The sequence below is a fragment of the Streptomyces sp. NPDC001728 genome, from assembly GCF_040297565.1.
Lineage (GTDB): Bacteria > Actinomycetota > Actinomycetes > Streptomycetales > Streptomycetaceae > Streptomyces.
The window spans coordinates 229,580-285,738 of the sequence record NZ_JBEOZK010000007.1; the positions used below are offsets into that span (position 1 = coordinate 229,580).

General features: G+C 71.3%; 54 protein-coding genes and 1 pseudogene (2 of these 55 running past the window's edge). 38 read left to right on the plus strand and 17 right to left on the minus strand.

Translation table 11 applies throughout. The features are described 5' to 3' along the window. The 14 genes from rimM to ABT154_RS13890 all read left to right on the plus strand — a co-directional run. Positions 1-109, plus strand: the 3' end of a protein-coding gene (rimM, locus tag ABT154_RS13825; protein ID WP_351856745.1) for a ribosome maturation factor RimM. 446 nt of this gene lie to the left of the window's left edge; 109 of the gene's 555 nt are visible here — the last part of the coding sequence; its start codon lies off the left edge, out of view; it ends in the stop codon at positions 107-109. Then, positions 106-927 carry a tRNA (guanosine(37)-N1)-methyltransferase TrmD gene (gene trmD, locus ABT154_RS13830; protein ID WP_351856747.1) on the plus strand — a complete coding sequence of 274 codons (822 nt, stop codon included), beginning with the start codon at positions 106-108 and terminating at the stop codon, positions 925-927. Before rimM ends, trmD begins: the two co-directional genes overlap by 4 nt. Before the next feature lie 128 nt (positions 928-1,055). Then, complete coding sequence (gene rplS, locus ABT154_RS13835; RefSeq protein WP_317874030.1) at positions 1,056-1,406, plus strand: 50S ribosomal protein L19; 351 nt, start codon at positions 1,056-1,058, stop codon at positions 1,404-1,406. Positions 1,407-1,475: 69 nt separating this feature from the next. Then, positions 1,476-2,252 carry a signal peptidase I gene (lepB, locus tag ABT154_RS13840; protein ID WP_351856749.1) on the plus strand — a complete coding sequence of 259 codons (777 nt, stop codon included), beginning with the start codon at positions 1,476-1,478 and terminating at the stop codon, positions 2,250-2,252. Then, positions 2,245-3,279, plus strand: a complete 1,035-nt coding sequence (gene lepB, locus ABT154_RS13845; RefSeq protein ID WP_351856751.1) for a signal peptidase I — start codon at positions 2,245-2,247, stop codon at positions 3,277-3,279. The genes lepB (ABT154_RS13840) and lepB (ABT154_RS13845) overlap by 8 nt, the downstream gene beginning before the upstream one ends. Continuing rightward, a complete protein-coding gene (gene lepB / locus ABT154_RS13850; protein ID WP_351856878.1) occupies positions 3,203-4,126 on the plus strand; it encodes a signal peptidase I in 924 nt (307 codons plus the stop codon). The genes lepB (ABT154_RS13845) and lepB (ABT154_RS13850) overlap by 77 nt, the downstream gene beginning before the upstream one ends. A 72-nt stretch (positions 4,127-4,198) precedes the next feature. Continuing rightward, the gene (lepB, locus tag ABT154_RS13855) at positions 4,199-4,966 is read left to right on the plus strand and encodes a signal peptidase I (RefSeq protein WP_351856753.1); all 768 of its coding nucleotides are present in this window, start codon (positions 4,199-4,201) and stop codon (positions 4,964-4,966) included. After that, entirely contained in the window at positions 4,963-5,535 is a 573-nt protein-coding gene (locus ABT154_RS13860; protein ID WP_351856755.1) for an NUDIX hydrolase, read from the plus strand. The genes lepB (ABT154_RS13855) and ABT154_RS13860 overlap by 4 nt, the downstream gene beginning before the upstream one ends. A 55-nt stretch (positions 5,536-5,590) precedes the next feature. Next, positions 5,591-5,899 carry a DUF2469 domain-containing protein gene (locus ABT154_RS13865; RefSeq protein ID WP_005311352.1) on the plus strand — a complete coding sequence of 103 codons (309 nt, stop codon included), beginning with the start codon at positions 5,591-5,593 and terminating at the stop codon, positions 5,897-5,899. 110 nt (positions 5,900-6,009) lie between these two features. Continuing rightward, positions 6,010-6,375 (plus strand): YraN family protein, encoded by a 366-nt coding sequence (locus tag ABT154_RS13870; RefSeq protein WP_317874025.1) that lies wholly within the window; start codon positions 6,010-6,012, stop codon positions 6,373-6,375. 1 nt (position 6,376) lies between these two features. Continuing rightward, a complete protein-coding gene (locus ABT154_RS13875) occupies positions 6,377-7,999 on the plus strand; it encodes a YifB family Mg chelatase-like AAA ATPase (protein WP_351856757.1) in 1,623 nt (540 codons plus the stop codon). Then, positions 7,996-9,282, plus strand: coding sequence for a DNA-processing protein DprA (gene dprA / locus ABT154_RS13880; RefSeq protein ID WP_351856759.1), 1,287 nt, complete (start codon positions 7,996-7,998; stop codon positions 9,280-9,282). The genes ABT154_RS13875 and dprA overlap by 4 nt, the downstream gene beginning before the upstream one ends. A gap of 245 nt (positions 9,283-9,527) precedes the next feature. Next, the gene (gene whiG, locus ABT154_RS13885; RefSeq protein WP_351856761.1) at positions 9,528-10,364 is read left to right on the plus strand and encodes an RNA polymerase sigma factor WhiG; all 837 of its coding nucleotides are present in this window, start codon (positions 9,528-9,530) and stop codon (positions 10,362-10,364) included. A 53-nt stretch (positions 10,365-10,417) separates the two neighbouring features. After that, entirely contained in the window at positions 10,418-10,984 is a 567-nt protein-coding gene (locus ABT154_RS13890) for a TetR/AcrR family transcriptional regulator (RefSeq protein WP_351856880.1), read from the plus strand. 73 nt (positions 10,985-11,057) lie between these two features. On the opposite strand, the gene ABT154_RS13895 is transcribed toward ABT154_RS13890, so the two are convergent. Beyond that, positions 11,058-11,507 carry a M23 family metallopeptidase gene (locus ABT154_RS13895; RefSeq protein WP_351856763.1) on the minus strand — a complete coding sequence of 150 codons (450 nt, stop codon included), beginning with the start codon at positions 11,505-11,507 and terminating at the stop codon, positions 11,058-11,060. Positions 11,508-11,759: 252 nt separating this feature from the next. On the opposite strand from ABT154_RS13895, the gene rpsB reads away from it, so the two are divergent. The 10 genes from rpsB (at position 11,760) to ABT154_RS13945 (ending at position 22,231) form a co-directional block, all read left to right on the plus strand. Beyond that, positions 11,760-12,674 carry a 30S ribosomal protein S2 gene (gene rpsB, locus ABT154_RS13900; RefSeq protein ID WP_351856765.1) on the plus strand — a complete coding sequence of 305 codons (915 nt, stop codon included), beginning with the start codon at positions 11,760-11,762 and terminating at the stop codon, positions 12,672-12,674. Positions 12,675-12,779: 105 nt separating this feature from the next. Then, the gene (gene tsf / locus ABT154_RS13905; protein ID WP_351856767.1) at positions 12,780-13,616 is read left to right on the plus strand and encodes a translation elongation factor Ts; all 837 of its coding nucleotides are present in this window, start codon (positions 12,780-12,782) and stop codon (positions 13,614-13,616) included. Between the two features lie 165 nt (positions 13,617-13,781). Further along, a complete protein-coding gene (pyrH, locus tag ABT154_RS13910; RefSeq protein WP_351856769.1) occupies positions 13,782-14,546 on the plus strand; it encodes a UMP kinase in 765 nt (254 codons plus the stop codon). A gap of 94 nt (positions 14,547-14,640) precedes the next feature. Next, on the plus strand, positions 14,641-15,198 hold the full coding sequence (gene frr, locus ABT154_RS13915; protein ID WP_026057589.1) for a ribosome recycling factor: 558 nt from the start codon (positions 14,641-14,643) through the stop codon (positions 15,196-15,198). Continuing rightward, complete coding sequence (locus ABT154_RS13920; RefSeq protein ID WP_351856771.1) at positions 15,198-16,301, plus strand: phosphatidate cytidylyltransferase; 1,104 nt, start codon at positions 15,198-15,200, stop codon at positions 16,299-16,301. Before frr ends, ABT154_RS13920 begins: the two co-directional genes overlap by 1 nt. Positions 16,302-16,381: 80 nt before the next feature. Further along, positions 16,382-17,488, plus strand: a complete 1,107-nt coding sequence (rlmN, locus tag ABT154_RS13925; RefSeq protein ID WP_317874015.1) for a dual-specificity RNA methyltransferase RlmN — start codon at positions 16,382-16,384, stop codon at positions 17,486-17,488. Positions 17,489-17,738: 250 nt separating this feature from the next. After that, positions 17,739-18,818, plus strand: coding sequence for a thiamine ABC transporter substrate-binding protein (locus ABT154_RS13930; RefSeq protein WP_351856882.1), 1,080 nt, complete (start codon positions 17,739-17,741; stop codon positions 18,816-18,818). Between the two features lie 38 nt (positions 18,819-18,856). After that, on the plus strand, positions 18,857-20,470 hold the full coding sequence (locus ABT154_RS13935; protein ID WP_351856884.1) for an ABC transporter permease: 1,614 nt from the start codon (positions 18,857-18,859) through the stop codon (positions 20,468-20,470). Then, entirely contained in the window at positions 20,470-21,492 is a 1,023-nt protein-coding gene (locus ABT154_RS13940; RefSeq protein ID WP_351856773.1) for an ABC transporter ATP-binding protein, read from the plus strand. The genes ABT154_RS13935 and ABT154_RS13940 overlap by 1 nt, the downstream gene beginning before the upstream one ends. A gap of 91 nt (positions 21,493-21,583) precedes the next feature. Continuing rightward, positions 21,584-22,231, plus strand: a complete 648-nt coding sequence (locus ABT154_RS13945) for a dihydrofolate reductase family protein (protein ID WP_351856775.1) — start codon at positions 21,584-21,586, stop codon at positions 22,229-22,231. Between the two features lie 141 nt (positions 22,232-22,372). Here the strand turns inward: ABT154_RS13945 and ABT154_RS13950 are convergent, their stop codons facing one another. The 5 genes from ABT154_RS13950 to ABT154_RS13970 all read right to left on the minus strand — a co-directional run bounded on the left by ABT154_RS13950 (position 22,373) and on the right by ABT154_RS13970 (position 26,745). Beyond that, on the minus strand, positions 22,373-22,669 hold the full coding sequence (locus tag ABT154_RS13950; RefSeq protein WP_351856777.1) for a hypothetical protein: 297 nt from the start codon (positions 22,667-22,669) through the stop codon (positions 22,373-22,375). 126 nt (positions 22,670-22,795) lie between these two features. Next, positions 22,796-23,938 carry a hypothetical protein gene (locus tag ABT154_RS13955; protein WP_351856779.1) on the minus strand — a complete coding sequence of 381 codons (1,143 nt, stop codon included), beginning with the start codon at positions 23,936-23,938 and terminating at the stop codon, positions 22,796-22,798. After that, positions 23,920-24,648, minus strand: a complete 729-nt coding sequence (locus ABT154_RS13960; protein WP_351856781.1) for an ABC transporter ATP-binding protein — start codon at positions 24,646-24,648, stop codon at positions 23,920-23,922. Before ABT154_RS13960 ends, ABT154_RS13955 begins: the two co-directional genes overlap by 19 nt. 241 nt (positions 24,649-24,889) lie before the next feature. Then, on the minus strand, positions 24,890-26,269 hold the full coding sequence (locus tag ABT154_RS13965; protein ID WP_317874008.1) for an aspartate aminotransferase family protein: 1,380 nt from the start codon (positions 26,267-26,269) through the stop codon (positions 24,890-24,892). After that, on the minus strand, positions 26,254-26,745 hold the full coding sequence (locus ABT154_RS13970; RefSeq protein ID WP_317874007.1) for an Lrp/AsnC family transcriptional regulator: 492 nt from the start codon (positions 26,743-26,745) through the stop codon (positions 26,254-26,256). Before ABT154_RS13970 ends, ABT154_RS13965 begins: the two co-directional genes overlap by 16 nt. A 205-nt stretch (positions 26,746-26,950) precedes the next feature. Between ABT154_RS13970 and ABT154_RS13975 the strand changes: the two genes are divergently transcribed. The 3 genes and pseudogenes from ABT154_RS13975 to ABT154_RS13985 all read left to right on the plus strand — a co-directional run. Continuing rightward, the gene (locus tag ABT154_RS13975; RefSeq protein WP_351856784.1) at positions 26,951-28,387 is read left to right on the plus strand and encodes a gamma-aminobutyraldehyde dehydrogenase; all 1,437 of its coding nucleotides are present in this window, start codon (positions 26,951-26,953) and stop codon (positions 28,385-28,387) included. Positions 28,388-28,532: 145 nt separating this feature from the next. Then, positions 28,533-29,699 carry an ABC transporter substrate-binding protein gene (locus tag ABT154_RS13980; RefSeq protein ID WP_351856886.1) on the plus strand — a complete coding sequence of 389 codons (1,167 nt, stop codon included), beginning with the start codon at positions 28,533-28,535 and terminating at the stop codon, positions 29,697-29,699. 94 nt (positions 29,700-29,793) lie between these two features. Next, positions 29,794-30,015: pseudogene (locus ABT154_RS13985) on the plus strand (hypothetical protein); the annotation flags it as partial. Here ABT154_RS13985 and ABT154_RS13990 read toward each other — a convergent pair. The 6 genes from ABT154_RS13990 to ABT154_RS14015 form a co-directional block, all read right to left on the minus strand. Beyond that, entirely contained in the window at positions 29,997-31,166 is a 1,170-nt protein-coding gene (locus tag ABT154_RS13990) for a serine hydrolase domain-containing protein (protein WP_351856786.1), read from the minus strand. The pseudogene ABT154_RS13985 and the gene ABT154_RS13990 overlap by 19 nt on opposite strands. Positions 31,167-31,262: 96 nt before the next feature. After that, positions 31,263-31,976 (minus strand): response regulator, encoded by a 714-nt coding sequence (locus ABT154_RS13995; RefSeq protein ID WP_351856788.1) that lies wholly within the window; start codon positions 31,974-31,976, stop codon positions 31,263-31,265. Further along, on the minus strand, positions 31,973-33,130 hold the full coding sequence (locus ABT154_RS14000; protein ID WP_351856790.1) for a sensor histidine kinase: 1,158 nt from the start codon (positions 33,128-33,130) through the stop codon (positions 31,973-31,975). The genes ABT154_RS13995 and ABT154_RS14000 overlap by 4 nt, the downstream gene beginning before the upstream one ends. After that, positions 33,130-33,915: an SAM-dependent methyltransferase gene (locus tag ABT154_RS14005; RefSeq protein ID WP_351856792.1), complete on the minus strand. Its 786-nt coding sequence runs from the start codon at positions 33,913-33,915 to the stop codon at positions 33,130-33,132. The genes ABT154_RS14000 and ABT154_RS14005 overlap by 1 nt, the downstream gene beginning before the upstream one ends. After that, positions 33,912-34,601: a glycerophosphodiester phosphodiesterase gene (locus tag ABT154_RS14010; RefSeq protein ID WP_351856793.1), complete on the minus strand. Its 690-nt coding sequence runs from the start codon at positions 34,599-34,601 to the stop codon at positions 33,912-33,914. Before ABT154_RS14010 ends, ABT154_RS14005 begins: the two co-directional genes overlap by 4 nt. Before the next feature lie 19 nt (positions 34,602-34,620). After that, positions 34,621-35,652, minus strand: a complete 1,032-nt coding sequence (locus ABT154_RS14015; RefSeq protein WP_351856795.1) for an adenosine deaminase — start codon at positions 35,650-35,652, stop codon at positions 34,621-34,623. A 75-nt stretch (positions 35,653-35,727) separates the two neighbouring features. Between ABT154_RS14015 and ABT154_RS14020 the strand changes: the two genes are divergently transcribed. Beyond that, entirely contained in the window at positions 35,728-36,405 is a 678-nt protein-coding gene (locus ABT154_RS14020; protein ID WP_351856797.1) for a DUF4190 domain-containing protein, read from the plus strand. 92 nt (positions 36,406-36,497) lie between these two features. Here ABT154_RS14020 and ybiA read toward each other — a convergent pair whose 3' ends face one another. Continuing rightward, on the minus strand, positions 36,498-37,046 hold the full coding sequence (gene ybiA / locus ABT154_RS14025) for a riboflavin biosynthesis intermediates N-glycosidase (protein ID WP_351856799.1): 549 nt from the start codon (positions 37,044-37,046) through the stop codon (positions 36,498-36,500). Between the two features lie 175 nt (positions 37,047-37,221). Here ybiA and ABT154_RS14030 point away from each other — a divergent pair, with 175 nt between their 5' ends. From ABT154_RS14030 to ABT154_RS14065, 8 genes are all read left to right on the plus strand, one after another. After that, a complete protein-coding gene (locus ABT154_RS14030; protein WP_351856801.1) occupies positions 37,222-38,736 on the plus strand; it encodes a gamma-aminobutyraldehyde dehydrogenase in 1,515 nt (504 codons plus the stop codon). Positions 38,737-38,785: 49 nt separating this feature from the next. Then, positions 38,786-40,033, plus strand: a complete 1,248-nt coding sequence (locus ABT154_RS14035; protein ID WP_351856803.1) for an ABC transporter substrate-binding protein — start codon at positions 38,786-38,788, stop codon at positions 40,031-40,033. 43 nt (positions 40,034-40,076) lie between these two features. Next, positions 40,077-41,246: an ABC transporter ATP-binding protein gene (locus ABT154_RS14040; RefSeq protein WP_351856805.1), complete on the plus strand. Its 1,170-nt coding sequence runs from the start codon at positions 40,077-40,079 to the stop codon at positions 41,244-41,246. Next, the gene (locus tag ABT154_RS14045; RefSeq protein ID WP_351856807.1) at positions 41,243-42,178 is read left to right on the plus strand and encodes an ABC transporter permease; all 936 of its coding nucleotides are present in this window, start codon (positions 41,243-41,245) and stop codon (positions 42,176-42,178) included. Before ABT154_RS14040 ends, ABT154_RS14045 begins: the two co-directional genes overlap by 4 nt. Then, a complete protein-coding gene (locus ABT154_RS14050; RefSeq protein ID WP_351856809.1) occupies positions 42,178-42,972 on the plus strand; it encodes an ABC transporter permease in 795 nt (264 codons plus the stop codon). Before ABT154_RS14045 ends, ABT154_RS14050 begins: the two co-directional genes overlap by 1 nt. Before the next feature lie 37 nt (positions 42,973-43,009). Further along, complete coding sequence (locus ABT154_RS14055) at positions 43,010-44,428, plus strand: NAD(P)/FAD-dependent oxidoreductase (RefSeq protein ID WP_351856811.1); 1,419 nt, start codon at positions 43,010-43,012, stop codon at positions 44,426-44,428. A gap of 116 nt (positions 44,429-44,544) precedes the next feature. After that, positions 44,545-45,015, plus strand: a complete 471-nt coding sequence (locus tag ABT154_RS14060; RefSeq protein ID WP_351856813.1) for a hypothetical protein — start codon at positions 44,545-44,547, stop codon at positions 45,013-45,015. Positions 45,016-45,152: 137 nt separating this feature from the next. Then, positions 45,153-46,970 carry a chitinase gene (locus tag ABT154_RS14065; protein ID WP_351856815.1) on the plus strand — a complete coding sequence of 606 codons (1,818 nt, stop codon included), beginning with the start codon at positions 45,153-45,155 and terminating at the stop codon, positions 46,968-46,970. A 6-nt stretch (positions 46,971-46,976) separates the two neighbouring features. On the opposite strand, the gene ABT154_RS14070 is transcribed toward ABT154_RS14065, so the two are convergent. The 4 genes from ABT154_RS14070 to gabT all read right to left on the minus strand — a co-directional run bounded on the left by ABT154_RS14070 (position 46,977) and on the right by gabT (position 52,944). Beyond that, the gene (locus ABT154_RS14070; protein ID WP_351856817.1) at positions 46,977-48,296 is read right to left on the minus strand and encodes an McrC family protein; all 1,320 of its coding nucleotides are present in this window, start codon (positions 48,294-48,296) and stop codon (positions 46,977-46,979) included. Next, positions 48,286-50,748: an McrB family protein gene (locus ABT154_RS14075; protein WP_351856819.1), complete on the minus strand. Its 2,463-nt coding sequence runs from the start codon at positions 50,746-50,748 to the stop codon at positions 48,286-48,288. Before ABT154_RS14075 ends, ABT154_RS14070 begins: the two co-directional genes overlap by 11 nt. Continuing rightward, positions 50,691-51,509: a phosphatase PAP2 family protein gene (locus tag ABT154_RS14080; RefSeq protein WP_351856821.1), complete on the minus strand. Its 819-nt coding sequence runs from the start codon at positions 51,507-51,509 to the stop codon at positions 50,691-50,693. Before ABT154_RS14080 ends, ABT154_RS14075 begins: the two co-directional genes overlap by 58 nt. A 100-nt stretch (positions 51,510-51,609) precedes the next feature. Continuing rightward, positions 51,610-52,944, minus strand: a complete 1,335-nt coding sequence (gabT, locus tag ABT154_RS14085; protein ID WP_351856823.1) for a 4-aminobutyrate--2-oxoglutarate transaminase — start codon at positions 52,942-52,944, stop codon at positions 51,610-51,612. A 244-nt stretch (positions 52,945-53,188) separates the two neighbouring features. Between gabT and ABT154_RS14090 the strand changes: the two genes are divergently transcribed. Next, positions 53,189-55,729: an ATP/GTP-binding protein gene (locus ABT154_RS14090; protein WP_351856825.1), complete on the plus strand. Its 2,541-nt coding sequence runs from the start codon at positions 53,189-53,191 to the stop codon at positions 55,727-55,729. Between the two features lie 208 nt (positions 55,730-55,937). Next, positions 55,938-56,159: the beginning of a PucR family transcriptional regulator gene (locus ABT154_RS14095; RefSeq protein WP_351856826.1), read on the plus strand. It continues 1,332 nt past the right edge of the window; only the first 222 of its 1,554 coding nucleotides appear in the window; it begins with the start codon at positions 55,938-55,940; the stop codon falls past the right edge of the window.

Genomic DNA, 56,159 nt, shown 5'->3' on the forward strand with positions numbered 1-56,159 from the left:
CGAGATCGACCTGGAGGAGCAGCGGGCCGTCATCGACCCGCCGCCCGGCCTGATCGACGACCGCGCCGAGATCGTCTCCACCCGCGACGCCGAGGGTGACGAGGCATGAGGCTCGACGTCGTCACGATCTTCCCCGAGTACCTCGAACCGCTGAACGTCTCCCTCGTCGGCAAGGCACGCGCGCGCGGACAGCTCGACGTCCACGTCCACGACCTGCGCGACTGGACGTACGACCGGCACAACACCGTCGACGACACCCCGTACGGCGGCGGCCCCGGCATGGTCATGAAGACCGACCCCTGGGGCGACGCGCTCGACCAGACCCTCGCCGACGGCTACGAGAGCGGCGCCCACGGCCCGGTCGTCGTCGTCCCCACCCCCAGCGGTCGCCCCTTCACCCAGGAGTTGGCCGTCGAACTGTCCGAGCGGCCCTGGCTGATCTTCACCCCGGCCCGCTACGAGGGCATCGACCGCCGCGTCATGGACGAGTACGCGACCCGCATGCCGGTCTACGAGGTCTCCATCGGCGACTACGTGCTGGCCGGCGGCGAGGCCGCCGTCCTCGTCGTCACCGAGGCCGTCGCCCGGCTCCTGCCCGGTGTCCTCGGCAACGCCGAGTCCCACCGTGACGACTCCTTCGCCCCCGGGGCCATGGCCAACCTCCTGGAGGGCCCCGTCTACACCAAGCCCCCCGAGTGGCGCGGCCGGGGCATCCCCGACGTCCTCCTCAGCGGGCACCACGGCAGGATCGCCCGCTGGCGGCGTGACGAGGCCTTCCGCCGCACCGCCGTCAACCGGCCCGACCTCATCGAGCGCTGCGACCCGGCGGCCTTCGACAAGAAGGACCGCGAGATCCTCTCGATGATGGGGTGGGCGCCCGAGCCCGGCGGCCGATTTTGGCGCAGGCTCGAAGACGTGGAAGAATAGGCCGCTGTCGTCCGTCCGGCGCGCGCCCCTGCCACAGGGGGAACGACGCCGCCAGGAACGGACGATCTTCCGAATACCTTCGAACGTACCGCTGATGACCTGTGGCATCAGCGAGGAAAGAGACCTCCATGGCCTCCCTGCTCGACCAGGTCAACGCGGCGGCGCTCCGCTCCGACCTCCCCGCCTTCCGCCCCGGCGACACCGTGAACGTCCACGTGCGCGTCATCGAAGGCAACCGCTCCCGCATCCAGCAGTTCAAGGGTGTCGTCATCCGCCGCCAGGGCTCGGGCGTCAGCGAGACCTTCACGGTCCGCAAGGTCTCGTTCTCCGTCGGCGTCGAGCGCACCTTCCCGGTGAACAGCCCGATCTTCGAGAAGATCGAGCTCGTCACCCGTGGTGACGTCCGTCGCGCGAAGCTCTACTACCTGCGCGAGCTGCGCGGCAAGGCTGCCAAGATCAAGGAGAAGCGCGACCGCTGAGCCTCGGCTCCCGGCACGCTCGACGCTTCCGAGCCCTCGGACAGGCAGGCCGGATAGGCTCTGCCACCGATGGACACCGAAGCACAGCACACGGAGCGCGACCCCTCTTCCGGCACGGAGGAAGGGTCGCGCTCCGCGCGCGTCCCCGAGGATTCCAGGACCCCGGTGTCCTGGCGGCGCACGGCCTTCGTCGGCGGCGCCTGCGTGGCCTTCCTGCTCCTCCTGAGCCACTTCGTACTGCAGCCCTTCCTGATCCCCAGCGGATCCATGGAACCGACCCTCCAGGTCGGCGACCGCATCCTGGTCAACAAGCTGGCGTACCGTTTCGGCAGTGAGCCCCGGCGAGGCGACGTCGTCGTCTTCGACGGCACCGGCTCCTTCGTACGGGAAGAGCCCCCGGGCAACCCCGTCACCGGCCTCCTCCACGACGGCGCCGCCGCCCTCGGCCTCGCCGAACCCGACGAGACCGACTTCGTGAAGCGGGTCGTCGGCATCGGCGGCGACCGGGTGGTCTGCTGCGACAAGGACAGCCGGCTCACCGTCAACGGCGCCCCCGTCCAGGAGCGTTACGTGATGCCCGGCGACCAGCCGTCCAGCGTGCCCTTCGACATCGTCGTCCCGCAGGACAGGCTCTGGGTCATGGGCGACCACCGCAGCCAGTCCAGCGACTCCCGCGACCACCTCGGCAACCCCGGCGGCGGCATGGTCCCCGTCGACAAGGTCATCGGACGCGCCGACTGGATCGCCTGGCCCTTCGTCCGCTGGTCCACCGTGGCTGGGACCGGCGCCTTCGACGCCGTACCGGCCGCTCCGGCCGGCGGACACGGGGCGGGGGCCCATGGGTAGCCGGGGACGCCCGCCCGGCGGAACCGCCCGGGGCCCCGGACAGGGCACCGCCCAGTCCCTGCCGGGACGGGCCGAACGGCGCAGGCTCGCCCGCAAGGTCAAGCGGCGACGGCAGCGCTCCGCGCTCCGCGAGATCCCCGTCCTCGTGACGGTCGCCGTGCTCATCGCGCTCGTCCTCAAGACGTTCCTGGTCCAGGCCTTCGTCATCCCCTCCGGTTCCATGGAAAAGACGATCCGCATCTCCGACCGGGTCCTCGTCGACAAGCTCACCCCCTGGTTCGGCTCCCGGCCCCAGCGCGGCGACGTCGTCGTCTTCAAGGACCCCGGCAACTGGCTCCAGCAGGAGGCCACCCCGCCCGCCGACGACCCGGTGGGCATCAAACAGGCCAAACAGGCGCTCACCTTCATCGGGCTGCTGCCCTCGGCCGACGACCGGGACCTGATCAAGCGGGTCGTCGCCGTCGGGGGAGACACCGTCCGCTGCTGCGGCGAGGACGGGCGGCTCACCGTCAACGGCGTACCGCTGGACGAGCCGTACCTGTATCCGGGGAACCCGCCGTCCAAGATCCCGTTCGAGGTGAAGGTCCCCGAGGGGCGGATCTTCGTGCTCGGCGACCACCGCTCCGCCTCGGGCGACTCCCGTTTCCATCTCGACGAGAAGGAGCACGGCACGGTGTCCGAGGAGCAGGTCGTGGGGCGCGCTGTGGTGATCGCCTGGCCCTTCGGGCACTGGCGGCGCCTGGAGGAGCGATCGACCTTCGACGCCGTTCCGGACGCCAGTACGAGTTCCGAGTCCGCGCTCGGTCTGTCGCATAGTGTGTCCCAGCGGAATCTCAACGGATTCACCGGGCTCCCGACCCCTGCGGAACTTCTGCTCGTTATGGGAGTGGTGGGCCTGTCCCTGACCCGGGACGGGCGTTCGCACGGACTGAGGAGTGGATGTGGGGGATTTGGCCGTCGGCGCACGATCCGGACACGATGGGCCCGACAAGGGGGCCGACGGGGCCTTCGACGACACGACGGGTGACGACGTGACGGGTGACGAGCAGACGCAGCCGCCGGGCGGCGACGCACCGGGCGACGACACGGCGGGCGGGTCCGGCCGGGCCCCGAAGAAGCAGCGTTCCTTCTGGAAGGAACTGCCCCTCCTCGTCGGCATCGCGCTCGTACTCGCCCTGCTGATCAAGACCTTCCTGGTACAGGCGTTCTCGATCCCGTCGGAATCGATGATGAACACGCTCGTCAAGGGCGACCGGGTCCTCGTCGACAAGCTGACGCCCTGGTTCGGCTCCGAGCCCGAGCGCGGCGAAGTCGTCGTCTTCCACGACCCGGGCGGCTGGCTCGAAGGCCAGCAGACGCCCACGCCGAACGTCGTCCAGAAGTTCCTCAGCTTCATCGGCCTCATGCCGTCCGCCGAGGAGAAGGACCTCATCAAGCGCGTCATCGCCGTCGGCGGCGACACCGTCTCCTGCAAGGAGGGCGGCAAGGTCGTCCTCAACGGCGTGGCACTGGACGAGACCTCGTACCTCTACCCCGGCTCCGTCCCCTGCCAGGACTCCTTCGGGCCCATCAAGGTCCCCGAGGGCCGCATCTGGGTCATGGGCGACAACCGCCAGAACTCCCTGGACTCCCGCTTCCACCAGCAGCTCCCCGGTGGCGGCACGGTCTCCAACGACGAGGTCGTCGGCCGCGCCGTGGTGATCGCCTGGCCCGTCACCCGCTGGGCCACCCTGCCGGTGCCCGACATCTTCGACCAGCCCGGCCTCAACAAGGCCATGAGCGCCGCCCCCCTCGGCGCGGCCGGCCTCGCCGGAGCGCTCCCGCTGGTGCTGTGGCGCCGCAAGAAGCTCGCCGCCCGGCATACCGCCGAGTAGCGACCCGCGGGTAGGGTGCCGTCCCGGACGGTCGACGGACCACCGTCCGTCACCGACCCACGGGGTGCGCACATGAGCGGAACCATACGGACGAAGGGCGGCCACGGCCGCCTCGGCAGCGTGCTGTCGGGGCTGGCCGTGGCCGTCGGCTGTGTGCTCTTCCTCGGCGGATTCGGCTGGGGAGCCGCGCTCTACCAGCCGTACACCATCCCCTCGCAGTCCATGACCCCCACACTCGACGTGGGCTCCCGGGTCCTCGCCCAGCGCGTCGACGGCGCCGAGGTACGGCGCGGAGACGTCGTGGTCTTCCGCGACCCCCTCTGGGGCGACGCGCCCATGGTCAAACGGGTCGCGGGCATCGGCGGCGACACCGTCGCCTGCTGCGACCGGGACGGACGCCTCACCGTCAACGGCACCCCCGTCGACGAGCCCTACGTCGAGCCCGGCCCCGAAGGCCGCGTCACCGCCTCCGACAAGACGTTCTCCGTCACCGTCCCCGCGGACAGCCTCTTCCTCCTCGGCGACGACCGGCACCTCTCCCTCGACTCCCGCTCCCACCTGGAAGACGCCGGACAGGGCTCCGTGCCCCGCTCCACGGTCACCGGCAGGGTCGACGCCGTCGTCTGGCCCGCCAAGGGCCTCCTGGACCGCCCCACGGGCTTCGCGGCACTCCCGGGCGGCACCTCCGAACCCGGGCCCGTACGCCTCCTCCTCACCGCGATCGGCGCCGGCGCCCTGCTGATCGTGCTCGGCGCCGCGTACGGCCCGGTGGCACGGTTCTTCACGAAGCACCGCCCGACGGGACCGCGCACCGGGCAACGCGAGAGGGTGGGGGCATGACGGAACCGGAGCCGGGGACGGAGCCGAGACCGGCCGGGGCCGACACCCAGCCGTCCACCCGGTCCGGTGCCGAACCGGGGGCCGTAGTACGGCGGGTCGCGCGGGTCGTACTCCTCGACCCCGACGACCGCGTCCTGCTGATGCACGGTTACGAGCCCGACGCCCCGGACAACACCTGGTGGTTCACCCCCGGCGGCGGCCTGGAGGGCGACGAGACCCACGCACAGGCCGCGCTGCGGGAGCTCGCCGAGGAGACCGGCATCACCGAGGTCGACCTCGGACCCGTCCTCTGGAAGCGGTACTGCTCCTTCCCCTTCGACGGGCGGCGCTGGGACCAGGACGAGTGGTACTACCTGGCCCGCACCCGCGGAACGGAGACCGCGCCCGGGCCGCAGGCCCTCACCGAACTGGAGACCCGCAGTCTCGCGGGCCTCAGATGGTGGACCTCCGCCGAACTGTCGGCGGCCCATGAGACGGTGTACCCGACCAGACTCGCCGAGTTGCTGCGCACGCTGCTCGACGAGGGACCTCCGAGTGCCCCGGTGGTTCTCGCCCCGGAAATCGTTTAGGGGCGCGTCCGCCTGGCGCACAATAGGGGGACGCACGGCTGAAGGGGAACATGCCATGAGCGCCGAGGACCTCGAGAAGTACGAGACCGAGATGGAGCTGAAGCTCTACCGGGAGTACCGCGATGTCGTCGGGCTGTTCAAATACGTGATCGAGACCGAGCGGCGCTTCTACCTCACCAACGACTACGAGATGCAGGTGCACTCGGTCCAGGGCGAGGTCTTCTTCGAGGTCAGCATGGCCGACGCCTGGGTCTGGGACATGTACCGGCCGGCCAGGTTCGTCAAGCAGGTCCGCGTCCTCACCTTCAAGGACGTGAACATCGAGGAGCTCAACAAGAGCGACCTCGAACTGCCCGGCAGCTGACCCCGACTCACCCCCACGAGTGAGCGGGTTGTCCACAGCCCGCGGACCGTCCACAGCACCGCACGCGATCCACCACCCTCCGTCACAGTCGGTGACGGAGGTGGTGCCGTATGAACAAGACCCAGGCACTCGGACGGTACGGAGAAGAGCTGGCGACCCGTCGGCTCACCGCGACCGGCATGCACATCCTCGCCCGCAACTGGCGCTGCGGCCGGACCGGCGAGATCGACATCGTCGCCCGCGACGGCGACACCCTCGTCATCTGCGAGGTCAAGACCCGCCGCCACGGCGGATACGAAGACCCGATGGCCGCCGTCACACCCCGCAAGGCCGACCGGCTCCGCCGCCTCGCCGCCTGCTGGCTCGACCGCCACGACACCCCCGCCCCCCACGGCGGCATCCGCATCGACCTCATCGGCATCGTCCTGCCCCACCGCGGCGCCCCCGTCCTCACCCACGCCCAGGGGGTGGCCTGAGATGGGATTCGCCCGCACCTGCTCCGTCGCCCTCCTCGGCGTCGAAGGCGTCGTCGTCGAAGTACAGGCCGACCTCGAACCGGGAGTCGCCGCCTTCACCCTCGTCGGACTCCCCGACAAAAGCCTCAGCGAAAGCCGCGACCGCGTCCGCGCCGCCGTCGTCAACTCCGGTGCCGAATGGCCCCAGAAGAAACTCACCGTAGGACTCAGCCCCGCATCCGTCCCCAAGAGCGGATCCGGATTCGACCTCGCCATCGCGGCAAGCGTCCTCGGCGCCGCCGAACGCATCGACCCACGCGCCATCGCCGACCTCGTCCTCATCGGCGAACTCGGACTCGACGGCCGCGTCCGCCCCGTCCGCGGCATCCTGCCCGCCGTCCTCGCCGCCGCCGACGCCGGCTACCGCCAGGTCGTCGTACCCGAACAGACCGCCGGCGAGGCCTCCCTCGTCCCCGGAGTCTCCGTCCTCGGCGTCCGCAGCCTCCGCCAGCTCATCGCCGTCCTCACCGACGAACCCGCCCCCGAGGAGGAACCCACCGAAGAGGGCCGCCCCGACGCCATGCTCGCCGGACTCCTCCTCCCCGGCGCCGGCCTCGGCACCGGACTCAGCACCGGCCCCGGCGACCCCACCGAAGGCCCCGACCTCGCCGACGTCGCCGGCCAGCACCGCGCCCGCCGCGCCCTCGAAGTCGCCGCCGCCGGCAGCCACCACCTGCTGCTCTCCGGACCACCCGGAGCCGGAAAGACCATGCTGGCCGAACGACTCCCCGGCATCCTCCCGCCCCTCAGCCGACAGGAATCCCTCGAAGTCACCGCCGTCCACTCCGTCGCCGGCATCCTCCCGCCCGGCGAACCCCTCGTCCGCCGCGCCCCCTACTGCGCACCCCACCACTCCGCGACCATGCAGTCCCTCGTCGGCGGCGGGAACGGCCTCCCCAGGCCCGGCGCCGTCTCCCTCGCCCACCGCGGCATCCTCTTCCTCGACGAAGCCCCCGAGTTCTCCGGGAAAGCACTCGACGCCCTCCGCCAGCCCCTCGAATCCGGGCACGTCGTCATCGCCCGCGCCGCCGGAGTCGTACGCCTCCCCGCCCGCTTCCTCCTCGCCCTCGCCGCCAACCCCTGCCCCTGCGGACGCCACACCCTGCACGGCGCCGGCTGCGAATGCCCCGCCGCCCTCGTCCGCCGCTACCAGGCCCGCCTCTCCGGACCCCTCCTCGACCGCGTCGACCTGCGCGTCGAAGCCGAACCCGTCACCCGCGCCGACCTCCTCGGCCAGGGCAGCCGGGGCGAGAGCACCGCCGCCGTCGCCGAACGCGTCCGCGAAGCCCGTGCCCGCGCCGCCACCCGCCTCGCAGACACCCCCTGGACCGTCAACAGCGAGATCCCCGGACACGAACTCCGCACCCGCCACCTCACGGCCCCCGGAGCCCTCGCCGAGGCCGAACGCGACATCGAACGCGGACTCCTCACCGCCCGCGGCCTCGACCGCGTGCTCCGCGTCGCCTGGACCGTCGCCGACCTCGCCGGACACGACCGCCCCGACCACCAGGACATCGCCCTCGCCCTCGAACTGCGCACCGGCATCGCCCGCGGAGTGCCCGTCGGAGCGGGGGAGCGCGCATGACCACCGGCGCCGCCACGGACGAGCGACGGGCCCGCGCCGTCCTCAGCCGAGCCATCGAACCCGGCGACGAACACGCGGGCCGCTGGCTCCACCACTACGGGCCCACCGACTTCGTCGCCCACCTGCTCCGGACGCCGGACGGCATGGACGCCCCCGGCCGCACGGAGGGGTCGCGGGTCTGCGAGGGTTCCGGGGCTTCACGGGCCCTCGACGGTTCCGGGGGCCCCGGCGGGGAGCCCCTTCCCGGGACCGGGGGCCTGGGCGGAGACCCCTTTCCCGGGACCGGCGGCAAACGCGTCGCGTCCTGGCGGCTCCGCGCCACCGCCGCCGACCCCGACCGGGACCTCGACACCGTCCACCGGCTCGGCGGACGCTTCGTCGTCCCCGGCGACACCGAATGGCCCCGTCAACTCGACGACCTGGGAGACACCCGCCCCGTCGGCCTCTGGGTCAGAGGCCCCGCCGACCTGCGCACCTGGGCCCTCCGCTCCGTCGCCCTGGTCGGCGCCCGCGCCTGCACCCCGTACGGCGCGCACACCGCAGCCGACCTCGCCACCGGCCTCGCCCGCCACGGCTGGGTCGTCGTCTCCGGCGCCGCCTACGGCATCGACGGCGCCGCGCACCGGGGCGCGCTCGCCGCGGGCGGCGCCACCGTCGCCGTACTCGCCTGCGGGGTCGACACCCCCTACCCCCGCGGCCACGACCAGCTCATCCGCCGCATCGCCGAACAAGGCCTCGTCGTAGGAGAGTTGCCGCCCGACAGTCACCCCACACCGAGCCGCTTCATCCTCCGCAACAGGGTCATCGCCGCCCTCACCCGCGGCACCGTCGTCATCGAGGCGCAGCACCGCAGCGGCTCCCTCGTCACCGCCCGCGCCGCCATCCGCCTCGGCCGCCACACCATGGGCGTCCCCGGCCCGGTGACCAGCGCGCTCTCCGCCGGAGTCCACGAACTCCTGCGCGGTGAGGCCACCCTCGTCACCGACGCCGACGAGATCGTCGAACTCATCGGAGACATGGGGCAGCTCGCGCCGACGCGCCGAGGGCCCGTCCTGCCTCGCGACCTCCTCGCCCCCGCCGCGAAACGCGTCCTCGAAGCGGTCCCCGCGCCCGGCCCCACCCCCACGACCGTCATCGCCCGCCTCGCGGGGGCCACCCCGGACGACACCCTCGCCAGGCTGTACGAACTCCACTCCCTCGGCTTCGTCGAACGCCGCGGTGAGGGCTGGCAGTTGACGAAAACCGCGACACCCGGGTCGAACGCGCGGCGAGGCGGTACTTGACCTGGAGCATTCGGGTGAAAGGGTGATGCGGATGAACAACCGAGTTCTCTCGGCCGCACCCGAGGGGCCGACGCGCGCCACGACCCGGGTTCGAAGATGTGGCCGACGGCGTCCACCCGGAGCGGCGGGATCCGCCGATGTTCGCTCACCGCTACGGCGCACTCACGCTACGCTCACCAGAATTCCCACCAGGACACCCGCATCCCCCTCTCCGCACCCGACAGCAGAACGGCTCAAGGCAACGCATGCCCCAGCACACCTCCGGGTCTGACCGCGCTGCGGTGCCCCCAGCAGCCCGGGGCGCCGTGCGACCACCCGCACCGACCTCCCTCGACGAACTGTGGCGGTCGTACAAGGACACGGGAGACGAGCGACTGCGGGAGCAGCTGATCCTGCACTACTCACCGCTCGTCAAATACGTCGCAGGACGCGTCAGTGTCGGCCTCCCCTCCAATGTGGAACAGGCCGACTTCGTCTCCTCCGGGGTCTTCGGCCTCATCGACGCCATCGAGAAGTTCGACGTCGAGCGCGCGATCAAGTTCGAGACATACGCCATCACCCGTATCCGCGGCGCCATGATCGACGAACTCCGCGCCCTGGACTGGATCCCGCGCTCCGTCCGCCAGAAGGCCCGCAACGTCGAGCGCGCCTACGCCACCCTCGAAGCCCAGCTCCGGCGCACCCCCTCCGAGAGCGAGGTCGCCGCCGAGATGGACATCACGCTGGAGGAACTGCACGCGGTTTTCAGCCAGTTGTCCCTGGCGAACGTGGTGGCCCTGGAAGAGCTCCTGCACGTCGGCGGCGAGGGCGGCGACCGGCTCTCCCTGATGGACACCCTGGAGGACACGGCCGCCGACAACCCCGTCGAGGTCGCCGAGGGCCGCGAGCTGCGCCGGCTGCTCGCTCGCGCCATCAACACCCTCCCCGAACGGGAGAAGACCGTCGTCACCCTCTACTACTACGAGGGCCTCACGCTGGCGGAGATCGGCCACGTCCTCGGTGTCACCGAGAGTCGTGTCAGCCAGATCCACACCAAGTCCGTCCTTCAGCTCCGCGCCAAGCTGGCCGACGTCGGACGCTGACCGGCGCCGACCGGTCGTACAGTGGAGCCGTGCCCAGGATTCGAGCGGCCTCCGTGGCCGAGCACCGGACGATGCAGCGTGGCGCCCTCCTGGACGCCGCGCGTTCCCTGCTGTCCGAGGGCGGTACGGAGGCGCTGACCTTCCCCGCACTCGCCGAGCGCACGGGCCTCGCCCGTTCCTCGGTGTACGAATACTTCCGATCGCGCGCGGCCGTCGTCGAAGAGCTGTGCGCCGTCGACTTCCCCGTCTGGGCCGCCGAGGTCGAGACCGCGATGGACACCGCCGCCACCCCGAAGGGCAAGGTCGAGGCGTACGTCCGCACCCAGCTGGAGCTGGTCGGGGACCGGCGCCACCGCGCGGTCGTCGCCATCTCGGCGAGCGAGCTCGACGACGGCGCCCGCGAGAAGATCCGCGCGGCCCACGGCGGTCTCGTCGCGATGATCGTCGAGGCACTCGCCGCCCTGGGTCAGCCCCAGCCCAGGCTGGGCGCGATGCTCCTCCAGGGTGTCGTCGACGCCGCCGTCCGTCGCATCGAACTCGGTGCGGCCGAGAACCCCACGGAGATCGCCGAGGCGGCGGTCGCGATGGCCCTCCACGGCGTCGGCGGCCCCCAAGCCTGATCAACCTGCTGGGGGCCTCCCCCTCCCCCTCCCCCTCCCCTCCCCCCTCCCCTTCCCCTCTCCCTCCTCGTGTTCAGTTTCTGAGCGGGAGCAGGCGTGAGGGGGCTCGTTTCGTCAGGAGGAGGGGGTTCAGGTACTGGGTGCCTCGGAGGAGGCCCCAGTGGAGGCAGGACTTCGGGCAGTGGGGGCCCTCGGTGACGTGGGCGATCGGGGTGCCGGGTGTGACGGTGGTGCCGGCGGGGACCAGGGGGGTCACCGGGGTGAAGGTCGTGCGGAGTGGGGGAGTGCCCGTGCCCGGCAGGGTGAGGGTGACGGCGCCCCGGCCGCCGACCGGGCCGGCGAAGGTGACCGTGCCGGCGGCCGGGGCGAGGACCGGGGTGCCGGGGGGTGCGGCGAGGTCGACGCCGCGGTGGCCTGCGGCGTACGGGCCGGGTGGGGGCTGCCAGCCGCGGAGGATCTCGGGCGGTGGCGGGCCCACGGGCCACAGGAGCCCGACGGTGAGGATCAGGGGCATCAGGTGCATGGGGAAAGACTCCCCGGGTGGTTCGGTTCGTGGGGGTCGCGGGCGGTTTCTGTGGACTACCGGCCGGTTGTGGACAGTGCCGTCACCCGCTGCTCCCGGGGTCCCGTACACTTCTCTTGGCGACCCGGGTCACCGGGTCGACTTCGCACGCCCCGCCACTGCCCTCACCGGACGTGGCAGCGCCTTTCGGTCCCTCGTGGGCATGGCGCGCCGGGGCGTCAGGAAAACAACCGAGAAACCAAGGAGATGGCCATGGCCGTCGTCACGATGCGGGAGCTGCTGGAGAGCGGCGTCCACTTCGGTCACCAGACCCGTCGCTGGAACCCGAAGATGAAGCGCTTCATCTTCACCGAGCGCAACGGCATCTACATCATCGACCTGCTCCAGTCGCTGTCGTACATCGACCGCGCCTTCGAGTTCGTGAAGGAGACCGTCGCCCACGGCGGTTCCATCATGTTCGTCGGTACGAAGAAGCAGGCCCAGGAGGCCATCGCCGAGCAGGCGACGCGTGTCGGCATGCCGTACGTCAACCAGCGTTGGCTCGGTGGCATGCTCACCAACTTCTCCACCGTCTACAAGCGTCTGCAGCGCCTCAAGGAGCTCGAGCAGATCGACTTCGAGGACGTCGCCGCTTCGGGTCTCACCAAGAAGGAGCTTCTCGTGCTCTCGCGCGAGAAGGCCAAGCTGGAGAAGACCCTCGGTGGTATCCGCGAGATGTCCAAGGTTCCCAGCGCCGTCTGGATCGTGGACACCAAGAAGGAGCACATCGCCGTCGGCGAGGCTCGCAAGCTGAAGATCCCGGTCGTCGCGATCCTCGACACCAACTGTGACCCCGACGAGGTCGACTACAAGATCCCGGGCAACGACGACGCGATCCGCTCCGTCACCCTGCTCACCCGCGTGATCGCCGACGCCGTCGCCGAGGGCCTCATCGCCCGCTCCGGCGCCGCGACCGGCGACTCGAAGCCGGGCGAGAAGGCCGCCGGCGAGCCCCTCGCCGAGTGGGAGCGCGACCTGCTCGAGGGCGAGAAGAAGGCCGACGACGCCGAGGTCCAGACCTCCGCCGAGACCGAGAAGGTCGCGGACGCCGAGGCCACCGAGGCTGTCGCCGAGGTCGCCGAGGTCGCCGAGGCCGAGGCTCCGGCCGCGGACGCCGAGCAGGCCTGACCCTTCAGGACCTTCGGGTAGTGACGGCGGGGGAGCGTGTTGACCCCCGCCGTCACTACCCGTGGACCCGCCCGATCTTTCAGACTTCGAGAGAGAAACAGACTCATGGCGAACTACACCGCCGCTGACGTCAAGAAGCTCCGCGAGCTCACCGGCGCCGGCATGATGGACTGCAAGAAGGCCCTCGACGAGGCCGACGGCAACGTCGACAAGGCCGTCGAGGCCCTGCGCATCAAGGGCCAGAAGGGCGTCGCCAAGCGCGAGGGCCGCTCCGCCGAGAACGGCGCCGTGGTCTCCCTCATCGCCGACGACAACACCTCCGGTGTCCTCGTCGAGCTGAAGTGCGAGACGGACTTCGTCGCCAAGGGTGACAAGTTCCAGGCCGTCGCCGCCCAGCTGGCCGAGCACGTCGCCGCGTCCGCCCCGGCCGACCTCGAGGCGCTGCTCGCCTCCGAGATCGAGGCCGGCAAGACCGTGCAGGCGTTCGTCGACGAGGCCAACGCCAACCTCGGCGAGAAGATCGTCCTGGACCGCTTCGCGCAGTACGCCGACGGCTTCGTCTACGCGTACATGCACCGCACGATGCCGGACCTCCCGCCGCAGATCGGTGTCCTCGTCGAGTTCGACAAGGCCGACGCCGCCGTCGCCAAGGGTGTCGCCCAGCACATCGCCGCCTTCGCGCCGAAGTACCTCACCCGTGAGGACGTTCCGGCCGAGGTCGTCGAGACCGAGCGTCGCGTCGCCGAGGAGACCACCCGCGCCGAGGGCAAGCCCGAGGCCGCGCTCCCGAAGATCGTCGAGGGTCGCGTGAACGGCTTCTTCAAGGACGCGACGCTGCTCGGTCAGCCGTACGCCCTTGACAACAAGAAGTCCGTCCAGCAGATCCTGGACGCGGCCGGTGTCACCCTGAAGCGCTTCACCCGCATCAAGGTCGGCATCTGAGTCCGTACGCGAACGCGACGGACGCCGGACCCCGGTAGGGTCTGAGGCAGTCGTCACGCGCACGCGCAGGACGACCGCAGATCTGACGAGGAGGCCATTGCCGCACGGGATACCGCGAGGACCCAAAGGCAATGGCCTCCTTCGTATGTGCACGAGGAGATCTCCATGAACCAGGGCGCCGTACAGGGCGACGACAACAACGGCAAGCAGGCCGGCCGCTACATGCTGAAGCTGTCCGGAGAAGCCTTCTCCGGCGGTACCGGCCTGGGCGTCGACCCCAACGTCGTGCACGCCATCGCGCGGGAGATCGCGGCCGTCGTCCGCGATGGCGCGGAGATCGCGATCGTGATCGGCGGCGGCAACTTCTTCCGGGGCGCCGAGCTCCAGCAGCGCGGCATGGACCGGGCACGCTCCGACTACATGGGCATGCTCGGCACCGTGATGAACTGCCTCGCCCTCCAGGACTTCCTGGAGAAGGAAGGCATCGACTCCCGGGTCCAGACCGCCATCACCATGGGCCAGGTCGCCGAGCCGTACATCCCGCTGCGCGCCGTGCGCCACCTGGAGAAGGGCCGCGTGGTCATCTTCGGTGCGGGCATGGGCATGCCGTACTTCTCCACGGACACCACCGCGGCCCAGCGCGCCCTGGAGATCGACGCGGAGGCCCTGCTGATGGGCAAGAACGGCGTGGACGGCGTCTACGACTCCGACCCGAAGGCCAACCCCGACGCGGTCAAGTTCGACGCGCTCGAGTACGGCGAGGTGCTCTCCCGCGACCTCAAGGTCGCCGACGCGACCGCCATCACCCTGTGCCGGGACAACAACCTCCCGATCCTCGTCTTCGAACTGCTCACCGAGGGCAATATCGCTCGCGCGGTGAAGGGTGAGAAGATCGGCACGCTCGTGAGCGACCAGGGCACCCGGGCCTGACCCGAACCGGGGAACCGCCCCGCAAGGGGATGGACAGAGCCCTGCCGGTCGTACACCGTGCAGGACACAACGCGACGACACGCAGGAGCAAGTGGTGATCGAAGAGACCCTCCTCGAGGCCGAGGAGAAGATGGAGAAGGCCGTCGTGGTCGCCAAGGAGGACTTCGCCGCGATCCGCACCGGCCGTGCGCACCCGGCGATGTTCAACAAGATCGTGGCGGACTACTACGGTGCCATCACCCCCATCAACCAGCTGGCGTCGTTCTCCGTTCCGGAGCCGCGCATGGCCGTGGTGACCCCGTTCGACAAGAGCGCGCTGCGCAACATCGAGCAGGCCATCCGCGACTCGGACCTCGGCGTCAACCCGAGCAACGACGGCAACATCATCCGGGTGGTGTTCCCCGAGCTGACGGAGGAACGCCGCCGCGAGTACATCAAGGTCGCCAAGGGCAAGGCCGAGGACTCGAAGATCTCGATCCGCTCGGTCCGCCGCAAGGCCAAGGAGACCATCGACAAGCTCGTCAAGGACGGCGAGGTCGGCGAGGACGAGGGCCGCCGCGCCGAGAAGGAGCTCGACGACACCACCGCGAAGTACGTCGCGCAGGTGGACGAGCTGCTCAAGCACAAGGAAGCCGAGCTGCTCGAGGTCTGATGAACGACTCTTCCTGGGGGGCCCCGGCCGCTTCCGGCCGTGGGGGACCCGACCAGGGGCCCGTCCCGGCGGGTCCCGCACATGATCGGCAGCACGCGGCGCAGACTCGGCCCATGCCCATCGTGCCCGACGTTCCCTCCGGCGGATTCCAGGACGGTCACGGCCGGGGGGCCGCTCACCCGAGCGGTCCCCTGTTCCGTGACGAGACGCCGCACGAGCACCCGCAGGAGCCCATGCCCAGCCCCACTCCGCCTCCGCCGCCCGCGCAGCCCGCGCCACGGCGGAAGAAGAGCGCGGGGCGTGACCTGGGCGCGGCCATAGGGGTCGGAGTCGGGCTCGGCGCGGTCATCGTCGCGTCGCTGTTCATCTGGAAGCCGGCGTTCATCGGGGTGATAGCGGTCGCCGTGGTCGTCGGACTCTGGGAGCTCACCTCGCGCCTCCAGGAGCGCAAGGCCGTCAAGGCCCCGCTGGTGCCGCTCGCGGTCGGCGGTGCGGCGATGGTCGTCGCCGGCTACGTCCGGGGCGCCGAGGGTGCCTGGGTGGCGATGGCGCTCACGGCGCTCGCGGTGCTCGTCTGGCGGATGACGGAGCCCCCCGAGGGCTACCTGAAGGACGTCACGGCGGGTGTGTTCGCCGCGTTCTACGTGCCGTTCCTCGCGACCTTCGTGGCGCTGCTGCTGACCGCCGACGACGGTCCGCAGCGGGTGCTGACGTTCCTGATCCTGACCGTGGTCAGCGACACCGGGGCGTACGCGGTCGGCTGGCGCTTCGGCAAGCACAAGCTGGCCCCGCGGATCAGCCCCGGCAAGACCCGAGAGGGGCTGGTCGGCGCGGTGACGTTCGCGATGGCGGCGGGCGCGCTGTGCATGGAGTTCATGATCGACGAGGGTGCCTGGTGGCAGGGCCTGATCCTCGGTCTGGCGGTGGCGGCGAGCGCGACGCTCGGCGACCTCGGCGAGTCGATGATCAAGCGCGACCTGGGCATCAAGGACATGGGCACGCTGCTGCCGGGCCACGGCGGCATCATGGACCGCCTTGACTCGCTGCTGCCGACGGCGCCGGTGGTGTGGTTGCTGATGGCGTTGTTCGTCGGCACGGTCTGACCTGCGGTTCTTTCGGTGAAGGGCTCGTCGCCTCAGGGGCGGCGGGCCCTTCGTCGTATCTCTGCGACACTGGTATCACCATGCCCAAGCCCGGAGAACTCACTTTCGTCGCCCCCCGCGGAGCCAAGAAGCCGCCGCGGCACCTGGCCGACCTCACGCCCGCCGAGCGGAAGGAAGCCGTCGCCGCGATCGGCGAGAAGCCCTTCCGCGCCAAGCAGCTGTCCACGCACTACTTCGCGCGGTACGCGCACGATCCCGCCGAGTGGACGGACATTCCGGCCGCCTCGCGGGAGAAGCTGGCCGGGGAGCTGCTGCCCGATCTGATGTCCGTGGTGCGGCACATCTCGTGCGACGACGACACCACCCGCAAGACGCTGTGGCGGCTGCACGACGGCACGCTCGTCGAGTCGGTGCTCATGCGCTACCCGGACCGGGTGACCATGTGCATCTCCTCGCAGGCGGGCTGCGGGATGAACTGCCCCTTCTGCGCGACCGGGCAGGCGGGGCTCGACCGGAACCTGTCGACCGCCGAGATCGTGCACCAGATCGTGGACGGCATGCGGTCGCTGCGGGACGGGGAGGTGCCCGGGGGACCGGCGCGGCTCTCCAACATCGTGTTCATGGGCATGGGGGAGCCGCTCGCGAACTACAAGCGGGTCGTCGGCTCGATCCGCCGGCTCACCGACCCCGAGCCGGACGGTCTGGGTCTGTCGCAGCGCGGCATCACCGTGTCCACGGTGGGTCTCGTGCCCGCGATGCTGCGGTTCGCCGACGAGGGCTTCAAATGCCGTCTCGCGGTCTCGCTGCACGCCCCGGACGACGAGCTGCGCGACACCCTGGTGCCGGTCAACACGCGCTGGAAGGTGCGTGAGGTCCTCGACGCCGCCTGGGAGTACGCGGAGAAGTCCGGGCGCCGGATCTCCATCGAGTACGCCCTCATCCGGGACATCAACGACCAGGCGTGGCGCGGTGACCTGCTCGGCAGGCTCCTCAAGGGCAAGCGGGTGCACGTCAACCTGATCCCGCTGAACCCGACGCCCGGTTCGAAGTGGACGGCGTCCCGTCCCGAGGACGAGAAGGCCTTCGTCGAGGCCATCGCGCGTCACGGTGTGCCGGTGACCGTGCGGGACACCCGAGGTCAGGAGATCGACGGTGCCTGTGGACAGCTGGCCGCCGCCGAACGCTGAGCTTGTACTCTGAGCTCGAACACATCTCCATATTCCGACAGGGGAGCGCCACAGCGCTGAGAGTGCGGCACCGTCAGGCCGCAGACCCTCTGAACCTCGCCCAGGTCATTCTGGGTAGGAAGTTCGGTCGTAACTCATGCTGTTGCGCCCTGCCCGCGTCCGGTCCGCCGGACGCGGGCAGGGCCGCGTCTCTTCCTGGACACACCCAGGAGGAATCTCAGTGAGCACCACCTCAGTGAGTACCAAGAAGATGGCCGCCGTCGCGCTCGTCGCGGCGCTGGGCGTCACGACCCTCGCCGCCTGCGGCACGGACGACGTCCGCGGCGCCGCGGGGAAGACCGGTGCGCCGGCGCCGAAGACGGTGACGCTGGTGAGCCACGACTCGTTCAACGCCTCCAAGGAGGTGCTGGCGGCGTTCACGAAGCAGACCGGTTTCACCGTGAAGGTCCTCAAGAGCGGGGACGCGGGGGAGGCCGTCAACAAGGAGATCCTGACCAAGGGCTCCCCGCAGGGTGACGTCTTCTTCGGTGTCGACAACACGCTGCTGTCCCGCGCCCTCGACAACGGGATCTTCGTCCCGTACGAGGCGAAGGGCCTGGACCGGGTCCCGGCGGCGTACCAGCTGGACGAGGAGCACAGGGTCACTCCGGTCGACTCCGGTGACATCTGCGTCAACTACGACAAGAAGTACTTCGCGGACAAGAAGCTGGCGCCGCCGGTGACCTTCGACGATCTGGCGAAGCCGGCGTACAAGGACCTGCTCGTGGTCGAGAACCCCGAGCGGTCCTCCCCGGGGCTCGGGTTCCTGCTCGGTACGGCCGCGAAGTACGGCGACGAGGGCTGGCGGGACTACTGGAAGAAGCTCCGGGACAACGGTGTGAAGACCGTCGACAGCTGGGAGCTGGCGTACAACCAGGAGTTCTCCGGTTCGGCCGGCGGCAAGCAGGCCAAGGGCGACCGGCCGCTCGTCGTGTCCTACGCCTCCAGCCCGCCGGTCGAGGTGCTGTACGGCGAGCCGCAGCCGAAGGTGGCGCCCACCGGGGTGTCCACGGGGACCTGCTTCCGGCAGACCGAGTTCGCGGGGCTGCTGAACGGGGCGAAGAACCCCGAGGGCGGCAAGGCGCTGATCGACTTCCTGATCTCGAAGAAGTTCCAGGAGGACATGCCGCTCCAGATGTTCGTCAACCCGGTGGCGAAGGACGCGGCCCTGCCGGAGCTGTTCACGAAGCACGGCGTGGTCGTCGACAAGCCGGAGACCATGGCGCCGGAGAAGATCGCCGAGAAGCGTGACGCGTGGATCCAGCAGTGGTCGTCGCTCGTTCTGAAGTAGGGCGCGACCGGCGGGGGGACGTGACGCGGCTGGGGCTGATGGCCCTGCCCGTCGCGTTCTTCGCCGTGTTCTTCGCCTGGCCCGTCGTGTCGATCGTCGACCGGGGGCTGCGGCCCGACGGGGCCTGGCGGTTCGGCCGGATCGGCGAGACGTTGAGCCGGCCGGACATCCTGGACGTGCTCGGCTTCACGGTCTGGCAGGCGCTCGCGTCGACGGCGCTGACGCTGCTGGTCGCGCTGCCGGGGGCGTATGTCTTCGCGCGCTTCGACTTCCCGGGCAAGGGCGTCCTGCGGGCCGTGGTCACGGTGCCGTTCGTGCTGCCGACGGTGCTGGTCGGTACGGCGTTCCTCGCGCTGGTCGGCCGGAACGGTCTCACGGACGAGCTGTGGGGGCTGCGGCTCGACACCAGTGTGTGGGCGATCCTGCTGGCGCATGTGTTCTTCAACTACGCGGTCGTCGTCCGGACCGTCGGCGGGCTGTGGTCCCAGCTCGACCCCCGGCAGGAGGAGGCCGCCCGGGTCCTCGGCGCCTCGCGCTGGACGGCCTGGCGGACGGTGACGCTGCCCGCGCTGGTGCCGGCGGTGTCGGCGGCCGCCCTGATGGTCTTCCTCTTCACCTTCACCTCCTTCGGTGTCGTACAGATCCTCGGCGGGGACGCGTACTCGACCCTGGAGGCGGAGATCTACCGGCAGACCGCGCGGCTGCTCGACCTGCCGACGGCCGCCGTCCTCACCCTGGTCCAGTTCGCGGCGGTCGGCGCGATCCTGGCCGTGCACGCGTGGACGGTACGGCGACGGGAGAGCGCCCTGCGGCTGGTGTCCCCGGAGCGGACCGCGCGCCGGCCGCGCGGCTTCGGGCAGTGGGCGCTGCTCGGCGGGGTCCTGGTGTCGGTGGCGCTGCTGATCCTGCTGCCGCTGGGGGTGCTCGTGGAGCGTTCCTTCGCGGGGCCCGACGGGTACGGGCTGCGGTACTACCGGGCGCTCGGTTCGCTGGACGAGTCCGGGACCTTCCTCGTACCGCCGCTGGAGGCGATCGGGAACTCGCTGCGGTACGCGGTGGTCGCCACGGCCATCGCGGTGCTGATCGGCGGACTCGCGGCGGCGGCACTGACCAGGCGGGCGGGGCGGCTGGTGCGGGGCTTCGACGCGCTGCTGATGCTGCCGCTCGGGGTCTCGGCGGTCACCGTCGGCTTCGGGTTCCTCATCACGCTGGACGAGCCGCCGTTCGATCTGCGGTCCAGCTGGATCCTCGTACCGCTGGCGCAGGCGCTGGTCGGTGTTCCCTTCGTGGTGCGGACGATGCTGCCGGTGCTGCGGGCGGTGGACGAGCGGCTGCGGGAGGCGGCGGCGGTGCTCGGTGCCTCGCCGTGGCGGGCCTGGCGGGAGGTGGACCTGCCGCTGGTGCGGCGGGCGCTGCTGATCGCCGCCGGGTTCGCCTTCGCCGTCTCGCTGGGCGAGTTCGGTGCGACGGTCTTCATCGCCCGCCCGGACAGCCCGACGCTGCCGGTGGCGGTGGCCCGGCTCCTCGGCCGGCCAGGCGAACTCAACTACGGGCAGGCGATGGCCCTCTCGACGATCCTGATGGTGGTGTGCGCGGTGTCCCTGCTGCTGCTGGAACGGCTCCGGACCGACCGGACCTCCGGGGAGTTCTGATGCTTTCGATCGAGGACGCGACCGTGCGGTTCGGGGAGCGGGCCGTGCTGGACGCCGTGGACCTGGAGGTGGCCGAGCACGAGATCGTGTGTGTGCTCGGTCCCAGCGGCAGCGGGAAGTCGACGCTGCTGCGGGCGGTGGCCGGGCTCCAGGCGCTGGACGGCGGCCGGGTGCTGCTCGGCGGAGCCGACCAGCGCGGGGTGCCGACGCACCGGCGCGGTGTCGGCCTGATGTTCCAGGACCACCAGCTGTTCCCGCAGCGGGACGTCGGCGGGAACGTCGCCTTCGGTCTGCGGATGCGGGGGGCGGTGAAGGCCGAGCAGAGGGAGCGGGTGCGGGAGCTGCTCGACCTCGTCGGGCTGCCGGGCGCCGAGCGGCGGTCGGTCGGCGCGCTCTCCGGCGGTGAGCAGCAGCGGGTGGCGCTGGCCCGCGCGCTGGCGCCCCGGCCCCGGCTGCTGATGCTGGACGAGCCTCTCGGGCAGCTGGACCGGGGGCTGCGGGAGCGGCTCGTGGTGGAGTTGCGGCAGCTCTTCGGGACTCTGGGGACGACGGTGCTCGCGGTGACCCACGATCAGGGTGAGGCGTTCGTGCTGGCCGACCGGGTGGTGGTCATGCGGGACGGGCGGATCGCTCAGACGGGTGCGCCGGCCGAGGTGTGGCGGCGGCCCGCTTCGGAGTTCGTGGCGCGGTTCCTGGGCTTCGACAACGTGGTGGCGGCGCGGGTCACGGGCGGGGTCGCGCGGACCGTGTGGGGGAAGGTGCCGGTGCCGGACGGCTCGCCGGAGGGGGACCGGCGGCTGCTGGTCAGGCCGGGCGGTGTGCGGCTGGTGGCGGAGGGTCCGCTCTGGACGGTGGAGTCCCGGACGTTCCGGGGCAGTCAGGTCGTCGTAAGGCTCCGGCCGGCCGAGGGGCCCGCCCTTGAGGCGGAGATCCCGCTGCGGGAGGCGCCGGAGGAGGGCGCCGCGGTGGGCGTGGAGTTCCGGGTGGAGGACGTGGTGGTGCTCGGGGACGACACCCCGTAGCGGGTGCGATGAGTTTTGGCCGCTGTGGGAGTCTTCTGGGTGTTCGGTCTTGTCCGTCGTCTTGTTTGTCGACCACGCGGGAGGAACCACCATGGGCCAATTGCTCAGAGTCCAGAACTTCAATGTCTCGTCCGATGGATTCGGTGCCGGTGAGGGCCAGAGTCTGGAGCGGCCGTTCGGTCATGCGGAGCCCGGGGAGATGTTCTCCTGGGCCGGGGCCACGGCGAGCTGGCCGATGCGGACCGACCCGGGCGGCAGCCGTGGCCTGGACGACTATCTGACGCGGGACTACGCGCGGAACATCGGCGCCGAGATCATGGGACGCAACAAGTTCGGTCCCCAGCGCGGGCCCTGGCTCGACGAGGATTGGAAGGGCTGGTGGGGTGACGAGCCGCCGTTCCGTACGCCGGTGTTCGTGCTGACCCACCACCCGCGGCCGTCGTTCACGCTCTCCGACACCACGTTCCACTTCGTGGACGCCGACCCCGCCACGGTCCTCGGGATGGCGCGGGAGGCGGCGGGGGGCAAGGACGTCCGGCTCGGTGGCGGGGCCACCACCATCCGGGAGTTCCTCGACGCCGGGCTTGTCGACACCCTGCATGTCGCGGTGTCGCCGGTGAAGCTCGGTTCCGGGGCGCGGCTGTGGGAGTCCCCGGACGAGCTGCTCGACCGCTTCCACCGCGATGTGGTGCCCAGCCCGGGCGGCAAGGTGACGCACCACCTGTTCTGGCGGAAGTGACCGGCTAGCAGTGCTCGCAGTTCGTCCGGGTCGCCCGCTGGTACAGGCGGGTGGCCCGGGCGAGCGCGAGACCGTAGCCGCAGAAGCCTCCCTAGGCGACGGCGACCACCCAGGGTGCGTGGTCCGCCATGCCGAGGCCGATCACACCCGTCCAGGCCAGCACGCCGAGCGCGGCCAGGAAGGCGCCGAAGGGGGCGAGCGCGCCCGCCCCCGCCCAGCCGAGCGCGAGCGGCGGAAGCCGGGGCAGCCGCCGGCCCCGTACAGCACCGCCGCCGTCGTCTCGGCCGCCGTGCCGGTGCCCTTGGCGAGCAGGGTGTAGCCGAAGGCGGGGCCGGTGAGCGCGGCGAGGGCCGCGCCGGCGGCGTACAGCAGTGACCAGAGGAACCCGGCCCGGCCCGCCCAGGAGGGCCAGGAGGCCAGGAGTGTGTTCGGTGTCATGGCCCCGAGCCTCCCGCCGGGTGCTCCGGCGGTCGTCGGCCCGTGGGCGCCTTCGTCTCCGCCGCGCGGCGGAGTCCCGGTCCGCCCCGAGTCGCGCCGGCGGCCCTCGGCTGCGGGGGCGCCGTGTCAGCCCGTCAGGGGCAGTGCCGCCAGTTCCGCGATCGCCCAGGTCAGCGGGAGGAAGACGGCGAGGAGGACGCCCGCGCGCATCAGGGCGGCGGTGCGCAGGACCGTGGGCGGGGCGCCGATGCGGAGGAGGGCCTCGCTGGTGTGGGCGCGGCCCTGCTTGGACTCCAGGGCGGCCGTCAGGAGGGTGGCGGTGGTGCAGGCGAGGATCAGTCCGGCGCCCAGGCCGGTGAGCGGTCCGAAGGTGCCGGAGCCGGAGCTGTACAGCGAGGCTCCCGCGAGCGTTCCGGAGACGACCGCGCTGACCACGCCGAGGGGCCGGCCGATACGGCGGGACTCGTCCATCAGGACGCGTCCCGCGAGCAGCCGGGTGGCGCCGGGCCGGACGGCCTGGAGGAGCCGGCCGCAGCCGTGGACGAGGCCGGGGCCGGCCAGGGCGAGGCCGATCGCGGTCAGGACCCAGCCGGTGAGGACGCCCGCCGGGTTGCCGTCGAAGCGGCCGGGCAGCGGGAGTCCTTCGCCGCCTCCGCGTCCCGCGTAGGTCTCGACGGCGAGGCCGACGGCGACCAGGGCGATGCCCCAGGGCAGTCCGCTCGACATCGGCTTCTCGGCGCCCTCCGGGGCGGCGGGCGCGGTGCGCGGGCGCAGCGCGAGGCCTGCGGCGGTGGCGGCGGTGACCGGCAGGACGGCCAGCAGGGTGAGGGCGGCGGCGAGCGGCAGCGGCTGGTCGGCGGCGAGGAGGTCGGCAGCGGCCCCGTCGAAGGGCAGGCCCGTGATGTCGCCGCGCAGGTGCAGATAGAACAGCAGTGCGACGGCCGAGCCGAGGGTGCAGGCCACGGCGGTCGACGCGGCGGCGATGGCGGTGAGGCGGGCGGGGCCGAGTCCGACGGCCGACAGCCCGGGGCGGGGCCGGGTGGCGGGGTCGGTACGGGCCACGGCGACGGCGAACTGGACGGTGGCGGCGAGCGGCAGCGCGCACCACAGCAGGCGCAGCACGGAGGTGGAGGAGCGGTCCGGGTGCCCGACGGCGTATCCGAGGGTGCAGAGCAGGAGGAAACCCACCCCCGCGGCCGCGGCGGCGACGAGGAGCCGGCGCGTCAGGACGAGGGGGTGGGATCCGCGGGCTAGACGGAGAGCGAGCACGCGGCGACGCCCTCCGCCCCTGACGCCGGAGGTACGGCGGCGACCCGGCGCCCGTCGAGGAGCGCGACCGTGCGGTCGGCGAGCGCCGCGACCTCGCCGTCGTGGGTGGCGAGGAGCACGGTGATGCCGTGGGAGCGGGCGGCGGCCGTCAGGGTGCGCAGGACCTGGGCGCCTTCGGCGCGGTGCAGTGCGGCGGTGGGTTCGTCGGCGAACAGCACCGTGGGGGTGGTGATGAGGGCGCGGGCGATGGCGATCCGCTGGCGCTGGGGGTGGCTGAGGGCGTGCGGCCGTCTGCGGGCGCAGGCGCCGATGTCGAGGCGCTCCAGCCATTCCAGGGCGGTGGTCTTCGCGGCCCGGTGGGAGATCCCGCGGAGGAGCAGCGGCAGGGCGGTGTTCTCCCAGCCGGTGAGTTCGGGGACGAGGCCCGGTTCGGGGTCGATCCAGCCGAAGCGGTCGCGGCGGAGCCGTTCGCGCTGGGCGGGGCCCAGGGTGTGGACGGGGCCGCTGTTGAACCAGACCTCGCCCTGCTGGGCGACGAGCTGGCCGGACAGGCAGCGCAGGAGTGTGGTCTTGCCGCTTCCCCGTGGTCCGACGACGGCGAGGATCTCGCCTTCGCGGACGCCGAGGGAGACGCCGCTGAGCGCGTCCGAACCGCCCAGGGCGCAGTGCAGGGAACGCGCCCAGAGCACGTCGTTGTCCGGTGGGGCCATCGCGTACACCTCGATGTCGGATCCGATCTGTGTCCCCCTTCCGGGGGAACGAAGGACGGGCCTGTCGGTCACTGGGCACCGTAAGGATTCGGATCCGTCCGCATGGACGGCACGCGGCCCGGGTGGCCGCCATCCACTCGGATGGCGGCACGCCCGGGCCGGGGTCACGCCGTGAGGGCGGCGTGATGCTGGGGGGAGACCGTCAGGGGCCGGTCCCGCAGCGGGGTCCCGCAGGGGGGTCCTACAGCTTGGTCCACGCCTCGGTGAGCACCGAGCGCAGGATGCCTTCGATCTCGTCGAAGGTGCCCTGGTCGGCGATCAGCGGCGGGGCCAGCTGGATGACCGGGTCGCCGCGGTCGTCGGCACGGCAGTACAGGCCGTTGTCGAAGAGCGCCTTGGAGAGGAAGCCGTAGAGCACGCGCTCCGTCTCCTCGTCCGTGAAGGACTCCTTGGTGACCTTGTCCTTGACGAGCTCGATGCCGTAGAAGAAGCCGTTGCCGCGGACGTCGCCGACGATCGGCAGGTCGTGCAGCTTCTGCAGCGTGGAGAAGAAGGCGCCCTCGTTGTCCAGCACGTGCTGGTTGAGGCCTTCCTTGTCGAAGATGTCGAGGTTGGCGATGGCCACCGCCGACGACACCGGGTGGCCACCGAAGGTGTAGCCGTGGAGGAAGGTGTTGTCGCCCTTGTAGAACGGCTCCGCGATGCGGTCGGAGACGATGCAGGCACCGATCGGGGAGTAGCCCGAGGTCATGCCCTTGGCGCAGGTGATCATGTCGGGCACGTAGCCGAACTTGTCACAGGCGAACATCGTGCCGAGGCGGCCGAAGGCGCAGATCGTCTCGTCGGAGACGAGCAGCACGTCGTACTGGTCGCAGATCTCGCGGACGCGCTGGAAGTACCCGGGCGGCGGCGGGAAGCAGCCGCCGGCGTTCTGCACCGGCTCCAGGAAGACGGCGGCGACGGTGTCGGCGCCCTCGAAGAGGATCTCCTGCTCGATCTGGTCGGCGGCCCAGCGGCCGAAGGCCTCGGGGTCGTCGCCGTGGATCGGGGCGCGGTAGATGTTGGTGTTCGGCACCTTGTGCGCGCCGGGGACCAGCGGCTCGAAGGGGGCCTTCAGGGCCGGCAGGCCGGTGATGGACAGGGCGCCCTGCGGGGTGCCGTGGTAGGCGACCGCACGCGAGATGACCTTGTACTTGGTGTGCTTGCCCTGCAGCTTGAAGTACTGCTTGGCGAGCTTCCAGGCGGTCTCGACGGCCTCGCCGCCACCGGTGGTGAAGAAGACCTTGTTGAGGTCGCCCGGGGCGTAGTCGGCGAGGCGCTCGGCGAGCTCGACGGCCTTCGGGTGGGCGTACGACCACACGGGGAAGAACGCGAGTTCCTTGGCCTGCTTGTACGCGACCTCGGCCAGCTCCTCGCGGCCGTGTCCGGCGTTGACCACGAAGAGACCCGCGAGCCCGTCGAGGTAGCGCTTGCCCTTGTCGTCGAAGATGTAGGTGCCCTCACCACGCACGATGGTGGGAACGGGCGAGTTCTCGTACGACGACATGCGGGTGAAGTGCATCCACAGGTGGTCGTAGGCGGACTTGGAGAGGTCCTGGGTCACGGTTATCGGGTTCCCCACATGTAGGTCTGCTTCTTGAGCTTGAGGTAGACGAAGCTCTCGGTCGAGCGCACGCCGGGCAGGGTCCGGATGCGCTTGTTGATCACATCCAGCAGGTGGTCGTCGTCCTCGCAGACGACCTCCACCATCAGGTCGAAGGAGCCCGCGGTCATCACCACGTACTCGCATTCGGCCATGCCTGTCAGCGCTTCCGCCACCGGATCCAGGTCACCCTCGACGTTGATGCCGACCATCGCCTGCCGTCGGAAACCCACGGTGAGCGGGTCGGTGACGGCGACGATCTGCATGACGCCCTGGTCGAGCAGCTTCTGGACGCGCTGCCGTACGGCGGCTTCGGAGAGGCCGACGGCCTTGCCGATCGCCGCGTAGGGGCGGCGACCGTCCTCCTGGAGTTGTTCGATGATCGCCAGGGAGACGGCGTCGATCGTCGGGGACGAACCGGTTCCGGTTCTGGAGTCTGTGCTTCGACTGGCCACACCTCACTGTGCACCGAGACTCGTCGGTCTTGCAACCCCGAAGCGATGTAATTCGTTGCGAGAGGCCCTCAAAGGCACTGAATCCGAAGTTGTCGGGGGTCGGGCCTGTTGAAAGCGTCAGCCGAGCGACTAGGCTGAGGTGTCTGCCCATCGGGGCACCGCACAGGGACGTGCGACGACAGAACGTGACAGGAGGGGTGGCCAAGTGACCACCGAGCTGCGCCGGCTGCGTAACTACATCAACGGGGAGTTCCGCGACGCGGCCGACGGCCGCACCATCGAGGTGATCAACCCGGCCACCGGCGAGGTGTACGCCACCTCCCCGCTCTCCGGGCCGGCCGACGTCGACGCCGCCATGGAGGCCGCCGCGTCCGCCTTCCCCGCCTGGCGCGACAGCACGCCGTCCGAGCGCCAGAAGGTCCTCCTCAAGATCGCGGACGCCTTCGAGGAGCGCGCCGAGGACCTGATCGCCGCCGAGGTGCAGAACACCGGCAAGCCGATCGGCATCACCGCGAGCGAGGAGATCCCGCCGATGGTGGACCAGATCCGCTTCTTCGCGGGTGCCGCCCGACTGCTGGAGGGCCGCTCCGCCGGCGAGTACATGGAGGGCATGACCTCCATCGTCCGCCGCGAGCCCGTCGGCGTCTGCGCCCAGGTCGCCCCCTGGAACTACCCGATGATGATGGCCGTGTGGAAGTTCGCCCCGGCCCTCGCCGCGGGCAACACCGTGGTCCTCAAGCCCTCGGACACGACCCCCGCGTCGACCGTCCTGATGGCCGAGATCATCGGTCAGATCGTCCCCAAGGGCGTCTTCAACGTCGTCTGCGGCGACCGTGAGACCGGTAAGGCGATGGTCGAGCACCCGACCCCGGCCATGGCCTCCATCACCGGCTCCGTGCGCGCCGGCATGCAGGTCGCCGAGTCGGCGGCCAAGGACGTCAAGCGCGTCCACCTGGAGCTGGGCGGCAAGGCGCCGGTCGTCGTCTTCGAGGACACCGACATCGAGAAGGCCGTCGGGGACATCTCCGTCGCCGGCTTCTTCAACGCCGGCCAGGACTGCACGGCCGCCACCCGCGTCCTCGTCCAGGAGTCCATCCACGACGAGTTCGTCGCCGCGCTCGCCAAGGCCGCCTCCGAGATCAAGACCGGCCAGCCGGACGACGAGGAAGTGCTGTACGGCCCGCTCAACAACGCCAACCAGCTGAAGCAGGTCACCGGCTTCATCGACCGCCTCCCGGCGCACGCCAAGGTCGAGGCCGGCGGCCGTCGCGTCGGCGACAAGGGCTACTTCTACGCCCCGACCGTCGTCTCGGGCCTCAAGCAGGACGACGAGATCGTCCAGAACGAGGTCTTCGGCCCGGTCATCACCGTCCAGTCCTTCACGGACGAGGCGCAGGCCCTGGAGTTCGCGAACGGCGTCGAGTACGCCCTCGCCTCCTCCGTCTGGACCAAGGACCACGCGCGCGCGATGCGCATGTCCAAGTCGCTCGACTTCGGCTGCGTGTGGATCAACACCCACATCCCGCTGGTCGCCGAGATGCCCCACGGCGGCTACAAGAAGTCCGGCTACGGCAAGGACCTCTCCGCCTACGGCTTCGAGGACTACACGCGCATCAAGCACGTCATGACCTCCCTGGGCTGATCCGCCCCGGCTTCGGCAGCGAGGCCCCGGCACCCTTGATCGACAGGGTGTCGGGGCCTCGCTCCTTCGCTCGACGTACCGTCCATTGCCGCAGGTGGTGGCGGGGGGCGATGCTGCGGGGGTGAGAGCGACAGCCAGGAAGAACATGTCCCGCCGGTCCCTGCTGCGCGGCATCGGCGGCGCCGGGGCCGCCACCCTGCTCGCGGCCGGGTGCGGAGTGCCCGCCGCGTACGTCGACGAGAGGGACCGGGCGGGGCGCGACCTCTCCGCCCGCGACCGGACCCTCGACTTCGCCAACTGGCCGCTCTACATCGACACCGATGACGAGGACCCCAGGAAGCGGCCCACCCTCGACGGCTTCCGCAAGCGCAGTGGCATCGCCGTGCGCTACACGGAGGAGATCAACGACAACGACGAGTTCTTCGGCAAGATCAGCCCCTCCCTGATGAACCACCAGGAGACCGGGCGCGATCTCATCGTCGTCAGCGACTGGATGGCCGCCCGCTTCGTCCGCCTCGGCTGGGTCCAGGAGATGGACCGCGCCGCGCAGCCGAACGTCGCCCGGAACCTCAACCCGCAGCTGCGCAATGCGGCGTTCGACCCCGGGCGGCTGCACAGCGTCCCCTGGCAGTCCGGCATCACCGGCATCGCGTACAACCGGAAGAAGCTCGGCCGTGAGCTGCGCTCCACCAAGGAGCTGTGGGCCGACGACCTGCGCGGCAAGGTCACCCTGCTCTCCGGGCTCGACGAGTCCATGGCCCTGCTCCTCCAGGGCAACGGCGTCGACGTGACCCGCTGGACCGCCGACGACTTCCACGCCCTCTGCGAGCAGATCGAGGGCCTCGTCAAGAAGAAGCACATCCGCCGCTTCACCGGCAACGACTACATCAAGGACCTCTCCACCGGCGACGTCCTGGCCTGCCAGGCGTACTCCGGCGACGTCATCCAGCTCCAGGCCGACAACCCGGACATCGAGTTCGTCGTCCCCGAGGAGGGCGCGGAACTCTGGGCCGAGTCGCTCATGATCCCCAACCTCGCCCACCACAAGTCCAACGCCGAGAAGCTCGTCGACTACTACTACGAGCCCGAGGTCGCCGCCGAACTCGCCGCCTGGGTCAACTACGTGTGCCCGGTGCCGGCCGCGCAGACCGTCCTCGCGAACTCCGGCGACGAGGAACTGGTGGCCCTCGCGGAGGACCCGCTGATCTTCCCGGACGCCGACATGCGGAGCCGGCTGGCCATCGCCCGCGACATCAAGTCCGATGAGCGCCAGGAGTTCGCGAAGCGGTGGAACTCGATCGTCGGCCTGTGAGCACCGGCTCCCGACCCATTTCTGAACGCGTTCAAGAGAGGCGTGAGAGGCCCTCATGAGCGACTCGAACGGGCCGAGAGCCCTTCTCGCGCGCATCCGCGTCTGGCTGATCGCCTGCGCCGGCATCCTGCCTCTCGCCCTGATCTGCGGGCCGATCCGCGACATCCCCTTCTGGTGGTCGGTGATCGACATGTCCTTCGGGGTCATCGGCGTCCTGCCGCTGCTCCACGTCCGCCGGATGATCAAGCGGCTGGAGGCCGGTCAGCCGCTGGAGGCCGGTCCGGGGCTCGCGGCGGCTCAGCCGGGCAGGCCGTAGGCCGCCACCATCAGGCCGAGGGCGGTCCGGTTCATGTCCTGGCCCTTCGCGTCCGTGGCGTTGACGCTGTAGACCAGGGTGCGCGAGCCGTCGCGGGTCGAGGCGACGGCCGTGTTGTAGCCCCAGCGGCCACCCGTCTTGCCCCACACCTCGCGCCCGCCGAGCCGCTTCATCGACAGACCCGCGGAGTACGCGGCCGGGTCGCCGGACGTGAGGTCGGAGACCTTCGGGAGGGTGAACATCTCCTCCAGGAGCGGCCCGCGCACCACCCGCCCCGCGAACAGCTCCCGGACGAAGCGCTCCAGGTCGGCGGTGGTCGACACCAGGTCCCCGGCCGCCCAGGCGTCCGAGGTCCCCCAGACGGAGACATCGCGCGGGCCGGTCGTCCCGTCGTCGAGCCGCATCGTCTGGTAGCCGTGGTTGTACGGGCCGACGAGCTCCGCCGCGCCGCCCGGGAGGTACGTGTCCCGCAGGCCGAGCGGACGCAGGATCCGCCGCTCCACCTGGTGCTCGTACGCGTCGCCCGTGACCCGCTCCACGATCAGGGCCGCGATCGTGTACCCGATGTTCAGGTAGTGCTGGCGGGTGCCCGGCCGGAACTCGCGCGGCTTCGCCGTCGCCGCGCGGACCATGGCCTCCGGGCTGTGCGCGTCGAAGCGGTGCGCGTACCACTCCTCCACCGTGTCCCCGACGGCCAGGTCCGCGGCCGGGATGCCATGGGTGTGGTTGAGGAGCTGGCGGACCGTCACCGTGGCGTACCGGCCGGGGATCAGCTCCGGCAGGTACGAGCGGGCCGTGCGGTCCAGGTCGATCCGGCCCTCGGCGGCCAGCTGGAGCACCGTCGCCGCCGTGAAGATCTTCGTCACCGAACCGGCCCGGAAGCGGGCCGCCGGGTCCGCCGGAGCCATCGTCTCCAGGTCGTGGACGCCCGAACCGCCCTGCCAGGAACCGTCGGTGCCGCCGACCCGGACCAGCGCCGCGGTGGCGTCGGCGCGGGGGAGGCCCGCGATCACCGCCGACAGATCGGGCGTCGAGGCCTGCGTCGCGGCAGCCGCCGGCCGCGGTGCGGCGAAGGCCGGGGTGAGCGCCGGTCCGGCCGCCACGCCCAGGACCAGGGCGGCGGCGAGCAGCGTGCGGGTGGACTTTCGCATGGTCAACTCCGGTGGTGTGAGCCCTCGTTCTCGATGACTCCATCCTGCTGACCGGCGACGGTCCGCGGATCGCCCGCACCGGCGGTCCTCGGCGGGTCAGTTCCTCCCCGGCGCGGGGGAGCGGCCCGGTCCCGCGCCTCCCCCGGGCGGGGGAGAGCCCGCCGCGACCAGCCCCGTCTCGTACGCGCAGATCACCGCCTGGATGCGGTCGCGCAGGCCCAGCTTGGCCAGCACGTTCCCCACGTGCGTCTTCACCGTGTGGTCGCTGACCACCAGTTCCGCCGCGATCTCCGCGTTCGACAGACCCCGCGCCAGCAGCAGCAGCGTCTCCCGCTCCCGGCCCGTCAGCACGTCGAGGCGCGGATCCGGGGCCGTCCTGCGCGGGCCGCCCGCCGTGTACTCCGCCACCAGGCGGCGGGCCACGGACGGCGCGAGCAGCGACTCGCCCGCCGCCACCACCCGTACCGCGTGCACCAGGTCGTCCCGCCGCACGTCCTTCAGGAGGAAACCGCTCGCGCCCGCGTGCAGCGCCTCGTACACATACGCGTCGGTGTCGAAGGTCGTGAGGATCACCGTCCGGCAGCCGGACTCCGCGCTGATCACCCGGCAGGCCTCGATGCCGTCGGTCCCCGGCATCCGGATGTCGAGCAGCGCCACGTCGGGCGCGTGCCGGCGCACCGCCGCGACGGCCTCCGCCCCGTCCCCGGCCTCCGCCACCACCTCGATGTCCGGCTGCGCGTCCAGGATCATCGCGAAGCCGCTGCGGACCAGTTCCTGGTCGTCCGCGACCACCACCCGGATCGTCGTCATGTCCCCGCCTCCGCCGTGGAGGGTACGGGGAGCAGGACCCGCACCTCGAAACCCCGGCCGCCGGGACCCGGTCCCGTCGTCACCGTCCCGCCGTGTGCGGCGGCCCGCTCCCGGATGCCCATGAGTCCGTGCCCGCCTGAGCCGCCCTGCGGGCCGCGCCCGTCGTCGGTGACCGTCACGCGCAGGACGCCGTCCGTGTGGGCGAGCCGGATGTCGACCGTACGGGCCCGCGCGTGCCTCACCACGTTCGTCAGGGCCTCCTGGACGATCCGGTAGACGCTCGCGCCGGTCGTCGCGGGCAGCGCCCGTACCCCGCCCTCCGTGGTGTACCCGACGGTGAGGCCGCCGGCCCGTACCCGCTCCACCAGGCCGGGGATCCCCCCGAGGTCCGGCTGCGGTGCGCGCGGGGCGCCGTCCTCGCCGCCCTCGCGCAGCACCCCCAGCATCCGCCGCAGCTGTGTCATCGCCTCGCGGCCCGTCTCCGAGATCGCCTCGAACGCCGCCTCGGCGCGCTCCGGCGCGGCCCGTACGGCCACCGGCCCCGCCTCCGCCTGGACGACCATCAGGCTCACCGCGTGCGACAGGATGTCGTGCATCTCCCGTGCGATGCGGGCGCGTTCGCGCGCGGCGGTCCGCTCGGCCTCCACGAGGTGGGCACGCTGCCGGGCGTCCTGGAGCCGCCCGAAGACGTAGGCGGCGCCGAACACGAAGAGGGAGAAGGTCAGTTCACGCGCCGACTGGGTGTTGAGCCACACCGAGACCGGCACCGCGACCAGCAGGAGCCCCGCCGTCGCGAGCCGCTTCCAGGTGGGGGAGAGCAGCGCGATCGTGTAGACGCAGACGAGCCCGGTGTACGGCAGCGGCTGCCCCGGCCCCTCCAGGGCCAGCTTGTACAGCGCGCTCGCCGCCAGGACCGCGAGGAGTACGGCGAGAGGTGCGCGCCGCCGCCCGACCAGCGGCAGCACGGTGAGCGTGGTCAGCCCGTACGCGGCCCAGGTCGCCGGTTCCAGTTCGGGCCCGCGCGGCACCACGAACGGCATCGTCATCGCCGCCTGGACGAGGAGCGCGATCCCCGCGTCCACCGCCCAGGGGTTCGCCGAGCCCCAGGTCCGCGCCCGCTCCCACCGGCCGCGCACCTGCCCCCGTATCCCCATTACGGCTTGCGGCCCACCGCGCCGAACTGCGCGACCACGTACGCCTCCTCGGAGGCGGGACGCCAGCGCGAGCAGGAGACGATGCCCGGCTCCAGGAGTTCGAGGCCCTCGAAGAAGGAGGTGAACTCGGCCCGGCTGCGGGCGGTGATCGGCGGGGTGGCGTTCTCGTTCCAGAACGCCATCGCGTCCCTGTTGCCCTCGCCGCCGAGCTCCGGTTCCAGGGTGGGGTGGGTGAGCACCAGGTAGCTGCCGGACGGGACGGCGTCCATCAGGGTCCGGACGATCCTCCGGGCCTCGTCGGTGTCCAGGACGAAGTTGAGGATGCCGAGCATCATCACCGCGACCGGGCGGGTGAGGTCGAGCGTGGTACCCGCCGCCGCGAGGATCTTCCCCGGTTCGCGCGCGTCGGCGTCCACGTACTCGGTGACGCCTTCGGGCGCGCTGGTCAGCAGCGCCCGGGCGTGGGTGAGGACGATCGGGTCGTTGTCGACGTAGACGATCCGGGCGTCGGGTGCGGCCCGCTGGGCGACCTCGTGGGTGTTGTCGGCGGTGGGCAGCCCCGTACCGATGTCGAGGAACTGGCGCACGCCGGCGTCGGCGGCCAGCCCGGTCACCACCCGGCCGAGGAACGCCCGGTCGGCGCGGGCCACTTCGCCGATGCTCGGGTAGAAGCGGGTGACCTGGTCGCCGACCGCGCGGTCGACCGGGTAGTTGTCCTTGCCACCCAGCCAGTAGTTCCACACCCGGGCGTTGTGGGCGATGTCGGTCCGGATGCGGTCGTTCACGCGTGCGCCTTTCGCAGGACGGCTGCCAGTGTGTCGACGCGGTTCGTGGTGACCGAGTCGACCCCGTTCGTGATCAGCTTACGCATCGTGCGCCGGGTGTCCGCCGTCCAGGCCGAGACGAGCAGCCCGTCCCGGTGCACCCGGTCGACCAGCCCCCGACTCACCAGGCCGAAGCGGTAGTTGAGCCAGCGCGGCCGTACCGCGTCGAGCAGCACCGGCCGGGGCGGGGCGAGAGAGGTCCAGGTCAGGGCGATCTCGGCGGCCGGATCGGCGGCCCGCACGTCCAGCATGGCGACGGCGCCCGCGCAGTAGTAGACGCGCTCCCCGGCGCCGCACTCGCGGACGGTACCGACGATCGTGCGGACCGAGGCCGCGTCGCCGCCCGGCAGGTCCAGCATGAGCCGGTGGTCCCCGGCGGTGAGCAGGGCCTCGCGCAGGGTCGGGATCCCGCCCCGCGACAGCTCGCGGACCCGCGCGTACGGGAGCTCGGCGAGGGGGAGGCCGTGGCCCCAGAGGCGCTTGAGGGTGTCGTCGTGGAGGAGGACGGGCACGCCGTCCTCCGTCAGCCGGACGTCGACCTCGACCGCGTCCGCCCCCCGCTCGATCGCCGAGGAGACCGAGCGGAGGGTGTTCTCGCGGACGCGGTACGGGTCGCCGCGGTGACCTACGACAGTGACGGAGTCCATGCCCCCATTCTCGTCGCCGTCAGCGGGCCAGCCAGTCGTTCGTGTACGTGTCGATCTCGGCGACGATCCCGGCCTTTCCGGCCGGGTCGAGGAACGAGGCCTCCACCGCGTTCTTGGCGAGGGCGGCGACACCGCGCTCGTCGAGACCGAGGAGACGGGCGGCGACCCCGTACTCGTTGTTGAGGTCGGTGCCGAACATCGGCGGGTCGTCGCTGTTGACCGTGACGAGGACCCCGGCGTCCACCATCCGCCGGATCGGGTGCTCGTCGAGGGTGGCGACGGCCCGGGTGGCGATGTTCGAGGTCGGGCAGACCTCCAGGGCGATCCGGTGCTCGGCCAGGTGCGCGAGGAGCGCGGGGTCCTGGACGGAGCTGGTGCCGTGGCCGATGCGCTCGGCGCCCAGGTCGTTGATCGCGTCCCAGACCGTCCGGGGGCCGGTCGTCTCGCCGGCGTGCGGGACGGAGTGCAGGCCGGCCGCCCGCGCCAGGTCGAAGTACGGCTTGAACTGCGGGCGCGGCACCCCGATCTCCGGGCCGCCGAGCCCGAAGGAGACCAGGCCCTCGGGGCGCAGTCCGTCGGTGGTGGCGAGCCGCGCGGTCTCCTCGGCGGAGAGCAGACCGGCCTCGCCGGGGATGTCGAAGCACCAGCGCAGGACGGTGCCGAACTCGGCCTCGGCGGCCTTGCGGGCGTCCTCGATCGCCGCCATGAAGGCGCGCTCGTCGATGCCGCGGCGGGTGGAGGAGTACGGCGTGATGGTCAGCTCGGCGTACCGGATGTTCTGCCGGGCCATGTCACGGGCGACCTCGAAGGTCAGCAGCCGGACGTCCTCGGGGGTGCGGACCAGGTCGACGACGGACAGGTACACGTCGATGAAGTGCGCGAAGTCGGTGAAGGTGAAGTAGTCGGCCAGCGCCTCGGGGTCCGTGGGGACCTTGGAGTCGGGGTGCCGGGCGGCCAGTTCGGCGACGATCCGGGGGGAGGCGGAGCCGACGTGGTGGACGTGCAGCTCGGCCTTGGGGAGGCCCGCGATGAAGGGGTGGAGGTCGGTCATCGGGTCATCGTAGGCCGGGCGGTTCCCCCTCAAGGGTGAGGCCGTAGCATGGCGGGACCATGATGGGGGAGGCCCATGTCTGACAACCAAGACCAGTCGCGGGGCGGATTCGACCCGGCGGACCCGTGGGCTCCGCCGAACCGTGACGGGGTGGAACTGAGCAAGCCGGCGCCGTCCGCGCCGGTGCACGATCAGCAGACCGTCACGTCCGTGCCGCTGGCGTCCGAGCCCGAGGTCCCGCCGCCGCCGGTGGCCCCGGGCGGCCCGGCGGCCGGTGCCGGGTACGGCTATCCGTCCGCCGGTACCGGCGGGTACGGCTACCCGGCGGCGAACGCGTCCGGCGGGTACGGCTATCCGGCGGCTCCGACGCCCCCGCCGGTCTCCGGGTACGGGTACCCCGGGTACGGCCAGCCCGGCTGGCAGCAGCCGATGAACAACGGGATGGGTGTCGCCGCGATGGTGGTGGGCATCTGCGCCGTCGTGCTCGCCTTCTGCTCGTACGGCATCCTCGGCCTGATCCTGGGCGCGGTCGCGCTGCCCCTGGGCATCGTGGGCCGCAAGCGGCACCTGCGGGGCGAGGCGAACAACAAGGGGCAGGCCGTCGCCGGCATCACGCTCGGGTCGATCGGCATCGCCCTCGGCCTGGCGGGCATCGCCCTGATCATCGTCCTGGCGATGAACGCCGACGAGTGGAGCAGCAGCGACGAGGACCCCTGGTCGTCGACCGGGACCTCCCTCAGCGCTCCCCGCTGAGCGACCCGCGACCGTACGCCCGCGGGACCCCGTGAGCGGCGGTCCGCGGCTCGGGCCCCGCGCCTCCCCCGAGGTGCGGGGCTCTTCCGCGCTCAGCCGGTCCGCAGCCGCTCCCGGGCCTCCATCAGGGCGAAGCCCAGGAGGTTGAGCCCGGCCCAGCGGGCGGGGTCGTGGGCGCGCGGGTCGTCCGCCGCGAGACCGATGCCCCAGACCCGGTCCATCGGGCTGGCCTCCACCAGGACGCGGGTGCCCGTGCCGAGGAGGTACCCGCGCAGGGCCTCGTCCGAGGAGAACTTGTGGACGCTGCCCTCGACGACGATCCGGAAGCGCTCCCGCCGCCACACGGTGTCGTCGAAGTCCCGCACGAGACGGCCGGCGTTCTTGGCCTCCGCGGGGGTACGGGCGGCCAGCGCCGCCGCCTCCGCCCCGGCGTCCCGGAAGAGGCGGGCCTTGGCCGCCATCATCCAGTGTTCCGCCGTCGCGTACGGCACGCCGTCGACCACGAAGGGCGACGGCCACCATTGGCTCAGACAGCTCGCCGAAAGGTGTCCGTCCGGATGCGGACGGTGACCCCAGAAGTGCAGCCACTTGACCTTGTCACCCCTGCTGACCTGCTGCGTCAGCTCGTCGATCTTGTTCATGCATGCGAGTCTTGCAGCCGCCACGGACATTCCGTACGGAGATATTCCGGCTGCCTCGACACATGGTCGACCGAATTCGTCGCGTAATCAAAAGGCAACAACGGAATCCCTTGTTGGAGGGGCATCCCTCTGTCAGGATCGGCACTCAATTCGAGCTGGGACAACGGAGAACGTCATGGGCAACCGCTACCAGGTGACGGACCGCTTCGCGGACGGCGCACAGTACATCGGCGGACGGCTCCGTGCCGGAACCTCCGGACAGGAACACAGCGTGATCGACCCGGCGACCGGGAAGAGCGTGTACACGTACGCGCTGGCCTCCGTCGCCGACGTGGACGAGGCCGTGGCCGCCGCCAAGGCCGCCTTCCCCGGCTGGTCCGGCGCCACCCCCGGTGAGCGCTCCGACGCCCTCCACCGCTTCGCCGGCGTCCTCGCCGACCGGGCCGAGGACATCGCCCGCGTGGAGTCCCTCCAGTGCGGCAAGCCCCTCCGGCTCACCACCGAGTTCGACGTACCGGGCACCATCGACAACACCGCCTTCTTCGCGGGGGCCGCCCGTCACCTCCAGGGCCAGTCGGCCGCCGAGTACGACGGTGACCACACCTCGTACATCCGGCGCGAGGCGATCGGCGTCATCGGCTCCATCGCCCCCTGGAACTACCCGCTCCAGATGGCCGCCTGGAAGATCCTCCCGGCGATCGCCGCCGGCAACACGATCGTCCTCAAGCCCGCCGAGATCACCCCGCTGACCTCGCTGATGTTCGCGCAGGCGGCGAAGGAGGCCGGCATCCCCGACGGCGTCATCAACGTCGTCAGCGGCTCCGGCCGGATCGTCGGCGAGCACCTGGTCGGCCACCCCGACGTCGTCATGACCTCCTTCACCGGCTCCACCCCGGTCGGCAAGCGGGTCGCCGAGGTCGCCACCGCCACCGTGAAGCGGCTCCACCTCGAACTCGGCGGCAAGGCCCCCTTCGTCGTCTTCGACGACGCCGACCTGGAGGCCGCCGCCAACGGCGCCGTCGCCGCCTCCCTCATCAACAGCGGCCAGGACTGCACCGCCGCCACCCGCGCGTACGTCCAGCGCCCGCTGTTCGACGCCTTCGTGGCCCGCGTCGCCGAACTGATGGAGACCGTCCGCCTGGGCGACCCCTTCGACCCGTCGACCGACCTCGGCCCGCTGGTCAGCCACCGCCACCGCGACAGCGTCGCCGGCTTCGTCGAGCGCGCCCGCGGCTACGCCACCGTCGTCACCGGCGGCGAAGCCCCTGGTGGAGAGCTCGAGAACGGCGCATACTACCGACCCACCCTGATCACCGGCGCCGAGCAGGACAGCGAGGTCGTGCAGTCGGAGATCTTCGGCCCGGTGCTGGTGGCCCTGCCCTTCGACAGCGACGACGAGGGCATCCGGCTCGCCAACGACACCCCGTACGGCCTGGCCGCCTCGGCCTGGAGCCGGGACGTCTACCGGGCCAACCGCGCCACGCGGGAGATCAAGGCCGGCTGTGTCTGGGTCAACGACCACATCCCGATCATCAGCGAGATGCCGCACGGCGGCACCAAGGCCTCGGGGTACGGGAAGGACATGTCGGTGTACTCCTTCGAGGAGTACACGCAGGTCAAGCACGTGATGTTCGACAACACCGCGGTGGCGGCCAAGGACTGGCACCGCACGATCTTCGGGGACCGATAACCACCTGCCGCCCGACCAGCGGCGCAAGCATCCCGAAAGGGCACAGCGCATGGAGCAGTTCGAGCCCGAGAGCCTGTCCGCCGCGCAACGGGCGGCGATACGGCGCAGTCTGACGAGCGGCCGGGGCGCCCTCAGCCGCCGTTCGATGCTGCGGGCGGGCGGCGTCGGGGCGCTCACGATCGGCGGCCTCGCCGGTCTGAGCGCCTGCGGCATCCCGCCGGCCAAGCGTGAGGGCCAGGGGCCCGCCTCCGCGGACGTCTCGGCCAAGGAGAAGAGCGTCGCCTTCTCCAACTGGACCGAGTACATGGACGTCAGCGAGGACGAGAAGTCCCGTCCGACCCTGGAGGCGTTCGCGAAGCGCACCGGGATCAAGGTCAAGTACACCGAGGACATCAACGACAACGTCGAGTTCTTCGGCAAGATCAAACCGCAGCTCGCGGCCGGCCAGGACACCGGCCGCGACCTGATCTGCGTCACCGACTGGCTGGCCGCCCGCATGATCCGGCTCGGCTGGGTGCAGCGGCTCGACCCGGCGAACCTGCCCAACGCGTACGCCAACCTGTCGGCGCAGTTCCGCCGCCCCGACTGGGACCCGGGCCGGGCCTACTCGTACCCGTGGACCGGCATCTCCACCGTCATCGCGTACAACGTGAAGGCGACCGGCGGCAAGAAGGTCGACTCGGTCACCCAGCTCCTGGACGATCCCTCGCTCAAGGGCCGGGTCGGCTTCCTCACCGAGATGCGCGACACGGTCGGCATGGCGCTGCTCGACCTCGGCAAGGACCCCGGGAAGTTCACCGACGCCGACTACGACGCGGCGATCGGACGCCTCCAGAAGGGCGTCGACACCAAGCAGATACGCCGCTTCACCGGCAACGACTACACCTCCGACCTGGACAAGGGCGACATCGCGGCCTGCCTCGCCTGGGCCGGCGACATCATCCAGCTCCAGGCCGACAACCCGGACATCAAGTACTCCATACCGTCCGCCGGCTACATCACCTCCAGCGACAACCTGCTCGTCCCCGCACAGTCCCGGCACAAGACGAACGCCGAGAAGCTCATCGACTACTACTACGAGCTTCCCGTCGCCGCCCAGCTCGCCGCGTACATCAACTACGTGTGCCCCGTCGACGGGGTGAAGGACGAGCTCGCCAAGATCGACCCCGAGCTTGCGAACAACACGCTGATCCTCCCGGACAAGGCCATGGCCAAGAAGTCGCACGCCTTCCGCTCGCTCACCAGCGAAGAGGAGACGGCGTACGAGGAGAAGTTCGCCAAGCTCATCGGTGCCTGAGGCCCACGTCGTCCACCTCTCTCACTCCCTGGGACCACAACCCATGACTGACAAGACTGCTCACGCTGGAAAGAACACGGGCGGCGGCGACGTCCGTCTGACCGGGATCAGCAAGTCGTACGGCTCCTTCACCGCCGTCCAGCCGCTCGACCTGACCGTCCCGCAGGGCTCCTTCTTCGCCCTTCTCGGCGCCTCCGGCTGCGGCAAGACCACCACGCTGCGCATGATCGCCGGCCTGGAGGACCCGAGTACCGGCACCGTCTTCCTCGGCGACAAGGACGTCACCGACCTCCCGCCGTACAAGCGGCCGGTCAACACCGTCTTCCAGTCCTACGCGCTCTTCCCGCACATGGACATCACCGAGAACATCGCCTTCGGCCTGCGCCGGCGCGGCATCAAGTCGGTGAAGAAGCAGGTCGACGACATGCTGGAGCTCGTCCAGCTCGGCGACAAGGCCCACCACAAGCCGCACCAGCTCTCCGGCGGCCAGCAGCAGCGCGTCGCCGTGGCCCGCGCGCTCATCAACCACCCGCAGGTGCTGCTCCTCGACGAGCCGCTCGGCGCCCTCGACCTCAAGCTGCGCCGCCAGATGCAGCTGGAGCTCAAGCGGATCCAGACCGAGGTCGGCATCACCTTCGTGCACGTCACCCACGACCAGGAGGAGGCCATGACCATGGCCGACCAGGTCGCGGTGATGAACGGCGGCCGGGTCGAGCAGCTCGGCGCCCCCGCCGACCTGTACGAGAACCCGCAGACCACCTTCGTCGCCAACTTCCTCGGCACCTCGAACCTGATCGAGGCCGAGGTCCAGGAGACCGGCGCCGACGTGCTCGTCACGGCCGGCGGCGGCAAGCTCAGGGTGCCCGGCGACCGCTGTACCTCCGCCGTCCGCCAGGGCGGCAAGGTGCTCGTGGGCGTGCGCCCCGAGAAGATCTCGCTCGCGCACGCCGACGACGCGGGCTCGATCGCCGAGGGCCGCAACCGGGTCGCCGGCCGGATCGTCGACTCCTCCTTCATCGGCGTCTCCACCCAGTACGTGGTGAACTCGCCCGCGGGCGCGGAGCTCCAGGTCTACGAGCAGAACATCGAGCGCGACACGCGTCTGGTCCCCGGCGCCGAGGTCGTCCTGCACTGGAACCCGGCGCACACCTTCGGCCTCGACGCCGCCCAGGACATCGACGCGGGCGTGGAGACGGTGGAGGACGCCGGATGAGCACCTCCACCCTGACGAAGGAGGACGCGCCGAAGCCGGTCGAGGAACCGGTTCTGCGCAAGCCCTCCACCCGTAAGCGGCTCGTCCCGTACTGGCTGCTGCTGCCCGGCATCATCTGGCTCGTCGTCTTCTTCGCGCTGCCGCTGGTCTACCAGGCCTCGACCTCCGTCCAGACCGGCTCCCTGGAGCAGGGCTTCGAGGTCACCTGGCACTTCCAGACCTACTGGGACGCCTTCCAGGAGTACTGGCCGCAGCTCATCCGCTCCCTGCTGTACGCCGGGACCGCGACCCTGCTCTGCCTGCTGCTCGGCTACCCGCTGGCGTACCTGATCGCGTTCAAGGCCGGCCGCTGGCGCAATCTGCTCCTGGTCCTGGTCATCGCGCCCTTCTTCACCAGCTTCCTCATCCGCACGCTCGCGTGGAAGACGATCCTGGCGGACGACAGCGTCGTGGTGCAGGCGCTCAACGCCCTCCACTTCCTGGACGTGACCAGCTGGCTCGGCTGGACCGAGGGCGACCGCGTCCTCGCCACCCCGATGGCGGTGGTCTGCGGTCTCACGTACAACTTCCTGCCCTTCATGATCCTGCCCCTCTACACCTCCCTGGAGCGGATCGACGGCCGGCTGCACGAGGCCGCGCAGGACCTGTACGCCTCGCCGGCCACGACCTTCCGCAAGGTGACCTTCCCGCTGTCGATGCCCGGCGTCGTCTCCGGCACCCTGCTCACCTTCATCCCGGCGAGCGGCGACTACGTCAACGCCGAACTGCTCGGCTCGACCGACACCAAGATGATCGGCAACGTCATCCAGTCGCAGTTCCTGCGGGTGCTCGACTACCCGACGGCCTCGGCCCTCTCCTTCATCCTCATGGCGATCGTGCTGATCATGGTCACCGTCTACATCCGCCGAGCGGGAACGGAGGACCTGGTCTGATGCGTTGGATCCGTCGGAACCTCGTCGTCATCGCGGGCGTGCTGACGCTCGCGTACATGATCCTGCCGAACCTGGTGGTGATGGCGTTCTCCTTCAACAAGCCGAAGGGGCGCTTCAACTACTCCTGGCAGGAGTTCTCGCTCGACGCCTGGAAGGACCCCTGCGGCGTCGCCGACATGTGCGAGTCGCTCTCCCTCTCCCTCCAGCTCGCCGCCTGGGCCACCGTCGGCGCCGTCGTCCTCGGCACGATGATCGCCTTCGCGCTCGTCCGCTACCGCTTCCGGGCGCGCGGTGCGATCAACTCGCTGATCTTCCTGCCGATGGCGATGCCCGAGGTCGTCATGGCCGCCTCGCTGCTCACCCTCTTCCTCAACATGGGGATCGAGCTGGGCTTCTGGACGGTCCTGATCGCCCACATCATGTTCTGTCTGTCGTTCGTCGTGACGGCGGTCAAGGCCCGGGTCATGTCCATGGACCCGCGCCTGGAGGAAGCGGCCCGCGACCTCTACGCGGGACCCACGCAGACCTTCCTGCGCGTGACCCTGCCGATCGCCGCGCCGGGCATCGCCGCCGGCGCCCTGCTCGCCTTCGCGCTCTCGTTCGACGACTTCATCATCACCAACTTCAACGCGGGCTCCACGGTGACCTTCCCCATGTTCGTCTGGGGCTCGGCACAGCGAGGAACCCCCGTTCAGATCAACGTCATCGGCACCGCGATGTTCGTCCTTGCGGTACTGGTGGTCGTGACCGGGCAAATCATTACGAACCGGCGCAAGAAAACAGCAACGGCCTGAGCAGAACGCAGCTCAGGCACCGAAGGAGTTGGAAACCATGGCCCCAGTCGCCATGCGTCTCGCTGCACAATCTCTCTCCGACGCCCAGCCCGTCCCCTTCTGGCTGGAAGATCCCGGCAAGCCCGGCGCCCTGCCCGCCCTCACCGGCACCGAGAAGTGCGATCTCCTCGTCGTCGGCGGCGGCTACAGCGGACTGTGGACCGCGCTCCTCGCCAAGGAGCGCGACCCCGCCCGGGATGTCGTACTGATCGAGGGGCGCGAGGTGGGCTGGGCCGCCTCGGGCCGCAACGGAGGCTTCTGCGCCGCCTCCCTCACCCACGGCTTCGGCAACGGGCTCGCCCGCTGGCCGGGCGAGCTGCCGAAGCTGGAGGAGCTGGGCGAGCGCAACCTCGACGGCATCGAGGAGGCGGTCGCCCGCTACTCCCTCGACTGCGACTTCGAGCGGACCGGCGAGATCGACGTCGCCACCGAGCCGTACCAGGTCGAGGAACTCCACGAGATGTACGAGGAGATCGACCGGCTCGGTCTCGCGGACGGCCTCGAACTCCTCGACCAGGACGCGGTCCGCGCGGAGGTGGACTCGCCGACCTTCCTCGGCGGCATGTGGGACAAGCGCGGCGTCGCCATGGTGAACCCGGCCAAGCTGGCCTGGGAACTCAAGCGGGCCTGCCTCGGCCTGGGCGTCCGGATCTTCGAGAACACCCCGGGCCTGGAGCTCGTCTCCGTCGGCGCCGGCATGGGCGTCCGCACTCCGTACGGCAAGGTCGTCGCCCGCCGGGTCGCGCTCGGCACCAACGTCTTCCCGTCGCTCGTCAAGCGCGTCCGCTCGTACACCGTCCCGGTCTACGACTACGCCCTGATGACCGAGCCGCTCAGCCCCGAGCAGCTCGCCTCGATCGGCTGGAAGAACCGGCAGGGCCTCGGCGACTCCGCCAACCAGTTCCACTACTTCCGGATCACGTCCGACCACCGCATCCTCTGGGGCGGCTACGACGCGATCTACCCCTTCGGCGGCAAGGTCAGCGCCGAGATGGACCACCGGCCCGAGACGTACCTCAAGCTGGCCGAGCACTTCTTCCGCTGCTTCCCGCAGCTGGAGGGGCTGCGCTTCAGCCACGCCTGGGGCGGCGCCATCGACACCTGCTCCCGCTTCTCCGCCTTCTTCGGTACGGCGTACCAGGGCAAGGTGGCGTACGCGGCCGGGTTCACCGGCCTCGGCGTCGGCGCCACCCGCTTCGGCGGGGACGTGATGCTCGACCTGCTCGCGGGGGAGCGCACGGAGCGCACCGAGCTGGAGATGGTCCGCCGCAAGCCGCTGCCGTTCCCGCCCGAGCCCATCGCCTGGGCCGGCATCGGCATCACCAAGTGGTCGATGGCCCGCGCCGACGAGAACGCCGGCCGGCGCAATCTGTGGCTGAAGGTCATGGACCGGGTGGGCCTCGGTTTCGACAGCTGAGTGGCATTCATGTGACGCACGTCACAACTGATGGGTAGCTGAAACCGCGTAAGAGTTGCCGCCCGAATCGCTCTCTCCGTACGGACACCGTGTCCACACGGAAGGAGACCGTTGTGATGACTGGTACGGGGGCCTCGGGCGCCAAGAGCGCGGTGGAGTGGCTGGCTTCGGTCGCACCCGATCCCGACGCCTGCCGGTGGGAGTGGGAGCGCAACCCGCACGGGGTCGCGCTGCTGCCCGCCGGCAGGCGTTGGGACGTTCTGATCCTGCCGTCCGAGCTCGGCCACCCCACGCTCGACGTCCTGGCCCGGCTGGTGGACCGCCCCGGGCCGGTCCTCGTCGACTTCGGCGACGCCCGGATGGGCTTCTTCGTCCCGCCGGGCACGGCCGCCCGCTGGCTCGGCACCGGGGTGCGCGGCGCGGGCGACGGCACCTGGATCGTGGTCCCTTACCCGGGGCGGGTGACCGGCGGGGTCCGCTGGCTGGTGGTGCCGGACGGCACCGGAACCCTCACCGACGCGGCGCTCCTGGAGCTGGCGATGCACGAGGCGGCGGGGCGGATCGGGCGGACGGGAGGGACGCCGTAGGGGGTGTGGTCCGTACGGTGGGCGGACCGGGTCGTCCGCCGTACGGACGCCGGATGCAGAGGTCTTGACCACTTGATTGGTCTGGACCATGCTGTGGCGCGCTCCCCACCTCGATTCCCCCACACCCGGAGGCAGTTGTGGACCGCGCCAGACCTCTCACCCTGCTCCTCGCGGGCGTCCTCGCCGCAGGCGGACTCGCCGCGCTCACCCCCGCGGCCCAGGCCGCCGACTCCGAACTCGCCCGCAACGGCGGCTTCGAGGCCGGCCTCGACGGCTGGACCTGCACCGCGGGCAGCGGCGCCGCCGTCGCCGCCCCCACCCACAGCGGTACGAAGGCGCTCCAGGCGACCCCCGCGGGCAGCGACAACGCCCGCTGCTCCCAGACGGTCACCGTCAAGCCCCACTCCACCTACACGCTCAGCGGCTGGGTGCGCGGCAGCTACGTCTACCTCGGCGCGAGCGGCACCGGCACCACCGACGTCTCCACCTGGACCGGCTCCGCCCCCGACTGGCAGCGGCTCTCGACCTCCTTCACCACGGGCGCCGCCACCACCTCGGTCACCATCTACGCCCACGGCTGGTACGGCACCCCCGCCTACCAGGCCGACGACCTCTCCCTGTACGGCCCCGGCGGCGACCCGGTCCAGCTCCCGGCGGCCCCCACCGGCCTCGCGGCCGGCTCCCCGACCTCCACCACCGTGCCGCTGACCTGGGCCGCGGTCCCCGGCGCCACCTCGTACCACGTCTACCAGGGCGCCACCAGGGTCCAGACGGTCACCGGCACCTCGGCCACCGCCACCGGACTCACCGCCTCCACCGCGTACACCTTCCAGGTCAGCGCCGTGAACGCCGCGGGCGAGTCCGCCAGGTCGGCCGCCGTGAGCGCGACGACCACCTCCGGCGGCGGGAGCGGGGGCGGCGGGCTGCCCGCGCACGCCCTCGTCGGCTACCTCCACGCCAGCTTCGCCAACGGCTCCGGCTACACCCGGATGGCCGACGTCCCCGCCTCCTGGGACGTCATCAACCTCGCCTTCGGCGAACCGACCTCGGTGACCTCCGGCGACATCCGCTTCAGCCTGTGCCCGGCGACGGAGTGCCCGAACGTCGAGTCGCCCGCCGAGTTCAAGGCCGCGATCAAGGCCAAGCAGGCCGCGGGCAAGAAGGTCCTCATCTCCATCGGCGGCCAGAACGGGCAGGTGCAGCTCGCCACCACCGCCGCCCGCGACACCTTCGTCTCCTCCGTCTCGAAGATCATCGACGAGTACGGCCTCGACGGCCTCGACATCGACTTCGAGGGCCACTCCCTCTCGCTCCAGACCGGTGACAACGACTTCCGGAACCCGACGAGCCCCGTCATCGTCAACCTGATCCAGGCGGTGAAGACCCTCAAGGCCAAGTACGGCGCCGGCTTCGTCCTCACGATGGCCCCGGAGACCTTCTTCGTCCAGCTCGGCCACCAGTACTACGGCTCCGGCCCCTGGGGCGGCCAGGACCCGCGCGCCGGCGCCTACCTGCCGGTCATCCACGCCCTGCGCGACGACCTGACCCTGCTGCACGTCCAGGACTACAACTCGGGCTCGATCATGGGCCTGGACAACCAGTACCACTCGATGGGCGGCGCGGACTTCCACATCGCCATGACCGACATGCTGCTCACCGGCTTCCCCGTCGCGGGCAACACCGACCGCGTCTTCCCGGCCCTCCGCCCCGACCAGGTCGCCATCGGCCTCCCGGCCTCCACCCAGGCGGGCAACGGCCACACGACCCCGGCCGAGGTGAACAAGGCCCTGGACTGCCTCACGAAGAAGACCAACTGCGGCTCCTACCAGACCCACGGCACCTGGCCGACCCTGCGCGGCCTGATGACCTGGTCGATCAACTGGGACCGCTACAACCAGTGGCAGTTCTCGCAGAACTTCGACACGTACTTCGGAACCGCCGCGGGCGGCAGCTGACGGCCCTCACGAACGCGCCCGAGGCAGCACCTCACCGAACAGCCGGGCAGGAACCCCCTGGGGATCCGGCCCGGCCAGGCCCGCGAGCACCGCCGGGAGATCCACCGGGACCGAGCGAACCCGCGCCGCCACCGGCCCGTCGATCACGCGCACGGCGACCCGGTCGTGACGCGTCGAGGCGTCGCCGGGGTAGAGCAGCGCGCAGACGGGAGGTTCCCCTTCGGCCGGCCGGCCGAGCGTGTGCGCGTAGACGAAAGCCTGGTAGAGATCCGCGGGAGAGAGCTTCTTCCCTCCGTAGAGCTTGTACTTCATGTCCACCGGCAGGCGGTACGGTCCGCCCGCCCGCAGACCGGAGATCAGTACGTCCGGCCGCACCGCGCCGTAACTCCGTCCGGTGCGCTCGTCGCGCAACACCCTCCGCTCGTCGACCTGCTTGTCCACCCGTAGCCCCGTCCCTGCCGCACCCTGCTCCAGGAGGCGGGTGACGAAGGCCTCGAACAGTCTGTTCATGTCGACCAGGAAGGCCCGCGAAGCGAGCGGGCCGGACGTGAAGAGGCCGCCCAGGCCGCCACCGGTCAGCAGCAGACCGGACCACAGGTGCGCGGGTCGGTAGTGCTCGTTGTGCCGGTGGTACGTCAGACCCGACAGCACGGCCCGGACGTCCCCCGGCGGCGTCGGGGCGTGCTGCGCGAACAGGCCCGCGGCCCGCCGGGCGCGGGCGCGGACCGCGGGAACGCGCGCGGTCCGCGCGGCCAGGGCCAGCGCGGCGGCGCAGAGCCGGTTGTCGTCGATGTCGGCGTCGTGCTCCTCGAAGCGGCAGGCCAGCCGGTCCAGCCGACCGTGGTGGCGCAGCAGCTGGCGGTCCGGCAGGAACCTGCCGCGTACGATCCGCAGATCGTCTTCCACCGTCAGATAGTCGTGCCGCACTCCGCGCCGCAGCAGCCGCTCACCGTGCTCGACGACCATCAGGCAGACCAGGTCGCGCAGCTTCGGCGCACCGGCCAGGAAGTCCTGGCGGGTGGGGAGCGGGTCACGGGCCCCGCTCCAGGCGTGGTCGAGCATGCGCAGGACATCGAGGTCGGTCCCCAGGTACTTGGGGAGCACCCGGATCTCGCAGGACTCCAGCCGGACCGTCCCCACGTACTGGTACGCGGTCACCTCCAGGCGGTCGCCGGAGAGCTGGCGTACCCGTAGCCGGGAGTCGAAGGTGCCACCGTCCAGCAGGCGCCGGTCCGACGCCGTGAGGCGGACGCCCTCGAACACCGCGGTCCCGTACTCGACGACTTCGATGGGGCGTACGGGTTCGCCTACGAGGTCACTCCGCACCGGCGCCGACCTGAAGCTCCTCGTAGAGCCGGATGACCAGCGTCTCGTCCGTGACATCCCTCAGGGTGTGGGCGACGGGGTCGACCAGGTCCTCGCCCAGGAAGGCGGCGAGGAGGCCGTAGTCGTCGTACGCGTACTCCTGGAGCAGCGGAAGGATCTCGCCCCGGATGATCGCGGCGAACTCGGTGGTGGTGGAGACGGCCTCGCCCTCCGGCAGGAAGAAGGCGTGGCCTATCTGCTTCTCCCGGTCGAGGTGGGTCCTGATGCGGCGGTTGAGTTCGTCGAGGAAGTTCCCGAGATGCAGCTGGTCCACCCGGTTGTTCCCCAACGGCTTCGAGTCGGGGAGGAGTTCGATGAAGGCGAACCTGCGGCGGACGGCCGAGTCGAGCATCCTGACGGACCGGTCGGCGGTGTTCATCGTGCCGAGGAGGCGGACGTTCGGGGGAACCCGGAAGGTCTCTCCGGTCAGCGGGAGCGTGACGGGGAGCCCCCGCTTGTCCTTCTCCAGAATGGTGATCAACTCGCCCAGGACGCGCGGAAGGTTGCCCCGGTTCAGCTCGTCCACGATCACCAGGTGCAGCTGCCCGGGGTCGCCGGCCGCCGTCTCGCAGACCCGCTTGAAGACGCCCGCGGTGGGCTCCAGGCTGAGCCCGGCTCCGCCCTTGACCGGTCGCAGACCCTCCACGAAGTCCTCGTAGCCGTAACTCGGATGGAAGGTGACCAGCGTCAGCCGGCCCGAGTCCGTCAGTGCCTCGACGGTCGCGGCGAACTCCTTGCTTCCGGGTTCGGCGAGCGGATCGACGTCCGGCAGGTCCTCGGACAGCTCGCCGAGGCGTCGCACGGCGTAGCGGAGGGCGTGGAAGGTCTTTCCGGTGCCCGGAGGGCCGAACAGCACGGCCTGGCCGCGCCGCTCCAGGGCGTCGTCGATGCGCTGGAGGTCCGCGTCGAGCGGTGGGATCTCCACCTCGTCGGCGGCCTCGTCGGCGGCTTCCTGCAGTGTCCCGGAGTCCCGGGCGGCGGCCAGTCCCCGGATCTTCCGCCAGAGCGGCGCGGGGACCTCCGTGACCAGGCCCTCGCCCCAGTCGTCCACCGGCTTGTCCAGTCTGCCCGCGTACCTCTCGTCCCAGTCCACCTCGACCGCGTGCCACGGAGGCCGCTCGGTGGCGAGGTGGGGAAGCCACGCGTATCCGTTGCCCACGACCCGGCCCAGGCCGAGCACCTCGTTCTTGCCGTGGGTCGCGATCACGCGGTCCCCGACCCGCAGGTCGAGGAGGGACCAGAGTTCGGCGGCCCGCGCCGTGAGCTTGTTCCCGGACAGGCCGGTGTCCGCGTACGCGACGGTGCAGGCGGAGGTGAACTCGTCCTGATCGGCGTACCCGCGCAGATCGCCGACGCGGTCCATGTCGACGGCGGCGACGCGCTCGGCCGTGAAGTAGAGCCAGTCGCCCCGGGTTTCGGACGCGCCGATCCTGACCGTCCGGGCGGCGGTCCGGCGCGCGGGTGCCCACCAGTCGAGGAAGTGCCGGACGAGCTGCGGCGGCCAGCCCTCGAACCGCGGGTCGTCGTCGACGAGGGCCTTGAGCAGTTCCTTGCGCGCGAACGGCTGGAGCTTCGCCGCCGAGCCGGGTGAGAGCCGGTCCAGATAGTGGCGGGTGTAGCTGTCCGAGTAGACCGGCAGCGTCGCCTCCGGCGCGTAGACGCGCAGTGTCTTCGCCACGACCGTGATCCCGGAACGCACCGAGGGGATGTCGTCGATGTCTCCGACGCGGCCCGCCCGGGCCGCCGTCACGGCGGCGACGAGTCCGGCCCGCACCTGCTCCCACGCCTCGGTGACGTCCCCGTACTTCTTGTCGTGCCACCAGGCGCCATGGTTCTGCCGGTAGACGAAGTGCTTCTTGGCGGTGCCGCCGGTGATGCTGCCGAGCGCCTTGCTGCCGAACTCGAGCGCATGGCTGTACACCTGGCCGGGGCTGCCCGGCTGCCCCAGGGCGTACCGCTCAAGGGGCAGCGTCGGCCACTCCTCCCAGGGGAAGGCGGCCCGGATCGCCTCGACCTCACGCTCCGCGGCCTCGACGTCCGCCGCGTGGCGCGCGCGGTCGAAGACGCGAAGCGCGTCGTCGACCGGCCAGTACGGAAGGGCCTCGGCGTGTGTCTCCGCGACCGGACGCAGAGCGCAGGAGCAGACGCCGGTGAGCGGTCGGCCCCGTTGGTTGCGCAGTCCGATGGAGAGCGCGTAGCCGGCCGCGTCCTCCGCGTCCAGCAGCCGCCGCCACAGCAGCCCGTCGGGGTCGGGGTGCCGGGGAAGGCGGTGGGAGTCCGTCAGATGCGTACAGCCCGCGTCGTGGTGGATCTTGCTGCCATGGACGGGGAGGACGACCTCGCCGGGCGAGGGGATCAGCTCGTACGCCCGTCCCCCGACCGTGACGGCGTAGCGCCGCTCCTCGTCCCCCATGAGTCCTCCCCGTGGCCGTCGACCGGTGAGCGTCGACCGTACCGCGCGGCCAGGACGGGCCACCTCAGAAGGGGAACGCACAGCGCGAGGGACGCCAGTACGTCCAGCGGCCAGTGGAAGCCGCGCAGGATCAGGCCTGTTCCCGTCACCGCCGTCAGTGCGGCGGCGACGGGGATCAGGCGGTTGGAGACCAGGAAGGCCGCGCCGAAGTAGGCGACCGCCGCCGTTGCCGTGTGGCCCGAGGGGTAGTAGCCCGTCGCCCAGGGCTCCAGCGGGCCGGGGCGGGCCGTCCACTCCTTGAGGGGGATCACCAGGAGGGGGACCGCGGCCATCGCCAGGCCCGCGTAGAGGGCGGCGAGCCGTCGTCCGCGCCATACCGCGTACGCCATCGCGCAGGCGAGGACCGGGAGGGCGACCGTCATGTCGCCGAGGTCGGAGGCGAGTTCGGAGAGGGGCCGGGGGACCGAGTCCACCACGGCCCGGGACACCCGCTCGTCGAGCCTGGCCAAGGGGCCGTGGACGAGCACCTGCCAGGTCACGACGGCGAGGGCGACGAGCGCCGAGAAGAGAGCCGGCCGCCCTGGAACAGGGGGGGTGGTTCCAGGGCGGCCGAGGGGATCGGGCCGCCGCACGCCCCGGGGGGTGTGGGGCGGGCGGCCATCCGATCGGTGAGGAGGCCCGGGGCACGAGGCCCCGGAGGTGTGCGCGACGGCACGGTGTGGGCGGTGCTGGGGTGGCTCCGCCCGGGGTGTTTCTCTCATCTGCGGAAACCGTACGTCAGACAAGGGGGGACCGACAGCGGGAAACGCATCCCGCCATCGGCCCCCCACAGAGTCTTCACACCGTGTGCCGGATCGGTCCTCAGACCGTCGCGAGCGCGGCCTCGATGACGTCCAGACCCTCGTTCAGCAGGTCCTCGCCGATGACCAGCGGCGGCAGGAAGCGCAGCACGTTGCCGTAGGTGCCACAGGTCAGGACGAGCACGCCCTCGTTGTGGCAGTACTTGGCGAGCGCGGCGGCGGCCTCCGGGAACGGCTCCTTGGTCGCCGGGTCCTTCACCAGCTCGATGGCGATCATGGCACCGCGGCCACGGATGTCGCCGATGGCCGGGAACTTCTCCTGCATCGCGGTGAGGCGGGTCTTCATGACCTCCTCGATGCGCTGCGCCTTGCCGTTGAGGTCGAGCTCCTTCATCGTCTCGATGGAGCCCATCGCGGCGGCGCAGGCCACCGGGTTGCCGCCGTACGTGCCGCCCAGGCCGCCGCCGTGGACGGAGTCCATGATCTCGGCGCGGCCCGTCACGGCGGCGAGCGGCAGACCGCCCGCGATGCCCTTGGCGGTGGTGATGAGGTCCGGGACGATGCCCTCGTCCTCGCACGCGAACCACTGGCCGGTACGGCAGAAGCCGGACTGGATCTCGTCGGCGACGAAGACGATGCCGTTGTCGTTGGCGAACTTCACGATCGCCGGCAGGAAGCCCTTGGCCGGCTCGATGAAGCCGCCCTCGCCGAGGACCGGCTCGATGATGATCGCGGCGACGTTGTCGGCGCCGATCTGCTTGCTGATCTGGTCGATCGCCTGCGCGGCGGCCTCGGGGCCGCAGTTCTCGGCACCGGTCGGCCAGCGGTAGCCGTAGGCCACCGGCACGCGGTAGACCTCGGGCGCGAACGGACCGAAGCCCTGCTTGTACGGCATGTTCTTCGCCGTCAGCGCCATCGTGAGGTTCGTACGGCCGTGGTAGCCGTGGTCGAAGACGACGACGGCCTGGCGCTTGGTGTACGAACGGGCGATCTTCACCGCGTTCTCGACGGCCTCGGCGCCCGAGTTGAACAGCGCGGACTTCTTGGCGTGGTCGCCCGGGGTCAGCTCGGCCAGCGCCTCGCAGACATCCACGTAACCCTCGTACGGCGTCACCATGAAACAGGTGTGGGTGAAGTCCTGGAGCTGCGCGGACGCGCGGCGCACGACGGCCTCGGCGGAGGCGCCGACCGAGGTCACGGCGATGCCGGAACCGAAGTCGATCAGACGGTTGCCGTCGACGTCCTCGATGATGCCGCCGCCGGCCCGCTTGGTGAAGACGGGGAGCGTGGAGCCCACGCCACCGGCGACCGTGTCGAGGCGGCGGGCCTGAAGCTCCTGCGACTTCGGACCGGGGATGGCGGTGACGATGCGCCGCTCCTGCGGGACAGCGTTCATGCGGGGCTCCTGGGGGTGTTCTGGACGCACTTGCGGGTTTCCTCCGCAGGCTAGGCGCGGGGGAGGTGCGGAGGCATGCGCCGATCGGGAGTGGTGGCGGGTGTGTCGTTGTCCGGGATGGACATGGCGGCTCCGGTTCCGCTCCGGCCGTACGGCTGGTCGAAACCCCTCCGGGGCGCTCCGGGCCCACTAGATTGACGGTGGCACAGACGCGGCGACCTGGCTGGTCAGGGGGCAGGGGTTCATGGAGACCGACGGCACGTACGAGTCACGCGACACCAGGGGGGGCGGGGTTCCGCGGCCGGTGGGGCCGCCGACCGGTCAGCCGTCGGCCGATGGCCGGGGGGCCGGTGGCGCGTCGTCGCCGGCCGATGCGACACAGACAGGTCCCGCCCCCTCCGCCGGTCTCCCGCCCGTGCCGCCGCTCCCCGCCCAGGCCCCCCACCCCTCCGGTCCCGCCCCGCGACCGCCCTCCCACGCCCCCCACCCGCCCGGCCCCGTTCTCCCGCCGCGGTCCGACCGGGTCACCGGGGCGCGGCCCGCGGTCGTCGACTGGCTCGACGCCCCCCGGCCCGAGGCCGGTCCCGGGATCTGGCGGTTCCGGCACGTACCGGCGCCGCCCGCCGCGCCCAAGCGGCTCGCGCCCGTCACCGTCCTCGGGATGCTGATCCCGGTCGCCGTCGGCCTGCTCATCTGGTCGGCCTACCGGCGCGGCACGCTCCCCTACATGTGGGCCGTGCTCCAGACCCTCACCCCGGGCGACTGGTGGTACCACGGCACCACCGCGGCCCGGGACTGGCACGGGCAGGCCGCCCACGACGTCTTCGGCGGCGCCGTCTTCGTCGGGCTCGTCTGCGCGATCGCCGCGCTCGGCTCCTGGGGCACGATCGTCCGCCACTACCTCGGCCGGTTCCGGCCGCCCGTCCGCGCCGCGCTCGCGGGCGGCGGGGCCCTGATCGCCCTGGCGTTCGTCTGGCCCGAGGCCTTCGGACTCGGCTGGGACCCGCTGCCCGTCGTCTCCCCGGCGCTCTCCCTCGTCTCGCTCGTCGGCGGCGGCTACGACGTCCTGGAGTCCCCCTTCCTCGTCTATCCGCTGTACGCGCTCATCACCGCCCTCGTCGTCCGGCCCTTCGCCCGCGTCGGCGAATGGACCGCCCTCCTGCGCGCCCGGCGCGGCTCCACCGGCCCCGCTCCGGCCCCCGTCACCGCACCGGGCGCCGCCCGCTCCCAGTGGCCCGAGCTGCGCGAGGCCGGCGAGCACCGCGCCGCCGACCTGCTCGCCGGTGAACTGGTCACCGGGCGGATGAACGACGTGGACTGCGCCCGCGTCCAGCGCGCCTGGCGGGACGCGAGCCGCGACCCCGGCCGCCGGGCCGCCGTCGTCGGCACCCTCCTCAAGGAGGGCGCCGCGGCGGGCGCCCACCCCTCCGGCGCCCGCGACCTGCCCGGCCGCCGGGCCACCCACGACCTGCTCCTCGGCCAGGTCCGCGTCGGCCGGTACGCGCCCGCCGAGCGCACCCCCGACGCCTACCGGGGCGCCGGTCTCGCGCTCGACCCCGGACTCCTCGGCAGCTCCCTCCTCGCCGTCGGCCCCTCCGGCGCGGGGAAGACCCGTCACCTCGTCGCCCCCGTCGTCGAATCCCTGACGCTCCAGGCGCTCACCGGCGCCTGCGCCGTCGTCGCCGTCGGCTCCGCCGGGGCGCCGCTCGGACCCGACGAGGCGTACGACGTCGTGGTCCGGCTCGGGGACCCGTCCTCCCGCTACGACCTGGACCTGTACGCCGGGGCCACCGACCCGGACGAGGCCGCCGCCTTCCTCGCCGAGGGCCTCGTCGGCGACATGGAGGGCGTGGAGACCCGACGCGCCGCCACCGTGCTCGCCCAGCTCGTCGGCCCGTACCGGAGCGCCTACGGCCGCTTCCCGACCGTCCCGGTCCTGCGTGAACTGCTCGAAGCCCGGCCCGAGACCCTCCGGGCGCTGCTCGACCTGCTGCCCGAGGACGGCGCCCCGGCCATGCGGCGCGAGCTGGACTCCCGTATCCGCCAGGTCGGCACCGCGACCGACGTCGGTCCGCTGCTCGCCGACCGGCTCGCCGCCCTGGACCGGCCGGTCTTCGCGGAGTTCTTCGGCGGCGGCCACGAGGTGCGGCCCTTCTCCCTGCGGGCCGTCGCCCAGCACCCGATGCGGGTCCGGATCAGCCTCCCCGACGGCGGCCACGAGGAGGCCGGGCGGCTGCTCAACCGGCTGCTGCTCGCCCAGTTCCAGTCCGTCACCCGGGACCGGCCGGGCCGGGGCCACTTCGTCTGCCTGGTGCTCGACGACGCGGCGGGCGCGCTGACGGCCGGGACCGTACGGGGCCTCCAGCGGCTGCGCCCGCAGAACGCGGGCGTCGTGCTGGCCCTCCGGACCCTCGCGGAGGTGCCCGAGGCGCTGCACGGTCCGCTGCTCGCCGTCGTCGGCTGCCGGATGGCCTTCGCCGGGCTCCCCACCTGGGACGGCCGGGCCTTCGCGGAGGCCTGGGGCACCGAGCGGGTGGAGACGACGGAGGTCGCCCATCACACCGTCTTCGCCGACCAGCCGATGACCCGGGCCCTGCACGCCCTGCGGAAGCTGGTGACCGGCAAGGCCGTCACCACCGAGGCCGTCACCGTACGAGAGGTGGAGCGGCAGCGCTGGTCGGCCTCCGACCTCGCGCACGGCGTTCCGCCGGGACACGCCGTCCTCTCCCTGACCCATGTGCGCGGCGAGCACACACCACCGCTGCTCGTGGAGCTGAACGGCTGAGCGGGCGGGCCCGTCCGGACCGAAGCCGTACGCCCCCGGACCGGGGCGTACGGCCCGGGGTGCACCGTACGCCCGCCCGGCCCGCACGGCCGAGCGGCCCCCCGGTCGCCCTGGCACAATCGGGGGCGCCGCTCGGCTGAGCGGTGCTCCCGCCGCCGCACACGGCTCGCCCGCGCGCGGTCCTCGCTCAAAGGTCCGACGGTCCCCAATGCCGCCCACCCTCGCCTCGCTCGTCCAGCACTCCTCGCTCAAGCTCATCGTCCGTGCCGGTGAGGACCGCCTCGACACCCCCGTCCGCTGGGCGCACGTCAGCGAGCTCACCGACCCCGTCCCGTACATGGAGGGCGGCGAACTCCTCCTCACCACCGCGCTCACCCTCGACGCGGAGGACCTGGAGGCGATGCGCCGCTATGTGCGGCGGCTGCTCGGC

Excerpts from the sequence above, each read along its gene's own strand:
- rlmN (WP_317874015.1), top strand. The coding sequence starts at position 16,382 with ATGCCCAAGCCCGGAGAACTCACTTTCGTCGCCCCCCGCGGAGCCAAG.
- ABT154_RS14010 (WP_351856793.1), bottom strand. The coding sequence starts at position 34,601 with ATGGACTCCGTCACTGTCGTAGGTCACCGCGGCGACCCGTACCGCGTC.
- ABT154_RS13945 (WP_351856775.1), top strand. The coding sequence starts at position 21,584 with ATGGGCCAATTGCTCAGAGTCCAGAACTTCAATGTCTCGTCCGATGGA.
- ABT154_RS14080 (WP_351856821.1), bottom strand. The coding sequence starts at position 51,509 with ATGAGAGAAACACCCCGGGCGGAGCCACCCCAGCACCGCCCACACCGT.
- ABT154_RS14015 (WP_351856795.1), bottom strand. The coding sequence starts at position 35,652 with ATGACCGACCTCCACCCCTTCATCGCGGGCCTCCCCAAGGCCGAGCTG.
- ybiA (WP_351856799.1), bottom strand. The coding sequence starts at position 37,046 with ATGAACAAGATCGACGAGCTGACGCAGCAGGTCAGCAGGGGTGACAAG.
- ABT154_RS14055 (WP_351856811.1), top strand. The coding sequence starts at position 43,010 with ATGGCCCCAGTCGCCATGCGTCTCGCTGCACAATCTCTCTCCGACGCC.
- lepB (WP_351856749.1), top strand. The coding sequence starts at position 1,476 with ATGGACACCGAAGCACAGCACACGGAGCGCGACCCCTCTTCCGGCACG.
- tsf (WP_351856767.1), top strand. The coding sequence starts at position 12,780 with ATGGCGAACTACACCGCCGCTGACGTCAAGAAGCTCCGCGAGCTCACC.
- ABT154_RS14040 (WP_351856805.1), top strand. The coding sequence starts at position 40,077 with ATGACTGACAAGACTGCTCACGCTGGAAAGAACACGGGCGGCGGCGAC.
- ABT154_RS14045 (WP_351856807.1), top strand. The coding sequence starts at position 41,243 with ATGAGCACCTCCACCCTGACGAAGGAGGACGCGCCGAAGCCGGTCGAG.
- ABT154_RS14030 (WP_351856801.1), top strand. The coding sequence starts at position 37,222 with ATGGGCAACCGCTACCAGGTGACGGACCGCTTCGCGGACGGCGCACAG.
- dprA (WP_351856759.1), top strand. The coding sequence starts at position 7,996 with ATGACCACCGGCGCCGCCACGGACGAGCGACGGGCCCGCGCCGTCCTC.
- ABT154_RS13860 (WP_351856755.1), top strand. The coding sequence starts at position 4,963 with ATGACGGAACCGGAGCCGGGGACGGAGCCGAGACCGGCCGGGGCCGAC.
- ABT154_RS13865 (WP_005311352.1), top strand. The coding sequence starts at position 5,591 with ATGAGCGCCGAGGACCTCGAGAAGTACGAGACCGAGATGGAGCTGAAG.
- ABT154_RS13920 (WP_351856771.1), top strand. The coding sequence starts at position 15,198 with ATGAACGACTCTTCCTGGGGGGCCCCGGCCGCTTCCGGCCGTGGGGGA.
- rplS (WP_317874030.1), top strand. The coding sequence starts at position 1,056 with ATGGCCTCCCTGCTCGACCAGGTCAACGCGGCGGCGCTCCGCTCCGAC.
- ABT154_RS13950 (WP_351856777.1), bottom strand. The coding sequence starts at position 22,669 with ATGACACCGAACACACTCCTGGCCTCCTGGCCCTCCTGGGCGGGCCGG.
- ABT154_RS14020 (WP_351856797.1), top strand. The coding sequence starts at position 35,728 with ATGTCTGACAACCAAGACCAGTCGCGGGGCGGATTCGACCCGGCGGAC.
- gabT (WP_351856823.1), bottom strand. The coding sequence starts at position 52,944 with ATGAACGCTGTCCCGCAGGAGCGGCGCATCGTCACCGCCATCCCCGGT.
- pyrH (WP_351856769.1), top strand. The coding sequence starts at position 13,782 with ATGAACCAGGGCGCCGTACAGGGCGACGACAACAACGGCAAGCAGGCC.
- ABT154_RS13995 (WP_351856788.1), bottom strand. The coding sequence starts at position 31,976 with ATGACGACGATCCGGGTGGTGGTCGCGGACGACCAGGAACTGGTCCGC.
- ABT154_RS14000 (WP_351856790.1), bottom strand. The coding sequence starts at position 33,130 with ATGGGGATACGGGGGCAGGTGCGCGGCCGGTGGGAGCGGGCGCGGACC.
- trmD (WP_351856747.1), top strand. The coding sequence starts at position 106 with ATGAGGCTCGACGTCGTCACGATCTTCCCCGAGTACCTCGAACCGCTG.
- ABT154_RS13875 (WP_351856757.1), top strand. The coding sequence starts at position 6,377 with ATGGGATTCGCCCGCACCTGCTCCGTCGCCCTCCTCGGCGTCGAAGGC.
- ABT154_RS14075 (WP_351856819.1), bottom strand. The coding sequence starts at position 50,748 with ATGGGGGACGAGGAGCGGCGCTACGCCGTCACGGTCGGGGGACGGGCG.
- ABT154_RS13935 (WP_351856884.1), top strand. The coding sequence starts at position 18,857 with ATGGCCCTGCCCGTCGCGTTCTTCGCCGTGTTCTTCGCCTGGCCCGTC.
- ABT154_RS14035 (WP_351856803.1), top strand. The coding sequence starts at position 38,786 with ATGGAGCAGTTCGAGCCCGAGAGCCTGTCCGCCGCGCAACGGGCGGCG.
- ABT154_RS13930 (WP_351856882.1), top strand. The coding sequence starts at position 17,739 with ATGGCCGCCGTCGCGCTCGTCGCGGCGCTGGGCGTCACGACCCTCGCC.
- ABT154_RS14090 (WP_351856825.1), top strand. The coding sequence starts at position 53,189 with ATGGAGACCGACGGCACGTACGAGTCACGCGACACCAGGGGGGGCGGG.
- lepB (WP_351856753.1), top strand. The coding sequence starts at position 4,199 with ATGAGCGGAACCATACGGACGAAGGGCGGCCACGGCCGCCTCGGCAGC.
- ABT154_RS13870 (WP_317874025.1), top strand. The coding sequence starts at position 6,010 with ATGAACAAGACCCAGGCACTCGGACGGTACGGAGAAGAGCTGGCGACC.
- ABT154_RS13980 (WP_351856886.1), top strand. The coding sequence starts at position 28,533 with ATGTCCCGCCGGTCCCTGCTGCGCGGCATCGGCGGCGCCGGGGCCGCC.
- whiG (WP_351856761.1), top strand. The coding sequence starts at position 9,528 with ATGCCCCAGCACACCTCCGGGTCTGACCGCGCTGCGGTGCCCCCAGCA.
- ABT154_RS13960 (WP_351856781.1), bottom strand. The coding sequence starts at position 24,648 with ATGGCCCCACCGGACAACGACGTGCTCTGGGCGCGTTCCCTGCACTGC.
- lepB (WP_351856751.1), top strand. The coding sequence starts at position 2,245 with ATGGGTAGCCGGGGACGCCCGCCCGGCGGAACCGCCCGGGGCCCCGGA.
- ABT154_RS13895 (WP_351856763.1), bottom strand. The coding sequence starts at position 11,507 with ATGCACCTGATGCCCCTGATCCTCACCGTCGGGCTCCTGTGGCCCGTG.
- rpsB (WP_351856765.1), top strand. The coding sequence starts at position 11,760 with ATGGCCGTCGTCACGATGCGGGAGCTGCTGGAGAGCGGCGTCCACTTC.
- ABT154_RS14060 (WP_351856813.1), top strand. The coding sequence starts at position 44,545 with ATGACTGGTACGGGGGCCTCGGGCGCCAAGAGCGCGGTGGAGTGGCTG.
- ABT154_RS14050 (WP_351856809.1), top strand. The coding sequence starts at position 42,178 with ATGCGTTGGATCCGTCGGAACCTCGTCGTCATCGCGGGCGTGCTGACG.
- ABT154_RS13940 (WP_351856773.1), top strand. The coding sequence starts at position 20,470 with ATGCTTTCGATCGAGGACGCGACCGTGCGGTTCGGGGAGCGGGCCGTG.
- ABT154_RS13990 (WP_351856786.1), bottom strand. The coding sequence starts at position 31,166 with ATGCGAAAGTCCACCCGCACGCTGCTCGCCGCCGCCCTGGTCCTGGGC.